Source organism: Phyllobacterium sp. MT110 (genome assembly GCF_058792715.1).
Genome location: NZ_JBXAFE010000003.1, coordinates 458,468 through 516,138, shown reverse-complemented (window position 1 = coordinate 516,138; position 57,671 = coordinate 458,468). Strand labels below are relative to the sequence as shown.

Annotated in this window: 48 protein-coding genes (2 of these 48 running past the window's edge); 23 read left to right on the top strand and 25 right to left on the bottom strand. The window is 58.9% G+C overall.

All coding sequences use genetic code 11. The annotated features are described in order from the left end of the window. Window positions 1-988, top strand: the 3' portion of a protein-coding gene (locus tag AC1Q5O_RS17500) for a GMC family oxidoreductase (RefSeq protein ID WP_492564643.1). It extends 605 nt beyond the left edge of the window; the window shows 988 of its 1,593 coding nt (coding positions 606-1,593); its start codon lies beyond the left edge, outside the window; its stop codon occupies window positions 986-988. Here the strand turns inward: AC1Q5O_RS17500 and AC1Q5O_RS17495 are convergent, their stop codons facing one another. The 7 genes from AC1Q5O_RS17495 to AC1Q5O_RS17465 form a co-directional block, all read right to left on the bottom strand. Continuing rightward, complete coding sequence (locus AC1Q5O_RS17495) at window positions 989-1,681, bottom strand: energy transducer TonB family protein (RefSeq protein WP_492564795.1); 693 nt, start codon at window positions 1,679-1,681, stop codon at window positions 989-991. 170 nt (window positions 1,682-1,851) lie between these two features. Next, window positions 1,852-2,301 (bottom strand): TonB system transport protein ExbD, encoded by a 450-nt coding sequence (gene exbD / locus AC1Q5O_RS17490; protein ID WP_492564641.1) that lies wholly within the window; start codon window positions 2,299-2,301, stop codon window positions 1,852-1,854. An 11-nt stretch (window positions 2,302-2,312) separates the two neighbouring features. Further along, on the bottom strand, window positions 2,313-3,281 hold the full coding sequence (exbB, locus tag AC1Q5O_RS17485; RefSeq protein WP_492564639.1) for a tonB-system energizer ExbB: 969 nt from the start codon (window positions 3,279-3,281) through the stop codon (window positions 2,313-2,315). A 190-nt stretch (window positions 3,282-3,471) separates the two neighbouring features. Further along, a complete protein-coding gene (locus AC1Q5O_RS17480; RefSeq protein ID WP_492564638.1) occupies window positions 3,472-4,278 on the bottom strand; it encodes a siderophore-interacting protein in 807 nt (268 codons plus the stop codon). After that, window positions 4,218-4,565 carry a DUF2218 domain-containing protein gene (locus AC1Q5O_RS17475; protein WP_492564636.1) on the bottom strand — a complete coding sequence of 116 codons (348 nt, stop codon included), beginning with the start codon at window positions 4,563-4,565 and terminating at the stop codon, window positions 4,218-4,220. Before AC1Q5O_RS17475 ends, AC1Q5O_RS17480 begins: the two co-directional genes overlap by 61 nt. Window positions 4,566-4,722: 157 nt before the next feature. Further along, a complete protein-coding gene (locus AC1Q5O_RS17470) occupies window positions 4,723-5,919 on the bottom strand; it encodes an RHE_PE00001 family protein (RefSeq protein WP_492564634.1) in 1,197 nt (398 codons plus the stop codon). Between the two features lie 74 nt (window positions 5,920-5,993). Continuing rightward, window positions 5,994-8,084 carry an FUSC family protein gene (locus tag AC1Q5O_RS17465; protein ID WP_492564633.1) on the bottom strand — a complete coding sequence of 697 codons (2,091 nt, stop codon included), beginning with the start codon at window positions 8,082-8,084 and terminating at the stop codon, window positions 5,994-5,996. A gap of 214 nt (window positions 8,085-8,298) precedes the next feature. Between AC1Q5O_RS17465 and AC1Q5O_RS17460 the strand changes: the two genes are divergently transcribed. The 3 genes from AC1Q5O_RS17460 to AC1Q5O_RS17450 all read left to right on the top strand — a co-directional run bounded on the left by AC1Q5O_RS17460 (window position 8,299) and on the right by AC1Q5O_RS17450 (window position 11,701). Next, the gene (locus AC1Q5O_RS17460; protein ID WP_492564631.1) at window positions 8,299-9,000 is read left to right on the top strand and encodes an acid phosphatase; all 702 of its coding nucleotides are present in this window, start codon (window positions 8,299-8,301) and stop codon (window positions 8,998-9,000) included. 629 nt (window positions 9,001-9,629) lie between these two features. Beyond that, on the top strand, window positions 9,630-11,063 hold the full coding sequence (locus AC1Q5O_RS17455) for a sensor histidine kinase (RefSeq protein WP_492564629.1): 1,434 nt from the start codon (window positions 9,630-9,632) through the stop codon (window positions 11,061-11,063). Continuing rightward, window positions 11,060-11,701 (top strand): response regulator, encoded by a 642-nt coding sequence (locus AC1Q5O_RS17450; RefSeq protein WP_492564628.1) that lies wholly within the window; start codon window positions 11,060-11,062, stop codon window positions 11,699-11,701. Before AC1Q5O_RS17455 ends, AC1Q5O_RS17450 begins: the two co-directional genes overlap by 4 nt. An 18-nt stretch (window positions 11,702-11,719) precedes the next feature. Here AC1Q5O_RS17450 and AC1Q5O_RS17445 read toward each other — a convergent pair whose 3' ends face one another. The 3 genes from AC1Q5O_RS17445 to AC1Q5O_RS17435 all read right to left on the bottom strand — a co-directional run bounded on the left by AC1Q5O_RS17445 (window position 11,720) and on the right by AC1Q5O_RS17435 (window position 15,379). Beyond that, the gene (locus tag AC1Q5O_RS17445) at window positions 11,720-13,471 is read right to left on the bottom strand and encodes a cation:proton antiporter domain-containing protein (protein ID WP_492564626.1); all 1,752 of its coding nucleotides are present in this window, start codon (window positions 13,469-13,471) and stop codon (window positions 11,720-11,722) included. Between the two features lie 192 nt (window positions 13,472-13,663). Next, window positions 13,664-14,590: an SDR family oxidoreductase gene (locus AC1Q5O_RS17440; protein ID WP_492564625.1), complete on the bottom strand. Its 927-nt coding sequence runs from the start codon at window positions 14,588-14,590 to the stop codon at window positions 13,664-13,666. Between the two features lie 48 nt (window positions 14,591-14,638). Continuing rightward, window positions 14,639-15,379 carry an SDR family oxidoreductase gene (locus AC1Q5O_RS17435; RefSeq protein ID WP_492564624.1) on the bottom strand — a complete coding sequence of 247 codons (741 nt, stop codon included), beginning with the start codon at window positions 15,377-15,379 and terminating at the stop codon, window positions 14,639-14,641. A 113-nt stretch (window positions 15,380-15,492) separates the two neighbouring features. On the opposite strand from AC1Q5O_RS17435, the gene AC1Q5O_RS17430 reads away from it, so the two are divergent. Continuing rightward, entirely contained in the window at window positions 15,493-16,383 is an 891-nt protein-coding gene (locus AC1Q5O_RS17430; RefSeq protein ID WP_492564623.1) for a LysR family transcriptional regulator, read from the top strand. Here AC1Q5O_RS17430 and gloA2 read toward each other — a convergent pair. Beyond that, a complete protein-coding gene (gene gloA2, locus AC1Q5O_RS17425) occupies window positions 16,367-16,783 on the bottom strand; it encodes an SMU1112c/YaeR family gloxylase I-like metalloprotein (protein WP_492564622.1) in 417 nt (138 codons plus the stop codon). The two genes, AC1Q5O_RS17430 and gloA2, sit on opposite strands and share 17 nt — an antisense overlap. 55 nt (window positions 16,784-16,838) lie before the next feature. After that, window positions 16,839-17,519 carry an outer membrane protein gene (locus AC1Q5O_RS17420; RefSeq protein WP_223614829.1) on the bottom strand — a complete coding sequence of 227 codons (681 nt, stop codon included), beginning with the start codon at window positions 17,517-17,519 and terminating at the stop codon, window positions 16,839-16,841. A 221-nt stretch (window positions 17,520-17,740) separates the two neighbouring features. On the opposite strand from AC1Q5O_RS17420, the gene AC1Q5O_RS17415 reads away from it, so the two are divergent. From AC1Q5O_RS17415 to AC1Q5O_RS17405, 3 genes are all read left to right on the top strand, one after another. After that, complete coding sequence (locus AC1Q5O_RS17415; RefSeq protein WP_492564620.1) at window positions 17,741-18,799, top strand: histone deacetylase family protein; 1,059 nt, start codon at window positions 17,741-17,743, stop codon at window positions 18,797-18,799. A gap of 288 nt (window positions 18,800-19,087) precedes the next feature. Next, the gene (locus AC1Q5O_RS17410) at window positions 19,088-21,802 is read left to right on the top strand and encodes an ABC transporter transmembrane domain-containing protein (RefSeq protein ID WP_492564618.1); all 2,715 of its coding nucleotides are present in this window, start codon (window positions 19,088-19,090) and stop codon (window positions 21,800-21,802) included. Window positions 21,803-21,848: 46 nt separating this feature from the next. Next, window positions 21,849-22,298 carry a cyclic nucleotide-binding domain-containing protein gene (locus tag AC1Q5O_RS17405; protein WP_105733445.1) on the top strand — a complete coding sequence of 150 codons (450 nt, stop codon included), beginning with the start codon at window positions 21,849-21,851 and terminating at the stop codon, window positions 22,296-22,298. Window positions 22,299-22,316: 18 nt separating this feature from the next. On the opposite strand, the gene AC1Q5O_RS17400 is transcribed toward AC1Q5O_RS17405, so the two are convergent. After that, window positions 22,317-24,086: a metallophosphoesterase gene (locus AC1Q5O_RS17400; protein WP_492564615.1), complete on the bottom strand. Its 1,770-nt coding sequence runs from the start codon at window positions 24,084-24,086 to the stop codon at window positions 22,317-22,319. Window positions 24,087-24,286: 200 nt separating this feature from the next. Between AC1Q5O_RS17400 and AC1Q5O_RS17395 the strand changes: the two genes are divergently transcribed. Further along, complete coding sequence (locus tag AC1Q5O_RS17395) at window positions 24,287-25,117, top strand: MBL fold metallo-hydrolase (protein WP_463013201.1); 831 nt, start codon at window positions 24,287-24,289, stop codon at window positions 25,115-25,117. Here the strand turns inward: AC1Q5O_RS17395 and AC1Q5O_RS17390 are convergent. After that, the gene (locus AC1Q5O_RS17390; protein ID WP_492564613.1) at window positions 25,114-25,884 is read right to left on the bottom strand and encodes a polysaccharide deacetylase family protein; all 771 of its coding nucleotides are present in this window, start codon (window positions 25,882-25,884) and stop codon (window positions 25,114-25,116) included. The two genes, AC1Q5O_RS17395 and AC1Q5O_RS17390, sit on opposite strands and share 4 nt — an antisense overlap. After that, window positions 25,881-26,972, bottom strand: coding sequence for a glycosyltransferase family 4 protein (locus AC1Q5O_RS17385; protein WP_492564611.1), 1,092 nt, complete (start codon window positions 26,970-26,972; stop codon window positions 25,881-25,883). Before AC1Q5O_RS17385 ends, AC1Q5O_RS17390 begins: the two co-directional genes overlap by 4 nt. Window positions 26,973-27,237: 265 nt before the next feature. Here AC1Q5O_RS17385 and AC1Q5O_RS17380 point away from each other — a divergent pair, with 265 nt between their 5' ends. After that, window positions 27,238-28,971 carry an adenylate/guanylate cyclase domain-containing protein gene (locus AC1Q5O_RS17380; RefSeq protein WP_492564609.1) on the top strand — a complete coding sequence of 578 codons (1,734 nt, stop codon included), beginning with the start codon at window positions 27,238-27,240 and terminating at the stop codon, window positions 28,969-28,971. A gap of 30 nt (window positions 28,972-29,001) precedes the next feature. Here AC1Q5O_RS17380 and AC1Q5O_RS17375 read toward each other — a convergent pair whose 3' ends face one another. After that, window positions 29,002-29,481: a class I SAM-dependent methyltransferase gene (locus AC1Q5O_RS17375; RefSeq protein WP_492564607.1), complete on the bottom strand. Its 480-nt coding sequence runs from the start codon at window positions 29,479-29,481 to the stop codon at window positions 29,002-29,004. A gap of 323 nt (window positions 29,482-29,804) precedes the next feature. Here AC1Q5O_RS17375 and AC1Q5O_RS17370 point away from each other — a divergent pair, with 323 nt between their 5' ends. After that, the gene (locus tag AC1Q5O_RS17370; protein WP_472459958.1) at window positions 29,805-30,323 is read left to right on the top strand and encodes a sigma-70 family RNA polymerase sigma factor; all 519 of its coding nucleotides are present in this window, start codon (window positions 29,805-29,807) and stop codon (window positions 30,321-30,323) included. Here the strand turns inward: AC1Q5O_RS17370 and fhuB are convergent. From fhuB to AC1Q5O_RS17335, 7 genes are all read right to left on the bottom strand, one after another. After that, complete coding sequence (gene fhuB, locus AC1Q5O_RS17365) at window positions 30,310-32,307, bottom strand: Fe(3+)-hydroxamate ABC transporter permease FhuB (protein WP_492564604.1); 1,998 nt, start codon at window positions 32,305-32,307, stop codon at window positions 30,310-30,312. The genes AC1Q5O_RS17370 and fhuB overlap by 14 nt on opposite strands. After that, entirely contained in the window at window positions 32,308-33,177 is an 870-nt protein-coding gene (locus AC1Q5O_RS17360; protein ID WP_492564602.1) for an ABC transporter substrate-binding protein, read from the bottom strand. Window positions 33,178-33,194: 17 nt separating this feature from the next. Next, complete coding sequence (locus tag AC1Q5O_RS17355) at window positions 33,195-33,974, bottom strand: ATP-binding cassette domain-containing protein (RefSeq protein WP_346307729.1); 780 nt, start codon at window positions 33,972-33,974, stop codon at window positions 33,195-33,197. Window positions 33,975-33,987: 13 nt separating this feature from the next. Beyond that, entirely contained in the window at window positions 33,988-36,150 is a 2,163-nt protein-coding gene (locus AC1Q5O_RS17350) for a TonB-dependent siderophore receptor (protein WP_492564600.1), read from the bottom strand. 185 nt (window positions 36,151-36,335) lie between these two features. Beyond that, on the bottom strand, window positions 36,336-37,523 hold the full coding sequence (locus AC1Q5O_RS17345; protein WP_492564598.1) for a PLP-dependent transferase: 1,188 nt from the start codon (window positions 37,521-37,523) through the stop codon (window positions 36,336-36,338). Beyond that, window positions 37,520-38,932 (bottom strand): MATE family efflux transporter, encoded by a 1,413-nt coding sequence (locus AC1Q5O_RS17340; RefSeq protein ID WP_492564596.1) that lies wholly within the window; start codon window positions 38,930-38,932, stop codon window positions 37,520-37,522. Before AC1Q5O_RS17340 ends, AC1Q5O_RS17345 begins: the two co-directional genes overlap by 4 nt. 20 nt (window positions 38,933-38,952) lie before the next feature. Continuing rightward, the gene (locus tag AC1Q5O_RS17335) at window positions 38,953-39,894 is read right to left on the bottom strand and encodes a GNAT family N-acetyltransferase (protein WP_492564793.1); all 942 of its coding nucleotides are present in this window, start codon (window positions 39,892-39,894) and stop codon (window positions 38,953-38,955) included. 260 nt (window positions 39,895-40,154) lie between these two features. Between AC1Q5O_RS17335 and AC1Q5O_RS17330 the strand changes: the two genes are divergently transcribed. From AC1Q5O_RS17330 to AC1Q5O_RS17320, 3 genes are read left to right on the top strand one after another with little or no spacing between them, the layout of a single operon-like run. After that, window positions 40,155-40,361 carry an MbtH family NRPS accessory protein gene (locus AC1Q5O_RS17330; RefSeq protein WP_223614812.1) on the top strand — a complete coding sequence of 69 codons (207 nt, stop codon included), beginning with the start codon at window positions 40,155-40,157 and terminating at the stop codon, window positions 40,359-40,361. Between the two features lie 39 nt (window positions 40,362-40,400). Continuing rightward, on the top strand, window positions 40,401-44,384 hold the full coding sequence (locus AC1Q5O_RS17325) for a non-ribosomal peptide synthetase (protein ID WP_492564593.1): 3,984 nt from the start codon (window positions 40,401-40,403) through the stop codon (window positions 44,382-44,384). Between the two features lie 36 nt (window positions 44,385-44,420). Further along, a complete protein-coding gene (locus tag AC1Q5O_RS17320; protein ID WP_492564591.1) occupies window positions 44,421-45,767 on the top strand; it encodes a lysine N(6)-hydroxylase/L-ornithine N(5)-oxygenase family protein in 1,347 nt (448 codons plus the stop codon). 161 nt (window positions 45,768-45,928) lie between these two features. Here the strand turns inward: AC1Q5O_RS17320 and AC1Q5O_RS17315 are convergent, their stop codons facing one another. Both AC1Q5O_RS17315 and AC1Q5O_RS17310 read right to left on the bottom strand, forming a co-directional pair. Beyond that, window positions 45,929-46,696: a 4'-phosphopantetheinyl transferase family protein gene (locus AC1Q5O_RS17315; RefSeq protein WP_492564590.1), complete on the bottom strand. Its 768-nt coding sequence runs from the start codon at window positions 46,694-46,696 to the stop codon at window positions 45,929-45,931. Window positions 46,697-46,723: 27 nt separating this feature from the next. Beyond that, entirely contained in the window at window positions 46,724-47,623 is a 900-nt protein-coding gene (locus AC1Q5O_RS17310) for an alpha/beta hydrolase (protein ID WP_492564588.1), read from the bottom strand. 390 nt (window positions 47,624-48,013) lie between these two features. Between AC1Q5O_RS17310 and AC1Q5O_RS17305 the strand changes: the two genes are divergently transcribed. The 9 genes from AC1Q5O_RS17305 to AC1Q5O_RS17265 all read left to right on the top strand — a co-directional run. Then, window positions 48,014-48,286, top strand: coding sequence for a hypothetical protein (locus AC1Q5O_RS17305; RefSeq protein WP_492564586.1), 273 nt, complete (start codon window positions 48,014-48,016; stop codon window positions 48,284-48,286). 571 nt (window positions 48,287-48,857) lie between these two features. Continuing rightward, on the top strand, window positions 48,858-49,769 hold the full coding sequence (locus tag AC1Q5O_RS17300) for a helix-turn-helix transcriptional regulator (protein ID WP_472459968.1): 912 nt from the start codon (window positions 48,858-48,860) through the stop codon (window positions 49,767-49,769). A gap of 114 nt (window positions 49,770-49,883) precedes the next feature. After that, complete coding sequence (locus AC1Q5O_RS17295) at window positions 49,884-51,035, top strand: polysaccharide biosynthesis/export family protein (protein ID WP_464664497.1); 1,152 nt, start codon at window positions 49,884-49,886, stop codon at window positions 51,033-51,035. Window positions 51,036-51,141: 106 nt separating this feature from the next. Further along, window positions 51,142-52,005 (top strand): FkbM family methyltransferase, encoded by an 864-nt coding sequence (locus tag AC1Q5O_RS17290; RefSeq protein WP_492564583.1) that lies wholly within the window; start codon window positions 51,142-51,144, stop codon window positions 52,003-52,005. A 54-nt stretch (window positions 52,006-52,059) separates the two neighbouring features. Continuing rightward, window positions 52,060-53,391, top strand: a complete 1,332-nt coding sequence (locus AC1Q5O_RS17285; protein ID WP_492564581.1) for a glycosyltransferase family 4 protein — start codon at window positions 52,060-52,062, stop codon at window positions 53,389-53,391. A 9-nt stretch (window positions 53,392-53,400) separates the two neighbouring features. Then, window positions 53,401-54,543, top strand: a complete 1,143-nt coding sequence (locus AC1Q5O_RS17280) for a hypothetical protein (RefSeq protein WP_492564579.1) — start codon at window positions 53,401-53,403, stop codon at window positions 54,541-54,543. Between the two features lie 147 nt (window positions 54,544-54,690). Beyond that, entirely contained in the window at window positions 54,691-55,395 is a 705-nt protein-coding gene (locus AC1Q5O_RS17275) for an outer membrane protein (RefSeq protein ID WP_464664493.1), read from the top strand. Between the two features lie 61 nt (window positions 55,396-55,456). Further along, on the top strand, window positions 55,457-56,635 hold the full coding sequence (locus AC1Q5O_RS17270) for a Hint domain-containing protein (protein ID WP_492564576.1): 1,179 nt from the start codon (window positions 55,457-55,459) through the stop codon (window positions 56,633-56,635). Between the two features lie 158 nt (window positions 56,636-56,793). Next, a protein-coding gene (locus tag AC1Q5O_RS17265; RefSeq protein WP_492564574.1) for a glycosyltransferase family 4 protein crosses the window boundary here: on the top strand, window positions 56,794-57,671 show its start. Its footprint extends 1,444 nt past the window's final position; only the first 878 of its 2,322 coding nucleotides appear in the window; its start codon is at window positions 56,794-56,796; its stop codon lies beyond the right edge, outside the window.

Genomic DNA, 57,671 nt, shown 5'->3' with positions numbered 1-57,671 from the left:
TCGCCCGGCAATGAAACGTGCGAACCTGACGGTCGAAACCGGAGCCCATGTCCGCAAGCTCGTTATCGACAATCTGACAGCCGGGGGCGTGGAGATCGAACAGGCGGGAACCATCCGCACGATCCACTGCCGCCGCGAGGTGATCCTGGCGGCAGGCGCCGTCGGCTCGCCGCAGATTCTGGAATTGTCCGGCATCGGCCGCGGCGATGTCATGCAGAACGCCGGAATCACTCCGGTTCTTGAACGGCGCTCGGTCGGCGAAAACCTGCAGGATCATCTGCAACTGCGCTGCGCCTATAAGGTGACGGGCATTGCGACGCTCAACGAAAAGGCCAATCGCCTTTTGGGCAAGGCATCGATTGCCCTGGAATACCTCATCAACCAGTCCGGCCCCATGTCTATGGCCCCAAGCCAGCTGGGGGTCTTCACCCGCTCCGACCCGTCTTTTGCGACGGCGAACCTGCAATATCACGTGCAGCCGCTATCCCTGGAAAAGTTCGGAGAAAACGTCCACCCCTTCCCTGCCTTTACCGCCAGCGTCTGCAATCTGCGGCCGGAAAGCCGTGGTTCCGTTCACATCAAATCACCGGATTACCGGGCGCATCCGGCCATCCGGCCGAATTACCTGACAACGGACAACGACCGCCGTGTTGCGGCGGATTCAATCCGCATCACCCGCAACATCGTGGCGCAAAAGCCGCTGCAGCGCTACAGGCCGGAAGAATTCAAGCCGGGACCGCACTATCAGAGCGAGGCGGAGCTGATCGAGGCGGCAGGCGCCATCGGCACGACGATCTTTCATCCCGTCGGCACCTGCCGCATGGGCGCCGATCAGGAATCCGTGGTCGATCCGCAGTTGCGCGTGCGGGGGATCGCACAGTTGCGCATCGCCGACGCATCCATCATGCCGACCATCACATCGGGCAATACCAACGCGCCGACGATCATGATTGCGGAAAAGGCGGCGGAAATGATCGCCCGCACCTGATCACCGGATGGTAATAGGAACAGTCATGGAAGCACGCGAACCAATATAGTCGTCTGGTGCGGAGGGAGCAGGTGACGCTTTGCGCACTGTTTCAAGTGCATATCTGTCAACCTCTGGATTACCGGAACTGCCCGTTATGCTGGAGGACACAATGTTGCCGTCTCGGGTTAAGGTGAACGTTATACGCACATTACCTGCTCCCCGGTTGCGTGCGCCTGCACGTCGGGCGTAGCGTGCCAGATAGGAATTAACTTTTTCACTCCACGTCTGTGCAGCACGCGCAGCGCTTGCCCGCGACACGCTTGGCTGCTGCCTGGCTTCCACAACGGTATCGCTTTTCACGTCCGTGACCTGTGTCTTCACCGGCTTGCGCACAACCTTCTTCGGCATGTCCTTTTTGGGCACATCCGGCTTTTTCTGTTCGGGACGCACAATGGGCAACGGCACTTCCGCCTTCGGCAGCTCAACCGTTTTTTCCGGCTGCTGCTCCTCAGGGACCACCTGCTCTTCCGGCACTGGCTGTTCGACAGGCTGCGGCTCAGGTTCGGGTTCAACCGGCTTTTCCGGCGGCATGTCTGGCGCCTTGGCCTCCTGCTGGACAGGCTCCGGTGTGATCTTCTCCGGCTCGACCGGCGGCAGCTCGGCAACGGCTTCCGGGATCACGGGAGCCGGCAGTGGCTCCATATCGATCATCACAGCGGCGGCAATATCTCCGGCCTCCGCTTCCGGCTGGTACCGATATCCGTACCATCCCGCACCGGCATGCAAGCCGGCCATCACAATGCCGGCGGCGGACCACAGGCCTATTTCGCGCCAGTTCAGCTGAAACCGTCCCGCCCCGCGTGCTGCCGGCTCGCCCGACATCACTGCGCACTTCCAGCGGGCACCGACGGGGCACTTTCGAGCCCGACGAGGGCGATCTTGAGATAGCCATTGTCACGCAATGTGTTCATCAAATCCATCAGCGCGCCATAGTCCACGGCCCGGTCGGCACGCAGGAACACGCGCGTTTCCTTGTCGCCCTGCGTCTTCCGGTCAAGGAAGGCGCCCAGCGTTTCCTTCGTTACCGTGTCATTGACGATCGCAATGGTATGATCGTCCTTCAGCGTCAGATACAGGGGCTGGTCCGGCCGGGTGGCTGGCGCCGCCGTCGACGCCGGCAGGTCGACATTGATATCGACGGTGGCGAGCGGTGCCGCCACCATGAAAATAATCAGCAGAACCAGCATGACGTCGATGAACGGCGTCACGTTGATTTCGTGGTTTTCCTGCAATTCATCATCGGAAACATTGTGCCTGATACCGCCGGCCATGATCTCTACCTTTACTCCGCCGCAGCGGCACGGGGCTGATGCACCGGCGGCACCAGTGCAAAATCCACGTCGCGGCTGACAAGCCGTTCAACACCCGCCGAGGCGTCGGCCAGCAACTGGCGATAGCCGGTGATGGATCGGGCAAACACGTTGTAGATGACGACCGCGGGGATCGCCGCGACAAGACCGATGGCGGTCGCAAGCAAGGCTTCGGCGATGCCCGGCGCGACAATAGCAAGATTGGTCGTCTGCGATTCCGAAATGCCGATGAAGGAATTCATGATCCCCCATACCGTACCAAAGAGACCGACGAACGGCGCCGTCGAGCCGATGGTCGCCAGCACGCCCGTGCCCCGGCTCATGCGGCGGCCGGCCTGCGCCTCGATGCGCGACAGGCGGGAGGAAACACGCTCCTTCAAACCATCAGCACCCGCATAACTCAGCGCTTCCTGCGACAGGCGCACTTCCTCGCGTGCGGCATTGACAAGTTGGGCTCCCGGTCCGCCGCGGCCTTCCAGTGCCTGTTCGGCATCGCGCAGGGTGCGCGCGCTGCCGATAGCGTTGAGGGCGCGATAGGCGCGGACCCTCGCCCCGGCCAGTTCCAGCGTCTTGGCCAGCCAGACAGTCCACGTCACGAGCGAGGCGAAGGCCAGTCCGATCATCACCCCCTTCACCACCCAGTCCGCCGCCATGAACATGCCCCAGGGAGACAAATTGTGCGGGAGGGTTGCCTTGGTGACGGCGGCCGGTGCGGACGGCGCCGGAGCGGTCTGCAGAACAGGCGCAGGCGCCGCTTGAGGTGCCGGGGCGGCTTCAACCGGGCTTTGCTGGATGGTCTGAGGCTGCGCCGCCTGCGTCGCGCCTTCTTGCGCGATCACCGGAGAAGCCAGCAACAACAGGACCGGGAGGACGACCGTCCCTGCCCTGATGCGCCCTGAAACATTCCGCTTCACTGGAAATCCGCCTGTGCTTTTGCGCATGACTTTTATCTTTCGCTTCTTCCGCCATCTCAGCCATCGTGCCGGAAAACTCTGTCAGCTCTCAGCGGGTCCGATGCGTGGCGTTTGATCTGGTGGAGCGGCTGTAATATTGTTGAGTATAATAATCAACAATTAACTTCTGCAACCCCAAGTTTTATGGCAAGGGCATTTTGGGGCCATTTTGCGCGTCTCAATCGTCCCGCCTGGCGTTGTCGCCGTCAAAACCGCGCCGCCAGTAGGCCACAACAAGATGCTTGGAGCGCTCATGTTTTCGCTCCTTGCGCAGATGCGCCCGGATTTGCTTGAAATCGGTAAACTCACAGCCGGCCCAGACAAATGTGTCGGGGGAAATGACGGAGGAGTCGAGGCCTTCAACGATCCCGGCAAGCCTGCCGGTCGTCCCGGCGGGTGCGCCATCGCGATACACCCAGCGAACATCGACTGTTGCTGCGGATTGCAGGGATTGCCTGTCAGCGGGGCTGTCGATTTCAAGAATGACGGTTGCCTCGGCCTCCGCAGGCAGCGTTTCCAGAATCCGGCCGATTGCAGGCAGCGCCGTTTCGTCGCCAACCAGGAGATATCGTCGCGCGTCTTCCACGCTGCCGCCGCCGGGGCCTGTCATTCCGACGACGCCGCCTGGTTTGGCATTCAAGGCCCATGTCGATCCCGGCGTATCGTTGCCGGGATGAACGACCATGTCGATGTCAACTTCGCCGCGCTCAATGTCGATGGTGCGGATAGTATAGACGCGGGCGGTCAGCGCATCGTCCCCCTCCGGCCAGACCGGACGGCCATCGCGCCCGATGGTCGGCCAAACCGGCTTTCGGCCTTCCGGCGCGAACAGCAGCCGGATATGCAGGCCGCCAATCGCAAACCGGGCAAGATTGGCACCGCGCAGGCGGATGCGCCGCATATGGGGCGTGAGATCGCGGGCGCTCACCACCCGCATCTCGCGGAAGTAAGGCAGTTCGGTGCTGTCCAGACCACGCCGACCCATGACAGTTGCGGTTTCTCCGTGCCGGCGAAGCCCAGAAGACTATCGGCCAGCACCATGCGGACATAGGCCAGCGATGTTTCATCATCGGCCTCGACATCGAGAGACAGGATATCGCCGGCAATCGTCAGATGCGCCTTGCCATAGGGCGTTTCAATGCGCCCCTCCGCATCATCACGCTCGACGCGCGCATGCTCGGAAAAGACGTTGCAGAGCTTGTCCAGCATGTCCTGCGGCGCCTGGAGTTTAACCGTAGCGGAGCTGCTCAGAACGGTCGGCATGGCAGACATGGGTATTCTCCTGGCATTGCGCTTCCGCCGTCTATCCATTGCGGATGACCATGCGGGGCCGCCGGGACCATATTAAAATATGAATAATTGAGTCAAGTATTAAAGCAAAAATTTCCGCCTGCATGAAAGCAAGCCTGCCGGCCCTCTTCAGGGATCGTCAGACGATACCCCAGGCACGGTAGCGGCCCCGCCCGGTCATCTCCCGCACACCCAATTCGGCAATGAGATTGAGCGCGCCCCGCGGCGTCACTTTCAGCTCCTTGGCAATCAGCGCCGTTGAAACCATCGGCCGTGACAGAATGAGATCGATCATGCCGGGCAGGCTCGAGGTCGAGCGGCGGTCCTTCAGCTTGCGTTCCATCTGGACGCGGGCGAGGCTCAACCGGTCGATCTCTTTCAGACTGGCAATGGCCGATGATTGCGCGGCTTCCAGAAAGGCCGTGAGCCGAGTGTTACGGTCACGGGCGCGGCGGCGATCGCGCGGTATCGCGCGCAACCCCGCATTGAAAACCGCCAGATGCGCCCGTGTCTTCATGCGCTCGCGCAACGCGGAGGCGACCAGCATCGGGCCAAGCCAATGCTGGTGCTGCAGTGGCTCGATTTCCTCCCACGCATCCCAGAGCAGAGCCGCGGCCAGCATGGGCGGCAAATCGCGGGTGCGATCCATGACCGCGAACCATTCCTCCATCCTGCCGTCTTCATCCCACTCCGGATCGTAAATCAGAGAATCCCCATCCGGCGTCAGATGACCGGGAGAGATCGTTTCCGCTCTGGCCGGCGGCGTGTCACGCGTTTCCTTGGGCTGCTTCAGCAGGCGTTCCGAACGGTCGAGCAGCGCATCCAGCCTTGCCAGTTCTTCCTCGAAAGCGCTTTCCGCTTCTGACCCCGGCTCGGAAGCAGCCTCGATGTCGAGCCCGCGCACCGGTTCGCTGATAATCGGCGCGAGAAGCGCATCGCTACCCCAGCGCCCGCGCAGGCTGGCAATGCCCTTCGGGCTCAGTGCCCATTGTGCGGGACTGGAGGCGATCTGACGCCGGGTTCGCAGAATTGCGTGCGCCCGGGTCAATTCATGGGTTGGCGTCCTGATGTCCATACGGGCGTCATGCAGGACAAGGTCCTCGACATGAACAAGCTCACCAGCCAGCCACAGCGCATTGCAGGCTTCCATGAAATGCGACCGGGCAATCCAGCCTTCGTTTTCGCGCAACAAGCCGTCTTTGGACTGGCGGCTGCCCAGCGCACCGAAATCGCCCTTGCGCGCCACCCGTTCATCCAGCCGTGCAAGTGCATCTTCCGCGGCGACAACCGGGCGAAGCAGGTCTTTCAGGGAATAGTTCGTAGAATCATAAGCCATTGAAATCATGATAGGGGAATAGTGAAAGTGAAGCTATTGCCCAAGATGGAAAACGGCGTCCATCGATCCGGACATTAAAGAATACCGAAGCGGAAGGCGCCCTTTTTATCCCCGCTCGACCGGGCGCGCGCGCCGAGAACCAGAGAGGGATGGTCCTCGATCATCACGGCGATGAGCCGTAGCGACGCTGCGGCCTGCAGGGCGAGCGGGCGCGCCGACATCCCGGGAATGTCTGCTGCCATTGACCGGGCGGATGCGACATAGCCTGCGACGGCTCCGGTATCCTGCGTCTGCAGGCTTATCATTTTCGCCAATTGCGCGAGGTTTTCCGAAACGCGATCGGCAATATCGTGCTCCAGCCGCCCCCATGACAACAGCCGCCGCAACCGGATGATTTCCGCCCCGAGGGTGACCGATGACAGGGCGTCGTCCAGCAGGGTTTCCCCCGCCTCCCGCATGGTCCTGAGAATCGGCATCAACTGGTTGATGCGGTCATAGGCAAGGCTGTTGAATGCGGACGGGCTCGGAACCCGGTCACGCAGACAGAGCCGGACAATATCCGTTCGCAACGCGCCCATCATCCGGTTCACCGTCACCTGCGGCCGCTTCGGCAGAACAACAATGAAGACGAGAAGTCCGATGAGGATGCCGACCAGAACCGACAGCGAGGTTTCCATGAAAACCTGCGGTTCAAACACCATCGCCTCATGCGGTTTGAGGAAGACGATGAAATTGATGGCGAAAGCGGTTGCCGGCCCGACATGGCGCGGATCTGCCATCAGCAGCGCCGCCGGCACGAGGATGGGAACGATGAATAGGGCAAACCAGAACAGACCGGGGAAAGACGGCAGGATCAACTGTCCCAAAACAAAGGCAAACGGAACGGCGTACAACGTGCCCTTGAAAAATCCCCAGCTCGTCTGCAGCGGGTTGGGCATCGACGCGAACAGGCTGCACACCACTGCGACGATAATCGCCGCCGCCGCCGCATCCGCATGCCGGCTTTCCATCCAGTAGGCCGTCATCAGAGTTGTTGCGGCAACAGCGCGAACCGCATTTACCAGCGCCGTGCTGTGATCGCGGTAGACCGGCAATGCCGGCGGCTTCCTGCTGCCAGCCATATATTGCGAGCGGCTGCGCAGCGCCGAAAGACCGTTCAACGTCGCCTTGAGCCCGTCGAGAAACTCACCCAGCAGCGTCAAACGGGCCATCATGCCGATGCTGTCATCGCCCCACGGCCTGCCTTTCAGCTCCGCTATTTCGGCTGCGATGATATCAACCCTGCCAAGCCACGGCTCAACGGCGTCAACCTTGAAGTCGCGCGCCATGTCATCCAGCAATACCCCGAGCCTGTCACGCAGGCTGCTCCATGTCCCGTCGGACGAGACCCGATGCGCGACGAGGATGTTCACAATCGACAGGCATGACATGAGATGCCCCACCGTATGGCGGGAATGGCGGCCATGCGTGACAAGGCTGGGGGCTTCCAGCCGTGCGTGAGCCCGCATGGCGGCAAGGGCCTGCGTGTCCGCGATCAGCTTCCTGTGCGCCGTCTTCAGGTGCCCTGCATCGCGCCCGGCAATCGCATCGCTGGTATAGCGTGCCAGATCGGCGATGCAGTTCTCCAGGCCTTCCACCAGCGCCGTTCGCGCAAGCTGCGGTTGAAAAAAGCGGCTGGCCACACCGGCACAGACGATGCCGAGCATAATCTCGGTGCAGCGCGCATAGGCAAATTCGGCCAGGAGATGCGGATGGCCAAACGCCGGGAGTGCGATAATGACGGCGGTATAGCCCGCAAGAGCCGCACCGTAGGATTCCGGGTTCCGCAACATCGAGGCCGCGTAGGTGCACAGTGCCACCCACAGGGCGATCGACGCCACAAACAGCCATCGCATATCACCTGTCGCGGCGGTGATGGCCATCGCCGCCAAAGCCCCGATCAGCGTTCCGGCCAGACGAAACAATCCCTTGCTGATGACCATGCCGGCAATCGGTTGCGACACGATAAAGACAGTCATCATTGCCCATTGCGGCTGCTGCAGGTTCAACGCAAAGGCTGCCGTGAGGGCAAAAAGCGCCGCGGCATTCGTTCTCAGCGCAAATACCCAGGCCGTCCGGCCGGGCCATGCGGGATGTTGCATCATGGTGTGGATGGATTGAAACATGGCGTCCGATCTGGCAGCTCCCCGCCCTCAATATATTTCACAGGCAGGCGGCACAACGGAAAGACGCTGCATGGCCGTGCGTCTTCTTGCCACCTCGGCTTCATCCCAACCTTTGCCATGCAAGACCGCCTTCAATGACCCCATTGTGTCACAAACGTGACATCCAACGGGCGCATGATCCAATGGCGACCATCACCCTAACGAGGACCATTTTATGCGTAGATTGCTCAGTCTGCTGACAGCGTTTGCTTTTGTTGGCCTTACCGCCGCCTATGCCGGCGAGGTCAAGCCTTTCAGCGATAGTAAGGAAATCGACCTCCTGACCATTTTGCCCCCGCCTCCCACCAATGATTCGGCACAGACCAAGGCAGAAATCGGGGAAGTTCTTACCTTGCAAGTGACGCGGACACCGGAAATGGTTGCCCGCGCCCAGGCCGATGCCGAGGAAAATGTCTGGCGTTTCGCCGACGTTCTGGGTCCGGATTTCAACAAGGACAAATTGCCGAAGCTTGCTGCCTTTTTCGACCGGGTTGTTGAAACCGAAGGCGCTGTCGTTGATCCGGCAAAGGATGTTTTCAAGCGTCCACGTCCGCATCAGCTGAGCGAACTCGTGAAGCCTGCCGTCAAGCCGTCCAATTCCGGTGCATGGCCCTCCGGTCACACGACCGTTGGCACGCTGATGGGCATTGTTCTGTCCAACATGGTTCCGGAAAAGAAGGCGGAAATCATGGCCCGCGCCTGGGAATACGGCAACAACCGCATCGTTGGCGGCATTCACTACCGTTCCGACGTGGAAATGGGCCGCATTTCCGGCAGCGTCATTGCCGCGACAATCATGAAGCATGATGACTTCAAGGCCGAATACGAGCCTGCGAAGGCTGAACTGCGCGCTGCCTTGGGTCTCGGCGGCGCCTGATAGCATCTGCGCCGGCCATTTCCCCGACAATGCCCGCCATGCGTGTTCTTCGCGCATGGCGGGTTTAACCGTCTACGACTTTGGTCGTACGTGCGAGCCTGACCTTCGCCCGATGCAGGAACGACGGAACAGGGTTACTTTCCGGCCCAACGCTTCACGAAAGCGTGATAACTGGAAGAGACAGCTATGTTCAGACCAAACCATACGTGGCTCGCACCGCAGGTTGAACCCGATGTTCCTGGCCACGCATCAACGACGGCCGCATGATCATGCGTTATCAGATACAGCTGCTTTCCGTTGAATATTTCGCCCTGTCGCTTCTGCTTGGCCTCGTGCTGATACCCCTTCTCTCGTCTGATTTCTGGAACGCCTTGCGCGATAAAGTGATGATCCTGTTGAATTTTGCAGGCGGATGGAGAAAGGGGACAGCCGCGCGACAGGATGAATCCGCCAGTCAGACGGAATCGGCGTCAATGCGCACCCATCCGTCCTATCGATTGCCTGAGGGTCAACGCACAACGCTGAAGCCGCGTTACAAGAGCAAGGGTGGCATTCGCTCCGCCGAGTGGTATGGAACAAGGAACCGGCCAGTGAGACGTCGGCTTAAATAACCGGCGAGGAATGAAAACGTGAGTTTTTTGCATGCTCTTCGTTTGCGTGGTCTGTTCGTCAAACTGGTGCTGATGTTCATGATCGTCGGCTTCGGCGCGCTTTTCCTTGTCAGTATCCTGATGAGCCAGTTTTCCTCCGGCCGCTACGAGAGTAGCATCCGGGGCTTCTTCAATGGCCTTGATCAACAGCAACTGACCGCTCTTGCGTCGGGCACAGATCCGCGCGACAAGGAAGCCTGCACCGTTCTGGCCAGCAAGATATTCTGGAATGTGGTTCGATCCGGCGTCACGCGGGTATCCGATTTCGGCATCATGTTTTCGTTTTTTCACAGCGGCCGAATGCAGGTCCGGATCATTGATGATAACGGCATGGTGTGTGCCACCCAGCCGGACGCGACGCCCCTGCTCGGCAAGGCGCTGAGCGCGGCGGTGCATGGCGAACAGCCGAATTTCATTCAAAGGGACAATGACGACTGGGCCATGGTCAAGCGGGTAGCACTGCCGCTGGCCAACAACACCCAGGCATTGATCGGGCTTCATTACTGGTCGCAATGGGAGCTTTACGACGAAGTGCTCGATGCCACCGTTTATGACTATATCCGCACATTCATCCTGATCAATTCGATGGGCGCCAGCGTTGCGGCGTTGTTCGTCTGGCGGCTGTTCCGGCGAATCAAGCGGGCGACAAACGCCGCGGACCAATGGGCCGCAGGCGATCTGCGGGCCCGCATCAAGGACGGCTCAAGGGATGAATTCGGGCGGCTGATGCAACGCTTCAACAGCATGGCGGATGCAATATCCAAGAGCTTCGATACGCAGAAGGCGCTGGCCATATCGGTGGAGCGCAACCGCATCGCGCGCGACCTGCATGACACCGCCAAACAGCGCAGTTTTGTGCTTGGTCTGAAGCTCACCGAACTGGAATATGAGGCGCAGGGGCACGCGCCGCTGCTGCCGACGGTGGAATCGGCCAGGCGTCTGGCCGATCATTTGCAGCAGGACCTGGAGAACGTCGTTTCCGGCTTCAACCTGCCCGCGATTGCCGATTACGGCCTGTATGAAACACTGCTGCGCAGTGTCCGCGATCTGCTGGCGGGATCAGGCGTGCAATGGTCAATCAATTGGCCTGAAGGCGCCCGCTCCGCTTTTGACGGCGTCCCGGAAATAGCCCAGGAATTGCTCATGATCACCCACGAAGCCGTGGCAAACGCCCTGCGCCATGCGCAGTGCCGCACCATTCGCATCGACTGCAAGCCCGGCGCCCGCTGGCACTGGAGCATTACCGATGACGGCCAGGGTTTCGATATCGGCAAGGCTCCCTTTGGCATGGGATTGTCGAATATGCGCTGGCGTGCGAACACATTGCCCGGCGGCATTATAACAATCCAATCGGAAGCAACCGGCACATCCGTCGATGTGTCGTTCAAACTACCCGTGGCGGGGCAATCATGAGCACAACAATAGTCATTGCCGATGATCATGCCGTGGTACGCGAAGGCATTCGCGGGCTGCTGCGCATCGATCCCGGTTTCACCGTCCTTGCGGAGGCCGAAAACGGTGAGACCGCCATATCGATGGTGCGCGAACACCGCCCCGACGTTCTCCTGCTGGATCTGATGATGCCGGGAATGGGCGATGCAGCGGAAGCCATGATCGGCCTCATCCGCAAGGCAAGCCCCGAAACCCACATCATGATTTTGACATCCAGTGACGACGACCGGCTGGCTTTCAAGGCCATCGAGGCCGGTGCCCATTCCTTCCTGCTGAAATCCATGCGCGGCGAACATTTGATGAATGCAATTCATGCGGCCAGCAAGGGGACGCCGACACTGCACCCCCTCGTGGCGCAGCGCCTGCTGAACTCCATCCGCAACCCGCAGCCGCGCCAGTTCGAGGATCTCACGGCCCGCGAGCTTGAAGTTCTGCGCTGCCTGGCGGAAGGCGGCAGCAATGCAAGAATCGCCGCCCAGCTCAACATCACCGAAAAGACAGTGAAAGCCCATCTGGGAAGCATCATGTCAAAATTGGACCTGACCGACCGCACCCAGGCCGTCGCCCTCGCCTGGCGCGGCGGCCTGATGAAGCAATAACGCGAACGGAAACCCTGCTCAGGCGGCGCCGGACGTCCGGTCCGGATTGCGCCGCAAGGTGTTCATTTCCGCTCTTTCCCGCGCCATGTTGCTGACTGCCGCCCGCAGGGTTGGATGCCGCGACATGAAGACGTTGAAATCACGGCGATCAAGCACAAGAAACTCGCAGAAATCGATGGCGACGACATCCGCCGTGCGGCGTCCGCCGCTCAGCAGCGCCATTTCCCCGAAGAATGCTCCGGGCTCCAGCCGCACCGGTTCGCTGTCGAGTTGGACCTCCACCACGCCTGACGCAATGAAATACATTCCATCGCCGCGATCGCCGATCCGGATGATCCGTTCGCCGGGCGATGCGGATTTGGGTTTGAACAGCAACAGGAGTTCCTCCTGCGCGTGCTCATCCACTTGCGCAAACAACGGGAAAGTGTCGATCAACTGCTGCATCTTGAGCTGGTGCTGCCGGTTGCGCTCCTCATTGATCGCCCGGATATCGCCGAGTTCACGCGCCAGCGCTTCCTCCCGCCGTTTGCCGTAGCCGGCAAAAAACACCGGCCACCGGCGATGGATGCTGTTCTCCACCCCCTCGGCGGCCAGAAACACCAACGGATTGATGGTGATGGAGAGGATTGCCCCGGCCAGGATGATATCCTGGCCCTCCCTTGGCAGCAGGCCGAGCGTTACACCGAGACCGGCGAGAATGAACGAGAACTCGCCGATTTGCGCCAAGCTGGCCGCCACCGTCAGGCCCATGCCCACGGGGAAACGCAGCAAAAGCACGATGCAGAAGGCAATCAGCGACTTGCCGAAAATAATCAGCGCGAGCGCACCCAGCACGGCCATGGGTTCGCGCAGCAGGATGGACGGGTCGAACAGCATGCCCACGGAAATGAAGAACAGCACCGAGAATGCATTCTGCAGCGGCAGCGAATCCGCCGCGGCCCTGTGACTGAGATTCGACTCACTCATCACGACGCCGGCAAAGAATGCTCCCAGCGCAAAGGACACGCCAAAGATCTCCGTCGCTCCGAACGCGATACCGAGGGCAATGGCAAGAACCGAGAGGGTGAACAACTCCTGCGATCCCGTCCGCGCCACCAGGGTCAGCAGCCACGGCACAACCTTCGGGCCCAGGAAGATTGCCATGACGGCGAAGGCCCCGACCTTGAGCAGGGTGATCGCAATGGTCAGCACCAGCGGCATTCCGCCCGCAGCGGCTTGTCCGGCCGCACCGCCGGCATGCGCACCCAGAATTTCTGCGAGGGCCGGCAGGAGCACCAGCGCCAGCACCATCGCCAGATCTTCCACGATGAGCCAGCCGACGGCGACGCGCCCGTTGGCGGAGTTGACGAGATTGCGCTCTTCCAGCGCCTTCAGGAGCACGACCGTGCTGGCGACCGAAAGGCTCAGGCCCAAGACCAGCCCGGCACCGATCCCCCATCCCCACAGCGAGGCCAGGCCGACACCAAGCACGGTCGCCAGCACGATCTGTGCAACCGCACCGGGCACGGCAATACCGCGGACAGCCAGCAATTCGGAGGCGGAGAAATGCAGGCCGACACCGAACATCAGAAGGATGACACCCATCTCGGCAAGCTGCGATGCAAGCGCAGCGTCGGCGATGAAGCCCGGGGTAATGGGCCCCATCAAAATTCCGGCGACGAGATAACCGACCAGCGGCGGCAGGCGCAGACGATCCGCGAGATAGCCGCACACGGCCGCAAAAACAAAACTGACCGCCACAGTGGCAATTAAGGAAACTTCGTGATGCACGTCCGCCCTTCGGTTTTTATGAATTCCCGCTCCGTCCAGGCACGGTTGGCCCGGCTTCAACCCATACAAGCTAGATTGCTCCGAACATAGCCCAATTTCGCACTGGACAAACCAAAGATCAGCGGTTCGGGCAAGCTGGAATCGTCTGGCAACATCCGCATGGTGTCTGGCCGGGCCGCGGCGAAAGGATGCCTACCGGATCGACCGGAGCGCACAGCCCTGCGCGCCCTTCGGCTTCAGCAGGTCTTCAAGACCAATGCGCCGGAACATCTCGGCGCGGACGCGGTCCGCAACGCCGTTGATGATCTCGGCGCCATCCTGCGACGGATCGATATGCGTGCGGAACGGGCGGGTTCCAAACGGCATGCCAATCACATCGACAATCGCCGTGGCGACGGCACCGGCATCCGCGTCGGCCGGCTCCAGCGCAGCGAGGCCTGTCAGGGCCTGTTCCGAAACACCGGCATAGGGCCCTTCATTGTACTCGGCCGCCTGTTCCCTGTCGGCGGGCGAACCGGAATGGGCAAAGTGATTGGTGCCCTTGGTGAAGGCGCCGGGAACGATGATCGCCGTTTCAATGCCCCAGCGGCTGAGTTCCGCTGCATAGGATACGGCGAGCGAATCCATTGCCGCCTTGGCAGCGAAATAGGGCGACAGGTATGGCGGCGTGCCGCCGCGGGTGCTGGAGGAGGAAACCCAGACAACCAACCCCTTTTCCTGCCTGCGCAGATGGGGGAGTGCCGCGCGGTTGACCCGCTGCGTCGACAGCACGTTGATGTCATAGAGTTCGGCGAACTGCTCCGGTGTAAATGCCTCGGCGGGACCGAAAGACATATGACCGGCATTATGTATGACCACGTCGAGACGGCCCGCCTCAGCAATGATTTTGGCTATACCGGCTTCCACGGATACGTCCGAAGCAACGTCCAGTTCCACCGAACGCAGATCAACGCCACGTTCAGCGGCGAAGGCGGCTGCCTCGGCGACCTGCGGCGCGTTGCGCCCCTCTGTCGCCCGCATTCCTGCGTAAACCGTATGGCCTGCCTTTGCCAGGGCACGGGCCGTGAGAGCACCAAAACCGCTGGACGCGCCGGTGACGACGATAATTTGCTTGTTCATGATCATGGTCCTTCTTGTTTCGTGATGGTTGTCTGGAGGAGATACAGGTCAGGCGACGCCGCCATTGGCGCGCAGGATCTGGCCATTGATCCAGCCGGCATCGGGGCCGGCAAGGAAGGCAACGACGCTGGCGATATCGTCCGGCTGGCCCAACCGTTCGAGCGGCGGCATCTTGGCAAACTGCGCGACAAGCTCGTCGCTCTTGCCATTCAGGAACAGGTCGGTGGCGATCGGTCCGGGAGCCACGGCATTGACGGTGATGTTGCGGCCGCGCAATTCCTTGGCAAAGACGTGGGTGAACGCTTCGACAGCAGCCTTGGTGCCGTTGTAAACGGCGTAACCCGGCATGTTCAGCGCGAGGGTGGTGCTGGAGAAATTGATGATCCGGCCGCCATCACTCAACCGCCTGGCGGCTTCGCGCAGTGTATTGAACGTTCCCTTGACGTTGATGCTGAAATGGCGGTCAAACTCCGCATCGCTGATTTCGGCGAGCGGAAGCGTCTTGAGAATACCGGCATTGTTGACCAGCACATCGACACCGCCGAACGCAGCTTCGGCCGCATCGAACATGCGCGCAACCGCCTGCGCATCGCTGACGTCGGCCTTGGCGGTCAAAGCACTGCCGCCGCTCGCTTCGATCCGGCGAGCCAGTTCTTCAGCTGGCGCAGCTTCGCCGGAATAATTGATGACGACTGTGAAATCATCCGACGCCAGGCGCCGGGCGATGGCTGCACCGATACCGCGCGATGCGCCGGTGACGATTGCGATCTTCTTTTTGGTTTGTGTCATGGTCTTTCTCCTTCATGTCTGCGCCGCAGCGCTGTTGATGAAGGCACCATGCATCATTTATTTTTCGGGATAATCATGCGATAACTGGCATCACTATTCGAGATTTGAGAACAATGGACACATTGGATGCCATGCGGGTTTTTGCCCGCGTCGTCGAGCGCCGCAGTTTCACGCTGGCGGCGGAAGATATCGGCTTGCCGCGTTCGACCGTGACCAATGCGGTGCAGCAGCTGGAAGCGCGGCTGGGCACCGGCCTGTTGCAACGGACCACCCGGCATGTCAGCCCGACGCTGGATGGCGAGGCCTATTACCAGCGGTGTCTCGCCATTCTGGCTGATATCGAGGACGCCGAAGGTGCATTTGCCGGGGCAAAACCGAAAGGGCCGCTGCGGGTGGATGTGCACGGAACGCTGGCCCGGCACTTCCTTCTGCCCGGACTGCCGGCATTCCTGCAAACCTATCCCGGGATACAGTTTTATATGAGCGAAGGGGATCGTCTGGTTGATCTCGTGCGTGAGGGTGTCGATTGCGTGCTGCGCGTCGGCGATCTCGCCGACAGCGATATGATCGCCAGGCGCGTGGGCATGCTCGACGAGATCACGCTGGCCTCACCCGGCTACGTCGAGCGGTTCGGCATGCCGGAGCATCCGGACGAACTCGCCGGGCATCAGATGGTTGGCTTTCGTTCAACCGCGACAGGCACGATCCTGCCGCTCGAGTTCCTCGTGGAAGGCACCATTCGCACCATCACCCTGCCGGCACCCGTCTGGGTCAATGCGGCGGAAAGCTACGTCACGACCGCAAGGCTTGGGCTGGGACTGATCCAGATCCCGCGCTATCACGCCGAAGCCGACCTGGCCGCAGGCACGCTTGTCCACGTTCTGTCTGATTTCCCGCTCTCGCCGACCCCGGTTTCCCTGCTCTATCCGCGCAACCGCCAGCTTTCGCCAAGGGTGCGCGTGTTCATTGACTGGATATCACAGAGGTTTACGCACCTTCCCTGACTACCGGGTCCTGCCCCTGACCAACCTCATAAACTTCTATGGGAAGTCCATCCGGATCGGCGAAGAAGGCGAATGCGCGCTCGGTATAGGGATCAATCCGCACCGGTTCGGTTGGAACGCCCCGCGCGTGCAGCCAGGCCAGCGTGTCCTCCACGGACGCGACGGCAAAAGCCAGATGCCGCAGCCCGCAGGCTTCGGGGCGCGACGCACGTGCGGGAGAATGCGGAAAATGAAACAGTTCGATCTGGGTATCGCCGGATCTCAGGTCGCACTTCCATGACTGGCTGTCCGGGCGCCAGTTTTCAGCAATGATCCCGTAGCCGAGCTTCTCGGTATAAAACTGCTTCGAGCGGTCGTAGTCACTGCAAATGACCGCAACATGATGAAAGCGCGAGAACATTGGTTTCCTATCTGCTGTCCCGGAAAGCGATGGCAAACCGGTATGCCAGTACGGATCACCAGGTGTTGAAACGAACACCCGCCCGGATCTGATGGGTTTTGATGCCATCGTCGCGGATGGTCACATCGCCATTCTGATACAGGTCCTTGCCGCCGATATCCGCATAGCGATAGCCCAGATCCAGCTTGAGGCGCGGGGTTATATCAACCGCAATACCGGCCATGAGCGCCCATTCAAAGCGGTTTGTGCCACCGGATTTGAGCCGTGCATCAACGGGACCCTGATAGTCGTAATTGACATTGGCAAAGCCGATGCCGCCGCCCACATAGGGTGTAATTCCGTAGTAATTGCCAAGGTCGACATAGGCGTTCGCCATGGCTTCCCACAGATCCGTCGTCGTTTCATAGTAGTTGCTGTCGCGCTGACTGTAACCGACGGTTGCGTCCGCACGCAGGTAGTTATTAAACTGATAGCCCACGCCGATGAAGGGCGAGAAGCCCCGCTTCAACTCATATTCGCTCGGCGTGCTGCCGCCGGGATAATCAACATGAGCCTTGACCGTTGACGAAAAATTGTAGGCAACGTCGCCGCGCAGATACCAGCCTGATGCAGTCTCAACCGGCATATACGGCGCCCGTTCCGGAAAAGTCGCCGGACCAAGATCAGCCGCAAGAACATGACTGCCAAGCAGAGAGAAGAAGGAGGCAGCAGAAAGGAACGTTTTCGTATAACGCATTATCAATCCCCAACGTGAATAACTCTGGGGACCCCGCCCCTTATCTCTACCTTAGGATGAGCCCGTTAAGTTCCGGTTAAGCATGATCAGTAAAAGCAAAGCCCAGTGAAATGCCAATCAGAGCGGCGGCGGTTCGGTTGCAGCAGGACTTCCCGGATTGCATTGCCTGCGGCAGCGAATAAGCTTTCGCTACGACTCACCGCGACAAAGCGACGGAACGCATGAAACTGTTCTTTGACAGCCGGCAGATGGCCCATCAACCCAAGCAATACATGATCAATGGCAGGATCACCGACCCGCTTGAGAACCCGGCACGCGCCCATACCCTGATCGATGCTCTCGCCGAACTTGGATTGACGCAGGAAGAGCCGGGCGACGCCGGGCTCGATCCCATCCTTGCCGTGCATGCCGATCACTACGTCGCATTCCTGCAAACCGCCTATGACAGGTTCATGCAACTGCCCAACCACGGGCCGGAGGTTTTGCCCAATGTGAATTCCTATCAGGGCGCCGGCCGGGATTTCGGCGTGCGCGCACGTCCGCGCCCGACAGGCATTCTGGGTCAGGCGGGCTGGTACATCAACGGCCTGTCCTGCGCGATGATGGAGCACACCTACGCGGCTGCCTATGCCTCGGCCCAGACGGCCATTGCCGCCGCCGATGCGGTCCTGAATGGCGCGCGCCAGTCGTTCGCCCTTTGCCGCCCGCCCGGTCATCACGCCTATGCGGACCGCGCCGCGGGTTTCTGCTATTTCAACAATGCAGCCATTATCGCCCAGCATCTGCGCAAGCGCCATGATCGCGTTGCCATCATCGATTTCGACACCCATCACGGCGATGGCACCCAGGCCATTTTCTACACCCGTCACGACGTGTTCTTCGGCTCCACCCACACCGATCCATCCAACTACTATCCGCACTACAGCGGATATGCCGACGAGACGGGAGCAGGCGCGGGCCAGGGTGCCAATCTCAACCTGCCTCTGTCCGAAGGCAGCGGCGATGCCGCATTTATCGACGCCAACCGTCGGCTTGCCGCCGCCGTGGCCGCGCATGGATCGACGGCGCTGGTGATATCGGCGGGTTGGGACGCCCACCACGACGACCCGCTCTCACGCCTGAAGGTGACCACGGACGCCTATGCGGAAATCGGCGCTCTGTGGGGCGCTGTCAATCTGCCTGCGGTTATCGTGCAGGAGGGCGGCTATTCGCTGAGCGCCGTTGCCGAAGCGGCTCCCCGCTTCATGGCTGCTTATCGGGCATCGCGGGACAAGCCGTAAACGAAGACATTTCCGCCGTGCTGAGCGGGGACTGAAAAACGTCCGTGCCCCAGCCCCCGGATATCCATACAATTGGGCGTGACCATATAGCGTTCGGCTACCCTGTGTTGTAAACTGAACAGTTGAAAGGTTCGGGGGATTCCTGCCAATCCCGGAAGATATAGACACTACCATCCATTTTTGCCCTCCACGTCATTGCACCGAACGGTTTCAAAAGGAGGCTCTCACCGGAATACAACCTATTCGAATTGTTCAGAATTCAGCTTATTTGACAGCTTACGGTTACCCATGGAAAAAAGTTTAACGCGCTATATCTGGTCGAACACGCGGTTCCAGCAAATATGGATATTGATGGTCGTTGCGGCCTCGATGATCCCGTATTTCCTGTCGTTCGATTTGCCGAAACAGATTGTCAACGGCCCCATACAGGGCACGGGATTCGAAGTGGAAGGCGCAACGCAGACCTTCATGCGCATCCAGTATACGCTGCCCTATTTCGGCAAGGTGATGTTCTTCAAAGGGCTCCAGCTGACGCGCTTCGAAATGCTGATGGCGCTGAGCCTTGTGTTTCTGCTGCTTGTGGTGATCAACGGCCTCTTCAAGCTCTACATCAACACCTATAAGGGCCGGCTGGGCGAGCGCATGTTGCGCCGCATCCGCTTTGAATTGATCGATCGCGTTCTGCGGTTTCCCCCGAGCCAGTTCAAAAGGGTGAAATCGGCCGAAATTGCAACGATGATCAAGGATGAGGTGGAGCCGATGGGCGGTTTCACCGGCGATGCTTTCGTTCAGCCAGCCCTCCTCGGCGGACAGGCCATCACGGCGCTTGTGTTCATCATTCTGCAAAATTTCTGGCTTGGCATGATTGCCGCCGGGATTGTTGCGGTGCAGGGCGTCGTCATTCCGCGCATGCGCAAACGATTGCTGGATCTCGGGCGGCAGCGTCAGCTGACGGCACGCGAACTTTCGGGCCGCGTCGGTGAGATCGTCGATGGTATCGGCACCATTCACGGCAACGACACGTCCAATTATGAACGCGCGGATATTGCGGCGCGTCTGGGGCTGATCTTCTCCATCCGTTACGATCTTTACCAGTGGAAATTCCTGGTCAAGTTCATCAACAACTTCCTCGCACAGATCACGCCCTTCCTGTTCTATTCCATTGGCGGCGTTCTCGCGCTGCAGGGCCGGCTGGATATCGGCCAGCTGGTTGCGGTCATCAATGCCTATAAGGATTTGCCCGGACCGCTGAAGGAACTGATCGACTGGGATCAGTCGCGCCAGGACGTGCAGGTGAAATATGCGCAGGTCGTCGAGCAATTCAACGTCGATATGCTGGTCGATCCGCATATCCAGGCGGTTGTGCGCGAACCGGTGGGAAAACTGGAACATTCGCTGAATGCGGTGAACCTGACCCTGTCCGACGATAGCGGTGCGCGCCTTGTCGAGCACGTCTCGCTTGAGATCAAGCTGGGCGAGACGGTGGCCATCGTCGGTGCAAGCGGCGGCGGCGGCGAGGCGATGGCGGAAGCCTTCGGCCGCCTGATCTGGCCTGACTCCGGCCGCATCACCATTGACGGCACCGATATTCTCGAGCTGCCGGAATCGATCACCGGGCGCCGCATCGCCTATGCCGCGTCCGATGCCTATTTCTTCCACGGAACGCTGCGCGACAACCTTCTGTATGGCCTCAAGCATGCGCCCTTGACCAAGGTCGAATATGACGGGACCAAGGCCGCCAAATACAAATGGAACATCAACGAAGCGCGGCTTGCCGGCAACCCGGACCTTGATCTCAACAGTGATTGGGTTGACTACCAATCTGCTGGCGTCACGGGACCCCAGGATCTTTTCAGGGTCGTGCGGCCGGTGCTCGAAGCGGTCATGATCTCGCAGGACATTGTCGATCTGGCGCTTCGCTCGCAGGTGGACACCGCAACCCATTCCGACCTGACGAGCCGCATCGTCGAACTGCGGCAGGCACTGCGCAAAACCCTCCAGGATGAAAACCTTGACGGGCTGGTCGTCCCGTTTGAACCGAAGGTCTACAATCCGCAGGCAACCATCGGTGAAAATCTCCTCTTCGGCACGGTGAAGCGGCCGATGATGACCAATCTTCGACTTGCCGCCCATCCCTATTTCCGCGCGATCCTGCGCGAGAGCGGCCTCAATGTCGATCTGTACAAGATGGGTCTGGAAATTGCGGCGAACGCCATCGAACTGTTCGAGGACCTGCCACCGGACCATCCGTTCTTCCAGCAGCTGACCTTTATGACGGCGGACGACATTCCGGCCTACCAATTGCTGTTGCAAAAGCTGCAGGGACGCGATTTTGACGCCGCCTCGCCCGACGAACGATCGAATATCATCCGTCTGAGTTTTGCTTACATCGAGCCGCGGCACCGCTTCGGTCTGTTGACCGATGAACTCATGGCAAAAATTGTCGAGGCACGGCTTCGCTTCCACAAGAATTTGCCGGATGATCTCAAGGCCGTCATTGAACGCTACGATCCCAAGAAGTTCATTACTTCGGCTAACCTGATGGACAATGTTCTGTTCGGAAGGATCGGATACGCGCAGGCCGACGGACCGGATCGGATTCGCGTCATCCTGCGCAACCTCTTCGACGAACTCGGGCTTTATGACAGCGTCTTGTCCATCGGCCTTGATTTTGATGTCGGATCGGGCGGCAAACGCATCACCAATGTGCAAAGGCAGAAGCTGAATGTCGCCAGGGCTCTGCTCAAGCGGTCCGACTATGTGATTTTCAATCGCCCGCTGCCTGCACTTGACCAGCGTGTCCAGGATCAGATCACGCGCAATATTATGCAGGATCTGCATGAGGAAGGTCACGCGCCCGCGATTATCTGGGTGCTGGCTAATTCTTCACTGGCAAACCTGTTCGATCGTGTCCTTGTATTCGATCGCGGGGCCTTGGTCGAAGATGGAACACACGCGACTCTTTTGGAGAAAAACGGTATATTCAAAGAGCTGGTATCGTAATACTCTATGTCTGGGTAGAGTGGCACTTGTGGGGTATTGGACGTTCATGCTTCTGAAAGACGAAGTCGAAATGTTGCGGCGGATTCCGCTGTTTTCCGGTGTGGCGCCAGCGAAGCTCAAGCTTCTGGCCTTCACGTCCGATCGCGTCAGCTATCGCGCCGATCAGGCCTTGTTCCGGCAAGGCGACATGGGCGATGCCGCCTACGTTATTCTGTCGGGTACGGCCGAGGTCAGCGTCGATACACCCAACGGACAGATCAAGGTCGCTGAAGTCGAGCACGATTCCATCGTCGGCGAGATCGCGATCCTTTGCGACGTCCTGCGCACGGCCACGGTTACGGCCTCAACCCCGCTTGAGGCCCTGCGTATCAGCAAGGAGCATTTTCTCAAGCTGCTGAGCGACTATCCCGAGATGACCATCGAAATCATGCGGGTTCTGGCCAGCCGGCTGAGCCATACGACAGCGGAGCTCTCGGAAGAGCGCAGCAAGCACTGACCGGCATTTTTCAAATTATCAGACTTTTTCGATGCTGCCGGTGGCAAGATCGATCCTGAAATGGCGCGACGGCAATCCTGAGAGATAGCAGCCCATCATCCGCACAATCCGGGCAAACAGTTCCTGCGCGCCGCCCATTTCCAATGCATCGGACACGGCAAAAACATCGATCAGGATGTGATACATGGCCAGTCTTCCCGCTGGTATGCGATCGAGCGCCATTTCGCTGCCCATTCTGAGGCGGTACCAGTCGCCCAGAAATTCCTGCACGGTAATCCCGTCGAAAGACTTGAGGGGAACCTCCCGGCCCGCCAGCAAGGCATCCAGCCTGGCTTTGGTCTCGGCACGCCCGCGCTCGGCATGGACAAGGATGATGGTCGCATCCATATCCACGGGCTGGTCCAACAGGCTGAGTGTGAGCAGGTCACCAAGGGTGAGCAGCGGCAGAGCCCGTGTCATGTCTTTGGGCCACTCGCGCCGCAGGTACCGATGCACGACCAGCTGATCGACGTGCTCGGAGATGAAGGCTCCGTAATCCGCGGCATCGAGCATCTTTCCGATCTTCTTGCCGGTCAGGTCGATTTCGGTCCGGTACAGGGCGTTCAGGCGCGGATCGATCGCCTGTCGGTCAATCCCGACGGTTTCAACTTTAAGGGTCTGCGCCTTGAAGGTGACGACCTTGAACGCGGGCGGAAATGCCACCAGTGACGGCACACCGATATTGACCAACCAGGACGCATCCTGCGCAACCCTCGCGGTATCATTGACATGCAGGTGGCCGCTGAAATGTATCCTCATCCCGGCATCCATCATCGCGGCGGCAACATCCGGCAGCGGCATCCGCTTGACCGAGCCCGTGTTGCCGATGACCTGCCTTTCATCGTCATGCGTGCCATCCAGGATATCCAGCATCGGGTAGTGCGAGAATGTAAGTAATCTCTTACCTTCCAGCGCCGCCCGCCTCGTGACGTCCTTGATCCATTCGATGACAAACCGCTTGTGCCGCAGCATGCCGTTCCAGCCGGCATTGGTGCTGTCGATGAATGCGCCGGAACTGCCGCGCTCGAAATCGCCGTCACGCGGTTCGAAAACATTGGCGTCGATCATCAGCAGCCACAGGCCCGCCACCGGCTCGACAAGATAGGATGCATCCATCAGGTGGTATTCGTTCGTGCCGTCTGCCGAGCGCACCGGATAGAGCCGCTGTTCCGGCGCATCGTCCGGCCCGAAGGGCGTTTCCCAGTGCAGATCGCCCGCGCGGCGAAAAAACCCGAGATCCGGCAGAGCCCGCAATCCCTTGGGATAGCCTGCGCAGAACATCTTGTCCGTTACGACCATCCCGTCCGCATCCTCGTCAATGAATGCGCTGTCACTGGCGACGATGGTATACGTGCCGTCGGGATTGAGCAGGCGCTTGGCATGATGCCGCCCTTCGGGGCCGAATATGTCGTGGTTTCCCGGGGTAGCGGTAAAGACCAGCCCATGCGCCTCGGTGTAGCCATCCAGCAAATGCCGAAGTGCGTTCAGCGTCGCAACCTGCCCGTCATCGGAATAGTCCCCGAGCAGGACGACCTGCTTGATTCCCCGCTGCACGACCTCGTCCAGGGCCGTGCGCAGGGCAAAATAGCTTTCGTTGAAAACCCGGGTGGAGCGCACCGTATCCGTCAGGCGCCGCGCTGTCATGCGCCGGCCGCCGGCCTCTACCCCGGCAAAATCATAATCGCCGTAAAGGTCATGAAAATGGGCATCTGCGATGATGGCGACAGGCGGAAATGCGTATGAGGACATGAATCAGATGTTCCGATGATTTTATACATTTGTATCAGCGATTGTCATAAAGCTTAAAAAACAAATCGCTATCGCCTACATATGCTGAATGGCAGACTTTTATTGCGCACTTAGCCAATAAAACAAAATCCAAGCCTCGCATAACGTCTGCAGTTTGGTTACGATGACCAAAAAAACGGGGAATTGGGTGTGAGAAACGTATGAGTGAAGAGATATTTCGGGTGAAATTCTGGGGAACGCGTGGCAGCGTACCAGTTTCCGGCCCCGAATTTGAACGCTATGGCGGAAACACGTCATGTATCGAAGTGCGTTGCGGTGAACATAGAATGATCTTTGACGGGGGCTCCGGCCTGCGTCAGGCGGGTGATGCCCTGTCGGTGCAAGGCGTCGACCAGATCGATATTATTTTCACCCACAGCCACTATGATCACATTATCGGCCTGCCGTATTTTGCCCCCCTCTACAATCCGATGATGAATGTACGGCTCTGGTCCGGCCACCTCGCGGGGATCATGACCACCCGGGAAATGGTCCGCCAGTTCATGCGGCCGCCCTGGTTTCCCGTCGAGCCGGATATTTGCAAGGCAAGTCTCGGCTTTCGCGATTTCCGCTCCGGCGATGTGCTGACACCGCGCGAGGGCGTCACCATCCGGACCGACAGCCTGAACCATCCCGGCGGCTGCATCGGCTACCGCATCGAATGGGCGGGCAAGGTGCTAGCGCTCATTTACGACACGGAACACGAAGCCGGTATCCTCGACCCGGCCGTGCTGCGCCTGATCGATGGCGCCGATCTCGTCGTCTACGACTGCACCTACACGGAAGACGAGATGCCGCGGCGCTTCGGCTATGGCCATTCCACATGGCAGCACGGTGTCAAGCTGGCGGCGGCCGGCAAGATCGGCAAACTGGCGCTCTTCCATCACGCGCCCTCGCGCACCGATGACGAGATCGACGCATTCGAGACATTGGCCAGAGAGCGCTTCAGCGGGACATTTGCCGCCCGCGACGGCCAGGTCATAGATCTCTAACCCCCTGGCTTCTGGCTCTTCATCAGATCGGCAACAGAGAGCCAGCGCCCGCCCGGTGTTCGTGCAACGACCTGAAAGAGCTTGGTCAGGAATACCCAAGCCGACTCGTCGTGAACAAGATGATGGGTCAGAATCCCGATTGGCTCACCGCTTCCGTCAAACCGCAGCCGCAGCTGTTCCACGATGGCGCCGACCAGTTCCGCGTGGTCGCGGCAGCCGCGCGTGCCGTGCCAGTCCATCAGATCGACATGGGTGTTGATCTGCGGCACCGAAGTTTCCACCGGCTTGGCCGGGCCAAACACGGAGAGCGCCTTGAACCCGCACGCTTTGAGATAAGGCAGGAGTGCCGCATCAATCCGGTTCCAGGGCGGCACAAGAACGGGCACAAACCGATCAGGATACAGCCTGGCGAGCAGCACGCATCCCTCACGCAATTGCCGCAGCACCAACTCCTGAGGCCGGTTGGGGCCGAGTTCCTGCTTCTTCCGGTCCTTCGGCGCATGGTTTTCATGCGACCAGCCGTGAACCGTAACGCAGATCCGGCGCTCCACCGCAAGGCGCTCCGCCAGCACCTCGCCGGTATGGGCTGGTATCACCGCGAGCGTCACCGGCACGTCAAAATCGTTGGCCAGGCCGATGAAGCGGTCCAGCGCGGCGGTCGGCTCGACCGCGTCGTCATCGCGCAACCAGAATTTTGCACTGCGGCTGGCATGGATCCAGCGCGCGAGTTCCGCCTGCAGAGGCTGCCAGATTGGGTCTTCCGTCATCGGCTCCGTCCCATGAATTGTGTCAGCACAGCATCCAGTTGTCGTACCGCATTCTCCAGCGACCGCTCCTCCAGAACAAACCGCCGCGCCCGCGCCCCCATGGACTGCCGCAGATCATTGTCATCCAAAAGGCTGGCGATGGCGGCGGCGTAAGCCGGCACATCATCGTCCCGCGTCAGGAAACCGGTCACACCATCCTCGACTACTTCGGGAACGCCAGCCGTTGCCTGCGCAACAACAGGCAAACCCGCTGCCTGTGCCTCAAGATAGGCGATGCCGTAGGCTTCGCCGCAACCGGGCCAGACGTAAATACCACCCTGACGCAACAACGCGGCAATGTCACCGGCGTTCCGTTGTCCGAGCCACTGGATGCGATCACCGAAAGCGGCAAACAACGCCTGCACATCGTTGCGGGCCGGACCGTCGCCGACAATCGTCAGGGTCCAAGGCCGTTCGACAATCCGTGACAGAGCCTTGGCCAGCATTTCATAGCTGCGGAACTTGTCACCCGGCCGCATCATCGCCACGGTGACCAGCCGATGCGGATTATGCCCGATGCTGCTTTCACGAAAAGGCACGGTATCGATAAACGGTTGCAACCGGGCAAGGCGCGCGCCGGGAATATTGCTTGCGAGCCCATCCATGTCGCGTTGCGTAAAACACAGGTTGACCGCGGCTGCGCGCACCGCTTCAGCCACAAGAATTTGTGTCCCGGCCCAGCCAAGCGCATTGCGACGCGGCGAATAGGATGCTTCCGCGGTGATGTAGGGAACATCCATCGCCGCTGCCATGACGGGGCCGATCAGGTCCGGCGCCTTGTAATAGGGGTGATAACAGAACCAGAGATCGGGTTTTCGTCCGGTCTGCCAGAGGCCTGCGAGGCGCTCAACCTCGGCGCGCGCCGCCGCGGCGATGGGTTCGCGCTCTTCGATTGCGGGCGATGCGCTGAAGCTGCGCAGTTCCGACACGACTTCGACCTGGTGTCCGGCTTTGCGCAGCGCTGACATGAGCAGCCGAGCCATCTCACGATCGCCCGACGGCGTCGCGTGATTGGGTGATTTCAAGGGCGCGTAAAAGGCAACCTGCATGCGCACGCAATCCAGTATTTCACAATCGTTTCAACCATTTCGGCGAACGCTTGCCGATTCCGGCAAATCTATAGCCGGTTCCTGACGTCTGACACTAACAATCTTTTGATCTGTACCGCCATGATTGTTTGTCAAAAAGCCATCATTGCGCTTGATCGCTCGCCTCCCGCTCGCCAAATCAGATGGGCTCGCATAAGCTTTGCACGGCGACGGAGGACAGGGGAAACCATATGGCTGACAAGATGCGGGAATTGATGCGGTATTCATGACGATAACAACGATAGCACCCATGCTTTCCGAGCGGGCCCTGCGCAGGGCGCGGCTGGCATCGGGCTTGATCATGCTCACATTCCTGACCTTGCATCTGACCAATCATGCGCTCAACCTCATCTCGCTTGCCGCCGCCGAAGAAGGGCGCCGCTGGTTTCTCGCCATTTGGCGCAATCCCGTCGGCACCACCCTTTTCTACGGCGCTGCGGTCACGCATGTCATGCTCGCGATGCGGTCACTCTACTTGCGACGGACGTTCTACATGCCGGTGGGTGAAGCGCTGCAGATCATTCTGGGGCTGGTGATCCCGCTGCTCATCATCGACCACGTGGTCGGCACGCGCATCCGCCATGAGCTATCCAACTACTACGACAGCTACGAAGCGATCATACGCGGTTTCTGGATCACCTCCCCCTTCAACGGCGTCAAGCAGACCCTCGCCCTGATCGTCATCTGGTGCCACGGCTGCATCGGCATCCATTTCTGGCTGCGCTACCGGCAATGGTATCAAAGCGCTGCACCGGTGCTGTTGACCGTCGCCATCCTGTTGCCGGTGCTCGCCCTGCTTGGTTTTGCCAATACCGGCCGGACCATCGCCAACATGTCGCCCGCCTCGGGCTACGGCGAGTTCCCTTCATCGGGCTATCAGGGTCACAAGAACTTCAATGCCACGCGCTACGCCTCCCCTGCCGAACGCGCCGAGGTCAAGCAAGACGAGTTTCTGATCAAGACCGGATTGTATGGCGCTTTCGGCGGCGGGCTGGCGCTGGTTGTCGCCTTGCGACTCCGCCGCCGCTGGCGCGAGCGCGCGACCCAGATTGAAATCCGGTATGCCGATGGCGAAAGCGTGCGCGTTCCCCTCGGGTTCAGCGTCCTTGAAGCCAGCCGCCTCGGCGGCATACCGCATTACGCGGTCTGCGGCGGCAAAGGCCGGTGTTCAACCTGCCGTGTCCAGGTTCTGGAGGGCGCCGAGACGCTGCCTCCGCCCGAACCGATCGAGCAGACCACTCTCACACGCATCGGGGCGGACTATGGCGTGCGTCTCGCCTGCCAGTTGCATCCAACCGCCAATATCAGTGTTGCACCGCTTCTCGTGCCCAGTCTTGAAAGCATCGTACCGGCAGGCAGCCAGCAGGCGAGCCCCGGACGGGAGCGCGAAATCGCCATCCTGTTTTGCGATATCCGCAGCTTCACCATGCTGACGGAAGCCCGGCTGCCCTACGATATCGTTTTCCTGCTCAACCGGTACTTCGCGATCGTCGGCCAGGCCGTCGAGCGTTCGGGGGGACGGCTCGACAAATTCATCGGCGATGGGGCAATGGCGCTGTTTGGTCTGACGGGTTCTGCCGCCGACGGTTGCAAGAACGCGTTGAAGGCGGCTGCCATCATCGTCAAGGAAATCGAACGGCTGAACGATGAACTGGCGGGTGAGCTGAGCATGCCACTGCGCGTTGCCATCGGCATTCACACCGGTCCGGCCATTGTCGGCGCGATGGGGTACGGGGCGGTGAAGAGCCTGACCGCGATTGGCGACACCGTCAATGTCGCCAGCCGGCTGGAAGCCGTTGCGAAGGAATTCGACGTAACCCTCGTGGTTTCAGAACCGGTCGTCACCCTCGCCGCTTCCGATACCGCAGGGCTTGAGGTCAGGGACGTTGCCATTCGCGGGCGGGCGCTTCCGCTTCGGGTCTACATTGTTCCGCAGGAAAGCAGCATTCGTTTCGGGTAAAGCGCGCGGCACATGCCCTTTGACGCGGGATCAGCGGCGGCGATAGAGGAAGTAACGTCCCGGCTTGACGCTGGCAGGCAAGGGAAGCAGTTCAAGCGCGGGATGATCCAGCGCCAGGCCACTGGCGACGATACCGTGACGGGCCAGCAGCCCGGCGGCCAGCTGCGGCAGCCATGTCTGGGTGATGGCATCCTGGTCCGGATAGCCCGTGCCGATGTCCGCATGCACCAGTGCCGCGTCGATGCCGAGAAAGCTTTGCGCAGTTTCCCTGATTTCCCCGATAATCATGTTTTCCGGATCGGGCGTGGAAGCCTTGTAGGCATGGGATGCCCGATCAAACGCAATGATCCGCCGATCCGGAAACCGCTCGCGCAAATGATCGTAGGTGCGGCCATTGCCGAGACCCAGCTCCAGCACCGGCCCCGGCAGTTCCCTGACCGTGTCGCTGATATGGTTGAGAACATCGCGCTGGGCCGTCACGCGGCGGATGAAGCTGTCAAGACGGCTCATGATGATCGGGTATCCACTGTCAATTCACTACAGGCTTGGCTTAGCAGGCCGACGCAGCCGGGTCGACCGCGTCAAACGACATATCCGATAGATTCTTTTTGATCGCGTCGGGCGGAACCACCCTCGAATCCCCGGCTTGCCGCCGCCTTGAAGGCGCCTCTTCAAATCGCATTTTCTTTAACTTGACTCTTTTTCTCAAGTTCTTGTATAGCTGCACTCGCGATAGTTGCAAAGCTGGATATTTCAAAATTTGAAATATTTCTGGCCGTATCTCATGTTGCCATGAGCGGCAATACAATCCGATGCAAAAAAGAATAAAGATCATGCCAAAAGAAAAGAGTCTTCATGATGAAAATGTTCTTATTGATGCACTGGTTAAATACAAAAATAAACTGATAGCTATTGCCGAAAGTGTATTGCACTCCCATGCACAGGCGGAAGATATATTTCACGACGCCATCGTCAAAGCTTGCACCATGCAGACAAATTGCATTCATTGTCCGGTCGGATATGCCTGCCGCATGGTCTATAATCTTGCGCTCGATGAGGCGCGGAAGCGGCAATACGAGAAGAAGAATCTCATGCCGATGGACGGCGTGGATTCCGTGCCGGCGCCTTGCGTCAACGCGCTTGATTGTATCGTGATGACAGAGGCGCTCAACCGGGTCATGACCTCATTGAACGATCTGCCCAAGCGCACCCACGATGCGTTCATCCGCCACCGCATCGAAGGTGTGCCGCAGAAGGACATTGCCGAAGAACTGGGCGTCTCGCGCACCCTGGTGAACTTCATGATCAAGGATGCCCACCGCTACTGCGAGCAATCACTCAAAGTCGCCTAGCCGTCTTGCGCGGGCGCAGGAGCAGCAGCGCAAACACCGGACCGCCCAGAAGCGTCGCGATCAATCCCGTCGGCAATTGCCACGGGAAATAGGCCGTGCGGCCGATGAAATCCGCGACCGCCATCAACAACGCGCCAAACAGAGCCGTACCGAGAAGATGCGGAAATCCGCGTGTCAGTCCGATGCGCTGGGCCAGATGCGGCGCCATCAGACCGACAAAGCTCAACGGCCCGACGACGAGCGTCGCGACAGCTGTCAACAGGGCGGCGAAACCGAGGATAAGGATGCGGAATGTCCGGACATTGACGCCATGGGAATGGGCGGACATTTCGCCCAGCGCAAAATGCTGCAAGGGCCGCAGGAAGACCGGCACCACCGCCATTGCCGCTACAGCGCAGATCAGCGAAATGACCGCCGCGGTGCCGGTGACACTGTAGGTCGATCCCGTCATCCAGCTGATCAGCGACATGGCGCGCGGATCGCCCGATGCCAGGATGACTGAAATCAGCGCCGTCAGGAACGCACTCAGCGAGACGCCGATAATGAGGAACTGGTTGCCCGACTGCGCTTTGCGCCAGCTCATGGCAAACAGCGCCACAAGGACCGCGGACGCGCCGAGAAAACCGCCAAGCAGCCTGTCGATGTAATCGGGTTGCGCCGCGACAAACAGCACGCACAGCAGCCCAAAGGCCGTACCCGCGCTGACGCCGAGCACCTCGGGGCTGGCCATGGAATTGCCGGTCAGCCGTTGCAGCAGGCTGCCGGCAAGCGCCAGCATTGTTCCGGCAGACAGCGCCGCAATCAGCCGGGGCAATCGCCACGGCAGCAGGGAGTCCAGCATGGCGCCGGTATGAATGGCCCAGGCCGTGTCGATGCCGCGGCCGACAAAGACGGCGGCAACACAGGCAAGCAGCAGCAGACCGGCAAGCGCGGTCAGGATCAGCGCCGGATGCCGGCTCCTGCGCACCGGCGACGCGGCAGCTGTCGGCTGCCCCGCGGCCTTGCGGCGCAACATGACGATCAGCAATGCCGGCACCCCGATCAACGCCGTCACGGCGCCGGTCGGCAGCAGGATGCCGGTCACGGCCGCCTGCATCTGCAGCAGCTGGTCGATCAGGACAAGCAGCCCCGCACCGACAAGGGGCGCGACGATCAGCCGGTCCTTGATGCGCCGCGCGCCGATCGCCCGGGCAATGGCCGGCGAGGCGAGGCCAAGGAAGCCGATGATGCCCACCACGCTCACCGTGAATGTCGTCAATGCGACGGCGACGATGAGGGTCAGGGCACGCGTGGTTTGAAGCTTCATGCCGAGCCCCTGCGCCGCGTCGCCAAGGGTCAGCACATTCAGTTGCCGGGCGAGAAGAAACGCCAGAAACGTGAAGAAAGCGATTTTTGGCAGGAGCGCGCTCACATCGCGCCAGTCGTTCTGATTGAGCGAACCGCCGCCCCAGACGAACAGGCCGGCGAGATAATGATTGTTCATCAGCACCAGAATGGTCGTGATTGCGGTGCAGTAAAGCCCCATGACGAGACCCGCCAGGATGACGGTGACAGGCTGGAACTGGAAACGCCACGCCACAGCGAAGACGATGGCCATGGCCGCGAACCCGCCAATGGCCGTGGTGAGGTCCCGGCTCCAGCCAAGCAAGGCCGGAAACCACAGGATCGCCACGCCAAGCGCCAGTTGCGCCCCGGCCTCGATACCCAGCGTCGAGGGCGATGCCAGCGGATTGCGCAGCACATGCTGGAATAGCGTGCCGGACAATCCCAGCGCAAAGCCGCAGACGACGGACATGGCCAGACGCGGCAGCAGGCTGTAGTGCAGGAGGACCGCCTCACCGTCGCTTGCCGGCGGAGGCAGGAAAACGGCGTCAAGACCGAGCTTGCCGATCATCGGCCACAGATTGAAAGCAGCAACGCCGAGCGCAACCAGCCACAGGGCACCTGTCCAGATCAGACGTTGGGATGACGACGTACGCAACATCTAGACTTTTACCTCCGCCAGAAGACGGGCGAAGCGGGAGACCGACGGCAAGGCGCCGAACATCAGCACACTGGCCATGCGCTCGGCATGGCCCCTTTGAACAAAGGGCATGGCCTGCCATAGAGGACTTCCCGCCAAGCCAGCCAGAACATCCGGAGGAACCGGATCCATGTAGAAAATGCGGCTGTCGCCAATGGCAATGAGATCGGCAAGCCCCGCATCGCTGAAACCCCATTCATTGGTTCGTCTTGTCCAGGCATTGTGCAGGTCGAGCCGGTCGAGAACGTCCTGAAAGATACCGCCAGGGCCATAAACCCGAATGTTGCGGGCGTCCAAAAACGTCATGATGGCCAGTTTCTGCTCGGCGAGACGCCGGGTTGCCGCCTTTGCCGCCAGCAGCTCCCGCTCGGTGCGGTCAATCAGGGCCTGCGCTTCCTGCGGCCGCCCGACGATCTGCCCCAGCTCCAGCGTTGCAGCAACGATGTGCGGATATGGCGAAGATCCGAGTGCATGGATGGGAAAGGATTTAACCGGCGCGATTGTCTCGAGCTGTGGCCTGATCCATTCGAGATAGGGTGTCGAAATGATCAGATCGGGCTGCAGCAGCTGCAGCATTTCCATGTTGATCTCATAGTTCGAACCGACATTGGCAATGCCCGGCGGCAGGGTCGGCTCCATGACCCAGTCGTACCAGCCCTGTGTGTCGATCAGGCCAACGGGCGGCGTGCCGAATTCGATCAGCGTCTGCGCCAAACCGTAGTCCAGCGAAATGATGCGCGGCGTCGCAGCCCTGGCAGCACGCGCGAGCAGTGGCGATGCAAGCAGAAGGCCTGAGCCGAACAGAAAATCGCGGCGGCGCAGCGCGGCCATCATCAGAATCCCGATCCTTAGAGAACGTAGCTTATGGGCGACTGTGTTTCCGGATGGCGGAAAATACCCATGCGGACCCCGTAAATGGCGTTGAGCTTGTCGGCCGTGATCAGCGCATCGGTCTCGTCATGGGCCACAAGCCTGCCGCCCGACAGGGCGATCAGCCGGTCGCAGAAGCGCGCGGCCATGTTGATATCGTGCAGGACGATCAGGACCGAGCGATCATGCTCATGCGCCAGCATGCGGATGAGGCTCATCACTTCGATCTGGTGGTTGATATCGAGCGCCGAGATCGGCTCATCCAGCAGAAGACATTCCGTATCCTGCGCAATGAGCATGGCGAGAAAGGCGCGTTGCCGTTCGCCGCCGGACAGCGTGTCCACGATACGGTCGGCAAACGGTGTCAGTCCCGTCAACTCCAGGGCTTCGGACACTTTGGTGCGGTCGGTGAGCGAGAAGCGGCCAAGTGCCCCGTGCCAGGGATAACGGCCGAGCGAAACCACTTCCCTGACCGTCATGCCATCGGTGTCCGGCGTCTGCTGCGGCAGATAGGCAACCTTCCTGGCATAGTCCTTGGGGCGGAACGAGGCGAGCGGCTGGCCGTGATAGTCAGCCTGCCCGCGCGTCGGCGCCTGGAACCTGGCCAGGATTTTCAGCAGCGTCGACTTGCCGGAACCATTATGGCCCAGAATGCCGACCACCTCCCCTTTCGGAACGTCCAGTGTCAATGGATGAAGCAGGGTTCTTCCGTCGATATCGAAACCGACACCACTGAGGGAAAAGGACGTTCCGTTCATTTTATGTTTGACCTTAGAATTTGACCGACAAGGTACCCTTGATTGTCCGGCCTTCGCCGTAGATACACATCGGTGCATTGTCATAGTCGGTCGAGCAGGTGGAATAGTAGCCCTTGTCAAAGAGATTGCTGACCTTGAGCGCGCCCTTCCATCCATTCTTCTCATAACTGACGGCCGCATCGACCAGCGTATAGTCAGGAACGTTCACCTGCTTGCCACTGGCACCGCTGCCGACGGAACTGCCGACATAGCGTATGCCGGAGCCGATGTTCAGCCCCTGAAGAAGGCCGGAGTCAAAGGTGTATTTGGCCCAGAGCGAGGCCTGGTTCTTGGGCACCATCGGCGTGCGGTTGCCGACTTCGGGCAGAGAACTGGCCGTGATTTCAGCGTCGAGATAGGTGTAGCTGCCTGTCAGGCTGACATTGTGGAAGAGATCAACAGTGGATTCGAACTCAAAGCCGCGATGGCGCACTTCTTCGATCTGGCGATATGCACCGTCACTGACAAAGGCCAGTACATTGGTTTTCGTGATGTCGAACAAGGCAGCGGTGAAATGCGCCGGCATGAAATCGGGATCATACTTGACGCCGACCTCGTATTGCCGCGCCTTTGACGGCGCATAAGGGGAACCGGTCAGGGCATCCTGGCCGATATTGGTCACGAACGAGGTGGAGTAGCTCGCATAGGGTGTGATGCCATTGTCGAAGAGATAGCCGAGGCCGACATTGCCGGTGAAGGCATTGTCCGATGTATCCGTTCTTGTATTGCTCAGGCGGTCATCCGTCTTTTCCTCGAACCAGGACTGCCGCCCGCCGAGATTGAGCAGCCAGCGATCGTTGATCTTGGTCTGTGTCTGCGCATAGATGCCAACCTGGTCTGTCGTGGTCTTCCGGTCGACAATCGTTCCCGGCATCGGCACATCGATGCCATAGACCGGGTTCTCGAAATTGAGACCGGGTCCGGGTGCATATCCGTTGTGACCGTCAACCGTGTAGCGGCTGTAGTCGACGCCCATCAACAGCGTGTTCTTGATATGATCGGACTGGTAGTCGTATTGCGCACTGTTGTCGACGCTGAAGATGGTCGCCGTTTCATCGACCGTGAAGGCGGCTCTGCCCAGGGTCTGCTCGTCCAGCATCTGGGTGTAATAGAGGTGGCGGTAATCCGTGTCCTGCGAGGTGTAGCGAAGGTTCTGGCGAACCGTCCAGGCATCGTTGAAACGATGCTCGAAGGAATAGCCGATCGAGCCATGATTGGCGTTGAAGCGGTCAAAATCCGGATCCGACGTTGTGAAGCTGCGCGAGAATTTCGGCAGGTTGGGATGAAGCGGGCTCGCAACAGGCAGGAACGTATTGGGCGGAAGCTTATCCCACTGATAGTTGGCGAAGACCGTCAGAGAGGTGTCGGCGCTGGGCGACCAGGTGATCGCCGGTGCAATGAACACGCGGTTGTTCTTGGAAAAATCAATCGCCTCATGTCCCTCGCGGAACAGACCGGTCAGGCGGTAGGTCCACACGCTTTCCTTGTCCAGCGGACCGCCGGCATCGAGACCGACTTCATAGGTATTGTGCGAGCCGTAGCCGGCATAGGCACTGTACAGCGGGTCCTTGGTTGGCCGCTTGGTCGTCAGGTTCACCAGGCCGTCGGCACCGTTCTGACCATAGAGTACCGACGCCGCCCCTTTGATGATCTCAATACGCTCAAGTCCGTAGGGCTCGGCCTTGAAGCCGGAGAAATCAATCGTCCGCTGCGGCAGCCCGTCGCGAGACACCGCATAAGGGCCGACGTCGAAACCACGGATCATGAATTGATTATAGCGTTCGTCAACACCCCAGGGCGAGCTGGTCACCCCCGCCGTATAGGCCAGCGCATCCTCGATTCGCTGCGACGGACGGTCATCCAGCTGCTCGCGCGTGATAATGGAAACAGAACGGGGAACTTCGCGCAGCGGCGTGCTCGTCTTTGTTCCTGTCAAGGTGCTGTTGGCGAGATAACCATTGCCGGGGCCGGTGGCATCGTCGCCGCTGTTGATGACAATCGGATTGAGCTCGATGGTCGGTGCCTGCTGCGCATAGGCGAGATTGGCAGTCATGAGCGTTGCCAGCGATGTGGTCATCAGCAGACGTTTGTGCGAACGCTGCTTGCGCCCGGCTGAATTGACCCCGTTCCAAATCATCGTCCTGCAACCCCGCATGACCAAACCCCCGTTAAAACCCTGAGACTATTCGATATTTAATATGAGTATTATTCTCATATTCAAAACATGACTACATTTATCATGTTCTCCGAGTCAAGGCGCGTTCGACGAAATGTCCGTCTTTTTCACCCGCCTTGACCAACTTTGTTTTGCCTGTGTCCTGCCTACAACCTGGCGGCGTGGAGGGCCTGCTGGATGTCGTTCCAGATGACCTCGGGCTCCTCCAGACCGACAGCGAAACGGATGGTCTGCGGATTGACGCCAAAGCGTACGAAGGAGGTCATCCGGTCAGGAATCTGCAAGGCGGCTTTGGCAGGAACCACCAGCGTTTCCGGTCCGCCCCAGCTGACGCCAAGGCGGATATGGCGCAGCGCGTTGACAAAGCGCGCGACATCGATGTCCGGGTTCAGATCGAAGGCAAAGAGGCCGGAAAAGCCCGTCAGCGTCTTCTTGCCAGGATGATCCGAAAAGGCGGGATGGCGGACAAGGGCGATATCGTTGTGCTGTTGCAGGTGCTTGGCGAGGACGAGCCCGTTGTGCATGTGCTCTTTCAGCCGGACTTTCAGCGTACGCATACCGCGCAGCAGCAGCCACGCTTCGAACGGCGAGAGTTTTGCGCCGATATAGGGATAGGTCGAGCTGTTGATCTTGGCGATCAGGTCACGCGGCCCGACAACAACGCCCGCCACCGTATCGCTGTGGCCGCCAAGATATTTCGAAGCGGCGTGGATGACAATGTCGACGCCATGCTGGATCGGCTTCTGGAAGAGAGGCGTCGCCCAGGAATTGTCGATGACAGTCGTCACGCCATATTCCTTGGCCATGGACGTCAGGGCTTCGATGTCCTGCAGTTCGAACACCATCGATGTCGGGTTTTCCAGATAGAGCAGCTTGGCGCCCGGCAACGCCGCGCGCACTTCGTCATGATTGGACGGATCGACGAAATCCACCGTGACACCAAACCGGGCAAGCAGCTTCACGAACAGCCGATAGATGTCATTGTAGAGATGCTGGACGGCAACCACGCGGTCGCCGGACTCGACAAGGCTGAGAATGGTCGCTGTGATCGCGGCCGTACCGCTGGAGAAGCCGCGTCCGTCTTCCGCGCCCTCCAGGCGGGCGGTCAGCAGTTCGAATTCGCGCACCGTCGGGTTGTCGCCGCGCGAATAGATGTAATTGCGCGCACGCCCGGCAAACACATCTTCCATGGCTTCATAAGTGTCGTAGGTGAAGAGCGACGTCTGGAAGATCGGCGGCGACACAGCATTGAAGGCAGCCGCATCGACCGGTGAAAACAGGTCGTCCGGCAATTCCATTGGGTCGAATTCATGGGGTGGCATGGATTTGTTCATGATGCCCTCTCAGACACGGTGTTGTTGAAGGTTGCGATGGGAAGATCGGGAACAGCGGTATCGCCGCGCAGCTGGCGCAGCGTGGTGAAAAGAATGACGGCGGACAGAAGTGCGGTCAGCGTTGGAGCCAGGAACAGGCTGGCAAGAAGGCCGTCAAAGCCAAGGAAATGCGGCAGGACAAACAGCAGTGGCAGGAGGAAATAGCCGTTCTGCGCGATGCTGATCGTGGCGGCGAGCCGCGCCCTGCCCTGTGCCTGCAGGAGCACGACAAGGATTTGCCTCATACCGAAAAAGATGAAGGGAATATGGGTGACGATGATGGTCAGCGCGGCGATCCGGGCAATCTCCAGATCATCGGTGAAAATGGCTGCAATGGGATAGCGCAGGAGAACGGCACCAAGCCCGTAGGCCACGGAAAAAGCCGAGGTCAGCATCAGGAGCAGGTTCGATGCCGCCAGCAATCGCGGCGTCTTCCCCGCGCCCCAGGCGAAGCTCAGGACCGCCTGGCCGCCGAGCGACAGACCGACGATGGGAAGCATGCCCAGAGTGAGAACCCGCAGCGCGATACCGACGCCGGCAATGCCGCTGTCGCCGCGATAGAACCCGGCATAGGTAAACAGCACGGCGAAGCTGATGCTGCTCAGCATGCTGGTCAGCGTCGTCGGCAGGCCGATGGAGAATACCGGTTTCAATATATCCGCCCGGAACGCGGCAAAGCGCGCCGACAGGTGCAGTGTGCCCATGCGCTTGCGGAAATACAGCGCGTAGGCGGCAATCGCCGCGATCTGGGACAGGATGGTTGCCATGGCGGCGCCCGCAAGCCCGAAGCCAAAGCCGAAGATCATGATCGGATCGAGAATGATGTTCAGGGCAAAACACCCGAGCAGCGTCCACATGCTGAAACGCGTATTGCCTTCCGAGATGGCGATGAAATCCGACACTATCTGGAGCATCGTCAACGTCACCGAAAAGGCGACGATGATCAGGTAGTGTTCGGCAAGCGGCATGATCGCTTCGCTGGCACCGAACAGGCCGAGCAGTTCACGCCGGAAGACAAGGATGCCTGTGGTGAGCACGATACCGAGCGGCACAGTCAAAACCATGAGTGTCGATGCCGTCACATTGGCGCACTGCGGGTTGGCGCTGCCCAGGGCACGCCCGACGGCGGTCGCCACACCGACGCCAAGCCCCTCGCCGATGGCACCGATCATCATCAGGATCGGCAGGACAACCGTGATGGCGGCAATTTCATGGGCGCCGATCATACCGACAAACACCATGTTGATCGTATGATGCACTGCATTGATCGACAGGCCCGCCACGGCCGGCAGGCCGAGCCGGAAGATGAGGCGCGTCAGCGCCGGATCGTTGAGATCGTCTGGCGCAAAATAGGCGCGCCTTGGCTTCATTTGCCCGATTTCTTCGGGATTCATGGTGCGGGCACCCAAAGCCTGTCGTCGAAAAAGCGTTCGCGCAGCAGCATGACCAGCATGGCCCGTTTGTGCGGGAAATCGAAGTGCTTCACCTTGGAAAAGCCCGAGCGGTCGAGATTGCGGATCTGCTGCTCATGGCTGGCGCGCGGCTCGCCGACAATGCGCTGGGTGCGCGGATCATCGAGAAACATGAAATGCATCAGCGACGGCAGCCACGCCGTGATCCACTGCTTGCCGCGATAGGCCGGCTCGCCGATGGCCACATGCCAGCCACGGTCGTAATCCTGCGCGTCGTAATAGGGTCCAAGCCGGTTTTCCCTGGCCCAATAGACCTCGAAATAGCCGAACGGCACGCCGTTGAAACAGCCGATTAGTGCAAGGACATGCGGATCATGCAATCGCTCCTCGAGAATGGCCGCGTGCTTCTCCCTGTCGCCGCCGTCTTCCCAGATCACATTGACCTGTTCGTCATTCATCCAGCGATGGAAATGCCCGAGATCCGTCAGCGGATCCGCAGCCCGGAACGAAAGCACCTGATCGAGCCAGGGAATGTAACGTTCATAGGCAACGCCGACCGGTTTGCGCGGGCGTTTGGGATGATACTGGCCATTGGTCATGACGTGCACCTGCGGGTGCGGCCAGGCGGGATTGGCAATCCATGGCATCGGCCATTGCCAGAATTCCCTGGTATCGACGGTCAAGGAATTGCCGCTGCGCGTCCCCAGTGGAAAATCCGACGGCAGCACATTGTCGACTTCAACCAGACTGATATTGCGCGACTGCGCCGACAGAAATTCGATGGCCGAAGCCAGAACCGAAACGGTTTCGTCGGCATTCAAATCCGGCAACCGAACGCGGACACTTCCAGCCCTTGGCTCGACGTCCGCGAGATAGCGCCCGGCCACGGTCGAAATCAGCATCTGGCCCGGCGTTTTCATTTCGGCGGATTTCAGGAAGCACGACAGACCTGAAGCTGGAAGCGGCGAAACATTGGCTTCTTGGGAGAAATTGGAAACAAGGGTCATGATGCGCTCCGCAGCCTGCTCGCTGGCAAGTTTTGACAAGATGGTTGCTACAGAGACGGTCGGCACACCGCTCGATTTAGCCAAAACTTTGAAAAATTTTTCTCCCGTTCCGCTTAAATCGGGCGCGGGTTCATCCGTCTCTTGGTCATGTCTTTATTCTGCAAGGAGCCCGCATGATGTCGAATGCCGAGACGTCGCCAGAGACCTGGAGCATCGTTCGCGATCAGGAACACCGCTATTCCGTCTGGTCCAATGACAAGGCTCTGCCCGTCGGCTGGAGCAAGGAAAGCTTCAGCGGCACGCGCGAGGAATGCCTGGTTGAAATCAAGAAAATCTGGGTTGATCCGCGGCCGCTTGCCCTACGGCAGGCCATGGCGTGATTGCCGGCAATCCCTTTCAGACAACAGATCGGTGACACCATGAACAAACTCTTCGCTCAACCCGAACCCAATGAACCGGTTGCCGTGGACGGCATCGCCAGCGCTGCGGCCGAAAGCTTTCCGCTGACGCTGGCGCAAAAGCGCATCTGGTCGCTCGAGCAGATCGGCAACGCAACGGTTTTTCCCTTCCAGGTGCTTTCCCTGCATTGGGAGAAGGGCGTTACTCTTGATCAGGTGCAAAGCGCCCTCGACCGGCTGGCGCAGCGGCACAGCGCCTTGCGCACGCGCTTTCGCCGCTTTGCCGGTGGTCGTATCGAGCAGTTTTCCGTTCCGGGCGACGTTCCCTCCAATGAGATTGTTGGTAGTGACAGCAATCCCCTGAGCGCGACAGAAGCCGAAACGGAAAAGGCGGGCTTCATTGCCCGCCCCTTCGATCTCCTGAACGGTGTTTCCGCCCGCTATCAATTGATTGCCGGCAATAACGGCCAACTGATCTCGACAATCGTGCTGCACCCCATCGTCTGCGATGAGGCAGCGCTTGCCATTCTGCGCAGCGATCTCATCGCGCTCGCCGAGGGCAGGGAATTGCCCGTGCTTCCCGGCGACAGTCTGCAGCGCGGCATGCGCGAAGAAGAAGCGCTGGAAACGCCGCAATTTGCGGCAGCCCTTGCCCATTGGCGCGACCTGATTGGCGAGGAGTACAATGCGACAACCCTGCCCACACGCTTCAATGCTGCCGGATATGCCGGTGCTGCGCGCAAGCGCGTGCCATTCACACTCGATGCGAAGCTTTGGACCGGCATCCAGTCCTATGCAGCGCTGAAAGGGTTGAAGATTGAAGAGCTGCTATCCGCCGCCTTCGCTGTTCTCCTGGCCCGTTACAGCGGCACCTATTCGCTGCAGTATGGAACTTTGCTTGGATCCACGAGCCAGGAGACCATAGCGCGCAGCGAGCAAATCCTGCCGCTGAAGCTTGAACTGACGTCGCGCACGGCCTTTCTGGATGTTTGCAAAGCGCTTGCATCGGCGGTTGCCACAGGAACGGAATATCTCGTTCCGTTCGAGCGTCTCGTGCAGGAAATCCAGACGCATGAGGAACGGGAACAGGACGCGATCGTCAAATCCCTGTTCGAGTTCCGTCAACCGTCCCGGCATTCCGCACTGGCGCAAGACCATGTGCCGGCCGTCGCGCCGCGCTCGGATGCGGAACTGGCACTGGTGCTGACCCCGAAGACGGACGGCGCGCTTGCCGGCCTGTTCGACCATGCCGAAGACATCTATGAGCCGGCACTGATCGAGCGCGCCGCCATTCATTTCCAGCGCGTTCTCTCCCAGGCCATTGCCGGGGAACAGGTCCGCATCAAGGATATCGACCTGATCGCCGAGGATGAACTCGATGTTCTCTCGGCTCCCTATGAGGATGACACGATCAACGATGACCGGGCGGTGCATGAACACATCGCCGCCCATGCCCAGCGCACGCCTGACAAGACCGCCATCATCTTTGCCGATGAAGTCTGGAGCCACGCCAAGCTTGACCGCAGCGCCAACCGGCTGGCGCACCGGCTGATCAAGCTGGGCATCGGTGCCGACATCAGCGTGGCGATTGCCGTCAAGCGTTCTCCCGAAGCCATCGTCGGCATTCTCGCCACGCTCAAGGCGGGCGGGGCCTATATCCCCGTTGAGCCCGATCATCCCACCAGCCGCAACCACCACATCCTGCGCGATGGCGGCGTGAAGGTCATCCTCACCCACAGCTGGCTGCTTGACCGCATTCCGGAAGGCCTCGATGCGGTTATCCTTGAACTTGACAAACTCGACCTGTCGGAGGAGCCGGACAGCGTCCCCGACGTCAAGGTCCACAAGGACCAGCTCGCCTACATCATGTATACGTCGGGCTCGACCGGCCTGCCCAAGGGCGTTGCCGTCGAGCACGGCCCCTTGACCCATCACATGCAGAACACCTCGCGCGTCTACGGCATGAGCGCGGACTCGCGCGAACTGCCATTCCTGCCCTTCAGCTCCGATGGCGGCCACGAGCGTTGGATGAACCCGCTGATGGAAGGCGGCAGCATCATTCTGCCGGACCAGCCCCTGTGGACCCCGGAGGAAACACTGACCGCCATGCGCAAGCACGGCGCCAACAATGCCAGTATTCCCACCACCTATCTGCAGCAGCTGGCGGAATGGGCTGATCTCACCGACAGCGCACCGCCGATGCGGCTCTATTCCTTTGGTGGCGAAGGACTTGCCCAGCAGACCTTCGATCTCCTGTCCACGGCTCTGAAGTCGGAATGGCTGATCAACGGGTACGGCCCGACCGAGACCATCATGACACCGATGGTCTGGAAAGTGCGTGCCGGGCAGAAATTCGAAGGCACCTATGCACCGATCGGCCGTGCCGTCGGCAATCGTCGCGTCTATGTCCTCGATCCCGACCTCAACCCCTGCCCCATCGGCGTGACGGGCGAGCTTTATATTGCCGGCGAAGGCATGGCCCGCGGCTATATCGGCAAAGCCGATACGACAGCCGACCGTTTCATTCCCGACCCGTTCTCCAAAGAGGGCGGGCGCCTCTATCGGTCCGGCGACCTGACCCGCTGGCGCGAAGACGGCACCGTAGAATTCGTCGGGCGCGTCGACCATCAGGTCAAGCTGCGCGGCTACCGCATCGAGCTCGGTGAGATCGAAGCGGCGCTGCTCCAGCTCGACGGTGTCGGCGAGGCGCTCGTCGTCCTGCGGGACGATGAAGCCACCAGGCAGAAGATGCTGGTGGCCTATGTCGTGCCGAAACAGAGCATTGAGCTTGACGTGGCGCAGATGCACGCGGCGCTGGAGCGTATGCTGCCCGCCTACATGGTGCCTTCGGCCATTGTTCCGCTGAAAGCCATGCCGATCAATCCCAACAGCAAGCTCGACCGGTTCGCCCTGCCCGCGCCAACGCCCATGAAACGCAACATTGTCGAACCGGAAAACGCCGTCGAGGAAGAAATCCGCGATATCTGGCAGGACATCCTGAAAACCAGCCCGATCAGCGTCGAGGACAACTTCTTCGCCATCGGCGGCAATTCCCTTGGCGCCATCCGCATCCTCACGGCCCTGCGGCAGCGCAAACCGCAGAACCGCACGACGATTGCCGATCTCTTCAACAATCCGACGATCCGCGCATTCGCGCAGGTCGTCGAAAACGGCAATGACCAAGCGGGCAGCGAAGTGATTGTGCTGCGCGCATCGGGAACCAAGCCCGTGCTCTATTGCTTCCCCGGCCTTCTCGTCAGCACGCGCGAATATGTCAAGCTGGTCGACTATCTCGGCGCCGATCAGCCCGCTACGGGCTTCATCTGCTATTCGCTCTCCGAGCAGAAGGAAATCGGCTCATCCGTCGACGATATCATCCAAGGCTATGTGGATTACATCCGCCGCGAGAGCAAAGGCCAGCCCTGCTATTTCCTTGGCTGGTCGTGGGGCGGACTGCTCGCCTATGAAACCGCGCGCAAGCTCGGCGACGAGATTGACCTGCGTCTGATCACCATGGTCGACGTCTGCGATCTCGGCACCGAATTCGCCATCGGCGCCAAGCCGCGCTTCAAGCCGGGCGAACGCGACCAGTTGCACGCGACCGTGCAGGAATGGTTGTCGCGCACCGCCATGCGCGCCGAATGGGACCGCCTGCTCAACGTCATGGACGAGGATACCTATGAGCAGTTCCTGCGCTTTGTCGGCGACGAGAAAGACACGCTGCCGACGGACGGTCCGGACATCAGCAGCCGCGAACACACGTTCTGGATCCTTATCGACAACGCCCTGATTTTCAGGCGTCACGAACTGAAGCCGCATGACGTGCCGATCCATTCCTGGGCGGCCGACGACAGCCTGAATCGGGGTCTCAACCTGATCGACTGGCGGCGCTACTCTCCCCGGGCCAATCCGGCGGAAATCATCTCTGGCACCAACCATCTGCACGTAATCGGATCACAGGCATTCCACAGCCGCCTCTCCCACCGGCTGGACGAGGCCCGATAGGGCCCTTTGGAATCAAGATCACGGAAAGGAATTCTGATGACTGCCATGTTTGCGAACAATGATCATACGCGCCAGCCGAACGAGACCCTCGATCTGGCGGGTATCGGTGTCGGACCTTCCAACCTGAGCCTTGCGGCACTGCTCGACAGCGTCGGCGGCCTCAAGGCGCATTTCTACGAGCGTCGGACAAATTTCGACTGGCATCCCGGCATGATGCTGCCCGATGTCGAATTGCAATCGTCCTATCTGAAGGACCTGGTCACACCCGTCATGCCGACCAATCCATGGTCGTTCGTGTCCTATCTCGTGGCGCACAAGCGCCTCTATGCGTTCCTCAACGCCCATTACGATGCCGTGCCGCGCCGGGAGTTTGCGCAATATCTCGCCTGGGTCGCCGGACAGCTCGGCAATGTTTCATTTGATGCTGCCGTGCGCGAGGTCAAACACGACAAGGACAGGTTCGTGGTGCAGTTCGACAACGGCGGTGTGGCGGCAAAGAACATCGTGCTGGGAACAGGAACCACGCCCTTTGTCCCTTCATGGGCGGCACCGTTCCTCGGCGAACGCTGCTTCCACAATTCCGAAGCAAAATTCCGGCTGCCGGACCTTAATGCGGCCCGCATCGCGGTGATCGGCGGCGGCCAGAGCGGCGGCGAAGTGGTTGAATCCCTGCTCAACTCCAAAGCCAATCTGAAAGAGCTCAACTGGTTCAGCCGCCGGCATAATTTCGAACCGATCAACGACACGGCCTTCTCCAATCAGGTGTTTTCGCCGGAATATGTCTATGCCTACCTCAACCTCAACAATGACCAGAAGCTCGAAGCATTGAAAGCTTCGATCCTGACCAGCGACGGCCTTTCCCTGTCGACGATCAATGCGATCTACCGCCGGCTTTACAGTCTGCGCTATCTGGAAGGCCGCAGCATCGAGGCAAAGCTTTCGCCCAATCGCGATGTGATTCAGGTGGAGGCGGACAAGGACGGCTATCGGCTGATCGTGCGCAACCGCTTTGACGGCGGTGTCGAGGTTGCCCATGCCGATGCCATCATTCTCGCCACAGGCTACCAGTTCAAACTGCCCGAGGCCCTCGCCGGCTTGCAGGATCGTATCCAGTTCGACCGTCACAGCCGCCCCGCCCTCAATGACGAATACTGTCTCAACTGGAACGGTCCGAAGCAGAACCGCATCTTTGCCCAGAACGCCGGGCGCTACAGCCACGGCATTGCCGATTCTCAACTGAGCCTGATGGCATGGCGCAGCGCCCACATCATCAACACGCTTACAGGTCACGAGCACTTCGATCTGGAGCCGCATGACTCGCAGGTCAACTGGCTGTCGAGCGGGCACGAGACCATCGGCCAGTCCATTGTCGTAGATTACTAGTGGAACGAATTTGACATTCGTCTCCCATTTCACATCACGCGAGACACGCGAATGTCAAATTCAAAGTTCCACTAGAATCATATAGTTGCTAGTGGTCCTTTGATTCTGACATTTGCCTGAACGGCCTGTATCAACGGGATGCAAATGTCAGAATCGGACCACTAGAACCGGAAAATCGGATCGGGCAGGCTCTGCTGGCGGAATACCAGTTCTGTCCGATCCGATTGCGCGCAAACCGCAATCATATGCCCGCTTGGGGACAGAAGCAGCCGGTGGCACCAGTTGCCCCGATCTCCAGGCAGATCATGGTCCACGCGGATTGCCCGGCTTACCGGATCAACCCGCACAGTCAGCCGATGCGGCTCGACAGACAGCCCGTGGCCTGTCGCCTTCAAAAAGCTCTCCTTGAGTGTCCAGAAAGCGAGCAGCAGCGCCTGACGTTCGGCGCCTTGAAGCATGGATAACATCGCAGACTCAGCGGCGGAGCAGATGAGCTGCGCCGCCCCGGCCTCAAGTGTCGCCGAGCGCATCTCGGCATCCACGCCAACAGCCGTACACGCGCGGCTGACTGCAAGCACCGCCAGACCGTTGGTATTGCTGAGATTGAATGCCAGCGCCGTTTCGCCGGCAAGATACGGTTTGCCGTGTTCGCCGGCAGCAATGTTCAAGTCCTCCGCCGCGTCTCCGGTGTAGAGCGACAGGACGCGGCGCTGAATGTAACGCCCTGCCATGAACCCGATGGCATCCCGGTCGAACCTGAACGCAGCCGCCCGCTCCTGTTCGGGCAGCGTGAGTACCGATCTGACCTTTGCCCAATCCGTTTGGCCTTCAGTAAAGGCCCACCACCAGATATCAATCGCAGCAGGATGCCCAAGGGTCCGGGCCGGGCTGGCCTCCGGCAAATCCGTGAGACGATCATATGGCAGCATCGGGCCTCTCCCTTCCCCCGGCTGTGTTCAACCGTCCTGGCACGGCTGTACAACGGCGAAGGCAGCCTGAATGGCACGATTGACCGCCACCGGCAGCAGAGACATGTGGTTTTCACCGGCGTGAATCTCGAACTGCGTCCGGACCGGCCGGTCAGGCAGGGCATTCAACCGGCGCATGAGTTCGACGGAATGAACATCATTCAATGTGATTTTCTTCTGTGCCAGCCGGTCAGCCTCGTCGGCCGCACCGCGCTGGAATGGTGCCAGCTTGTCCGTCTCGTACTCGCCGCAGGAGAGATAAAGCGCCGCCCCCGGCCTCGTCGCATGCGCTGCTTCGAAGTGGGGAAGAAAGGCGTTGATCGCACAATTTTCCCAATAGATCGACGCGCTCGCCGCAATCCATGTTGTGAAGGCCGATGGGCGGGTGAAGAGACTGTAGAGTACGAAGAGGCCGCCGAAGGAATGACCGAAGATCGCCTGGCGATTGCGGTCAATGGGAATATCCGCTTCGATCATCGGCTTGATCTGATCCTCGATGAACGTCAGGAACTCCCCGGCCCCGCCGGTCCTGACTTCAGGGCTGTTTTCATAGAACGGCGGATAGACCTGTCCGGGCGGCGGCCCGAGATCCCAGGAGCGTCGCAACGGATCATAGGCGCCGTCCAAGGGATAGCCGATGGTGACAATCACGCCATAAGCCACATTGGTGCCGCTGGGATAACTCGCCTGCGCCCGCATCGCGTCGACGGCGGTACCGATCACCGCATTGCCATCGGTCATGTAAAGCACCGGCCATCCATCGCTTGGCGGCTCCCCGTCGGGGCGGTAGACGAAAACGCGGTACACCATGCCATTCTGGTTCGAGACCACGTCATGAAAGGTGGTGTTGCCAATCATGGCCGGTGATGAATTGGAGAATGCTGTCATTGGTCCGTATCTTGTGAAAGGAAGGAGAACCCTTCCGCCATCGGAGCAGCTTGCATAGCGCAAATCCGGCTACCCTGCCATTAAACATGACTATAATGGTCAATATTTATTATCCGCTGGCACTGGAAGGACCGTTGCGATGCAGCGCCAGGTGCTGGAATTCATCATCGCCAAACGGGTGCGGGACCATAGGCTCCCGGCCGGCAGGAAAGCTGCGCTAACCATATATTCCATTTCCCCTTGAACAATTATGGAAAGCCCCTTGCAGCAACGCTGTTAATTTCCGATGTTTACTCAGATACCGGAATTCTCTCTCTTCGTATGTATAAGTAAATTACATATTGATTGTTCTTTTTGCCTTGGAGTTATCAAAGAAGTGAGAAGAAATATATGAATGCACATGAAAATCTGATCGAATCCATGGCAAAGGCTATCCACGCCCAGAAATATACTGGAAACCAGAGCTGGGACAGCATTCCGGATTTTGTCCGTCAGACATACCGGGAATATGCCAAGGCGGCCATTCCGATTGTGTATAATGTCTTGCGTGATCCAACCAACGAAATGATCGATGCCGCCAACCGAGCGCGCCCATCCGTCACGTCAAGAACGATTCAGGCGGCTGTCGACGCATCGCCCCTCAATCCGAACGGTAAAGTATAGCGTATTTTCCGCTAGAATCGGTACCGTGGGGGGCCCCTGCCCCGTCAACGACACCCATAATTTTGTCGTGTAGTGCCTTCGGGGGATCGCAGGCGCGATCCCTCTTGATGGTTGATCGCGGCATTTCATCCATACAAGGTGCCCTCCGCCCCCGGCGTGCGCGATTTGGCATCATGCGTGTAAATTATACACATCACGACAAACATATATAATAAACGTCAATTTAATTCCCCTCATATCAATATATATATTGAAAAAAGTGTTCAAAAATCTCACGACTTGAACAATTGTTTTGTATTGTACGGGATACGTAAACTTGTATTTAAATTTTGAATTAATCAAAATAAGTGAAAAACTTGTGATGACAATTTCTTTAGTTGCTATTTCTGTAAAACTTCTCGTAGTCTGAAATTCCTTGAACGTCTAAAGTTGATCTTGAACTTCCGTTGTAGAAGTTGCTTGAGGTATTTGGGTTTTTTAGGGGGAGTGAATGTATAAGAATCCGATGGAACGTTCTGAATACAGATCTCTTCCGAGCTCAAGCGGGGACATATCCAGCAACGTTGAAAAGATGGACGGGAATTGGCGCTGGTCGGGCTTCCCCGATGAACAGGGACGTTATGGCTTCAAACGCCAGGTGTGTCCATTACATCAGACATCCATCGTTTATGGTGAAACAAGCGGCCGATTGGAAGTTGCGTCCAATGGTATTGGTGCAACGTTAAGCTTTGTATTCGTGCTCAAGGGCGCGGTTGATCTCATCGATACCAAGAACCGCAAGATACAGAATATTCCGGCGGGAACCGCCACCGGCGTGTTCGACCGCCCGGGGGTCAAGGCGAAACTTTATCCGGCCAGCTCCTGGGTGAGTTATCTTGTTCCGGTACCGACATTGCGTGAACACTTCGAACGCCTGATGCGGCGCCCGTACTTTCAGGAGCTCGCATTTTCGCCCCTGCATGATTTCCGCACCGGCAGCGCTTCCGCGCTGTACCAGACGCTTTGCTACGTGAGCGAGGATATAGCGGCGGCCGCGGGTTCAGGCCGCGATGTCCTGGCGGGCGTGTATGAACGATTGCTGCTCGCCAAGCTGTTCATGACCAGGCCTGACAACGTCAGCGCCCTGAGCAGCCAGTCCTCCCGGAGAATTTCACCGCGCTATCTGCAGAACGCCGAAGCATTCATGCGTGAGAACATTCACAATTCGATCACGCTCGATGAAATTGCGGCGGCGGCAGGCTGCAGTTCCCGCGCCCTGCAGCGCATGTTCAAGGAATATCGCGATACCAGCCCCATGCACATTCTGTGCGCGTACCGATTGTCGGCGGCGCATGATGCAATCGTCAGCGGCAGTGCGCGCAATGTCACCGACCTGGCCATGCACCTGCAGTTTTCAAATCCGGGACGTTTCTCGTCGCTGTATCGGAATGCCTATGGAATGAGCCCGTCGGCAATGATGCGATTTCACGAAAAGAGCACGTAAGACATGCTGAAGAGGCAAGCTGGACCTTCACTGCCAAGCATCGTGATGCCGCTCTATCCCTTTCATCGGCATTTGGAGCCGAGACGATCCGCATCGGCGGGGTTGGTTCTCACCATGATGTCTGCAATTGCCCTTTCCGGCTGCGCACTTCCCGGTTCGGGTCCTTCAACCGCGCAGATCGTCGAGCAGCGGAAAACGGAAACGCGCACCAACTACGCCATGGTCGATGTGAACGACGCCGTGCTTTCCTATGCGGCGACGCGGCCGCGCGAAAGCCTCGTCAATCGCTTTGGCGCCGGGCCGCGCACAAGCGACCTGCGCATTGCCGTCGGCGATGTGGTTGGCGTCAACCTGTGGGAGGCGCCGCCCGGCAGCCTGTTCGGCAGCAACATCACAGCAGCAGGTTTTCAACAATCCTCCGGCGGATCGACAGTCATTCCGCCGCAAACCGTTTCGGGCGATCGCACGATTGCCGTGCCCTATGCCGGACGCATTGCCGTTGCCGGGCGGACTCCCTCCGAAGTGGAGCGCCAGATCGCTGCGGCCCTTGACGGCAAGGCCGTCCAGCCCCAGGCGCTTGTCACCATTCAGCGCAGCACAGCCAATTCCGTCACTGTCACCGGTGAAGTTGCCTCCGGCGCGCGGATTTCCCTTTCGGGTGCTGGCGAACGCATACTGGATGCCATCGCTTCGGCGGGCGGCATCCGGGCAGCAGCCAGCGAGAGCATCATCCGGTTGACGCGCAATGGCGTGACTGCCCGTATTCCGTTCGACGTGCTTATCGAAAATCCGGCGGAAAACATACGCCTGAAATCCGGTGATCTCATCACCGTCGTGCGCGAACCGCGCACCATTCTTGTGCTGGGTGCGGCTGGACGCAATGCCGAAATTCCGTTTGAAGCATCCCGGATTTCCATGGCCGACGCGCTGGCCAAGGCGGCCGGCCTGAACGACAACCGCGCTGATGCCAATGGCGTCTTCGTCCTGCGCTACGAACTCGCCTCCGTTGCCAGACGCTTTCTTCCCGCCGGCAACCCGCTTCTCAACTCCGGCGAATATATCCCCGTGGTGTACCGCTTCAACATGAAGAACACGAGCACGATGCTGGCAATGCAACGATTCGAAATGCAGCCGCGCGACGTCATTTACATTGCCAATGCATCCGGGGCCGAATGGCAGAAGGTCATGGCAATCTTCCAGGGTGTCGCATCCCCGGCTTTGTCCGCCACCTCGATCGGCATCAGCGCGGCGGCAGCAACGAAATGAAACTGGCAAGAGAGTAACGTCTGATCCGCCGATATGCGGGGACTTGAACAATGAGACCATTACCGTCCTATGCTTCCCCTGGGAGCAGCTGCCGTGAGAGTAAACAATGCCATCCCAATCGTTGCTTCACCTCCATGAGATTGCAAGCTTCAAGCGCCCGGATCTGGAGTTGGCCGTTCAAAACCTCGCACGCAGCGCCTATCTCGGCGACTACACAGCGGTTGCGCGCATTCTGGGCCGCTACAAATTCTATATCGACACCCGGGACCGCGGTTTTGGATCACACCTTCTCCTGGACGGGTACTGGGAAATCTGGCTGACACAGTTTTGCGCCCGGAACGTGCGCGATGGCATGGTCGCCGTCGATGTGGGGGCAAATTTCGGTTACTATTCGGTCCTGCTGGCGGAGCTTGTCGGTGCGTCAGGGCAGTTGCTTGCGATCGAACCCAACCCCCATGCCATGGATTTTCTCAGGCGCAGCATCGATCTCAACGGTTTTCTGCGTCGTAGCCGCCTCGAACAAATCGCACTCAACGATACCAACGATAAGCTTGTCTCCCTCTACATCCCTCACAATGAGCCCAAAAACGCGGCAGTGGTGGAGCCCGGCTTCGTCGCGGACGCTGTCTCGGGGTCTCTGGTCAATGTTCGCACGGCGACGCTCGATCAGCTGTGTCAGTCCTACGCGCGGGTGGACTTCATAAAAATCGATGCGGAAGGTGCCGAGGAACATATTTTTGATGCGATGCAAGAAACCATCGAACGCCATAAGCCCATGATTGTCATGGAGTTTAATGCGCTCCGGTATGCAGACAGCGTTGAATTCATTCGCCGGTTGACGGCGGTCTACGGCACATTGCGGCACCTGGATTTCCAGGGACAGACACATGCTGTGACACTCGAACAGCTCTCTGCAAACGGCACTGGCGATGACTGGCTGCTTGTCTTGTCGGCTCATGAACCGGCATGATTGTACGATTTTGGGCTGATTTGCATTTCTGCGCTGCCCTGAAAGGAAGCCGACTTGGCAAGAACCATACTGTATGATGGTCTCAATCTATCCATGCAAAAGGGCACAGGCGTGGCCACCTATACACGCGGTCTGATTCAAACCGCGCGCCAGCTCGACTACAAGACGGGCATTGTGCATTCGGTTCGCGGCAAGCTCCCCAAAGATCCGGCCCTGCGGGAAGTCATCCTTTTCGACGATAATTCAAACAGAAAACTGGCTCCGGTTGCGCAGGCGAAACGCTGGCTGCGCCGGCAGATTGGCGCCCCGTTGGGGGCGACGCCTACCCCCATTCCCCTGACCGGCACCGTCATCGTCAAATCGCTGCAGGGAAACCTGATGGATTCAGAGTTTCTCTATGCGCACAATGATATCTTTGCGTTGGCCCGTCAGCACTTCAAGACTTTCGGGAAAAGCCTGCCACTGTCATTCGACAAGGCTCCTGATCTTCTTCACTGCACATATCCGCTGCCGCTCAGAGCGCGCCAAGGCCTGAACATCTGCACCATTCATGACCTGGTTCCATTGCGTCTGCCCTATCTGACCGAGGACAACAAGCGATACCACTACAAGCTGCTGCGCCATCTGACCAAATCGGCCGATCACATTGTCACGGTCTCCGAAACCTCGAAGCAGGACATTATTCGCATCCTCGGGGTAGACGAGAAGCGCATCACCAATACGTATCAGGCTGTCCACGTCCCTCTGGATTTACGCGAAAAACCGGAGGGCGTTGCGGCCGATGAAATTGCCGGTATCTTCAATCTCGACTGGAAGAAATACTTTCTGTTCTTTGGCGCCTTTGAGCCGAAGAAAAACCTGTCCAGGCTGGTCGAAGCTTATCTCTCGGCCAAGGTGGATTTTCCCCTGATCATCGTCGGCGCGCCGGGCTGGAAAGGCGACCAGACACAACTCCTCATCGACGACGAGCGGTTTCGCTTCTACACACACGTCGAAAACCGGGTTGTCCCCGGCCGCCGTATCCATCGTTTCGACTTCGTTTCCTATTCTCTTCTCATCAGTCTTGTCCGCGGCGCCCGCGCCGTGCTCTTCCCATCTCTCTATGAGGGCTTTGGTCTCCCGGTCCTCGAATCCATGCAGCTTGGCACACCGGTCCTGACATCAACGGAGGGGTCCGTTCCAGAGATTGCCGGTGACGCTGCCCTGTTGATCGATCCTTATGACACGAATTCCCTGCGCAATGCGGTCAAGGCGCTTGCCCGCGATGACGACCTCTGCAACCATCTTGCCAATCTCGGACCCAAACAGGCTGAACTTTTCTCGCCTGCGCGTTATCATCAGGCTGTCAGTTCACTGTATGACAACGTCTTCAACGGCGGGAGGTAGACAGGCCAGATGACCCTTCAGATTGCTTTGGGGATACCGGGTCTGATGTCGACCTGGGGAATCCATGCCCTGAAAGTCATAGCGGACGAAGCATTCGACGATTACAATTATGCGTCCGTGGAAACATTGGACGACATGCGCAATGCCTGGACAAGCCGGAGCAGCCAGAATGTCATCCTGTCTTCGCTCTACCCCGATGCGGCGTTGTGCGCATTTCTTTGCCGCTCCAAGACTCCCTACATCATCTTCAGCGAGAGCGCCCTGGATTCCATTGCACATCTCATCAATCAGTTCGCGAAGGAAGATATATCACTGGTTCGCTCTCTGTCAGCCAGCATTGCCTGCGTTTCGCAAATGCGCCCGCACCCCTTTCTCGTCCATCTCGATCGTTCAAAAATCGGCAATGTGCGCATCCACCGCATCATCGCTCAACTGTGCCGGCAGCTCGATGTCTCGCTGACACCCGCCGGCATGATCCGGTGCCTGGAACAATTGGGCTTGGACAGCACCGGTTCAACCACAGAAACCCGGCACATTCCGACCCTTGAGGAGTCCGCCGCCAGGATCAGCCCGCACGATGTGTATCAGCCGGAAAAGGTGGAAGGGCTGTTGAAGATTGTACAGCACGCGGTTGAACCGTTTGATGGTAAAATACTTAAGGGACAGGTCGCTTCTCTCACCTGGCCACAGGAAAGTTTCCTGCTTGCCGACAAGGGAGGCGAGCCAGCGACAGGTGAAATCGACCTCGTGGGACAGGCCCGCTGCCTCGTCTATGGTCCCTACTTCCATCTTCCGGCCGGCGAATGGAACGTCCGGTTTTTCCTGGATATTGATCAGAATATCTACGGACAGATTTTTACGATCGAAATCTACAGCGAGGACGTGCTGGGTAAAATCCGCGTTCGCCCGTCCGGAACAGGGTCGTTCGCGGCGGAAACGACCTTCCGGGTTGAACGGCCTAAAATACCGATTGAAATTCGCCTCTTTACAGAAACAGGCTCCATCGAGGGCGCAATCGCGCGCTGGCACGTCGAATTAAGCCCGGTCCATGGCGAGACTGGCACTCCCGAAGAGTACCAGTCCGGTTCGGATCCGCAGCCCGAACAAGATGCGGTCGCAATGAAACTGGAATCCGTTAACCATCAGGACTGATGCGGTATTTCCTATTGCAATACAAAACGCGACAAAGACAGACATCTGGCGACTATATTTAGATAAATCAATGTAATTAAAGTATATATCGTAATTATAATCTATGGCAATCTTCACCTCGAAGTTGGTCTTTTGAAGGTGAAAGTTATGCAGAAACTTGGTGCTATCGGTCTATTCTTTGCAGCCGCAGTTTTATCGGGCAATGCTTATGCCGCCGATGCCGTCACTGATACAGCTCCCCCGGAAGCAGTGTTCACGGCACCGGCTTTTACCTGGACGGGTTTTTATGCCGGTGTGAACGCCGGCTATGCATTTTCTGGAAATGACCGCGTTGGATTTCGCGAAGGCGGCAACTTCCTCGGCAGCATCGGCACCCTGGAAGATAACGGCTTTCTTGGCGGCGCCCAGATCGGTTACAACTATCAGATCAACAATTTCGTTCTCGGCCTGGAAGCGGATTTCCAGGGCGGCGACATCAGCGACAGCATTTCCGGTCCGCTTGGCCGCGTGAACTTCGATGCCCACTCAAAGATCGACTGGTTCGGCACCGTTCGTCCGCGCCTCGGATATGCATTTGACCGCACGATGATTTACGGAACGGGCGGCTTGGCCTACGGCAATGTCAAATACTCGATTTCCGACAGCATCGGCAATGCCGCCAGCGAGAGCAAGACCCGGGCCGGCTGGGTCGCGGGCGCCGGTATCGAACATGCCTTCACTGACCACCTCACGGCCAAACTCGAATACCAGTACATCAATCTCGGCACGCATACGGTCGGGAACGATTTTATTTCGACAGACGCAACGTCTGATTTCCACAGCGTGCGCGTCGGCCTGAACTACAAGTTCTGATCCGCCCCACTCTGGGAATGCAAGCAACGAACACCGAGCTCTTAACAGAGAGGAATTTGTCATGGCTCTCGTGAATATTAATCTTCTTCAGAATAGCACTACGACCATCAATTCCAGCAACTTCACTTCGGGCGACACGATCAATTTGGGGCTGGTGTCCAACGCCACGCTCGTTGTCGACGGCGTCAATGCGAATATCACGTCGTTCGCTGGTGTTACCGGCGTTACCAGTACAACCTTTCAGGTGATCAATGGCGCCAATTTAACCGTGACGGCGCAGCTCGCGTCCATTGGCGCGGGTTCAACATTCAACTATCAGATTGGCGCCGGCAGCGCACTGACGATCAATGCCGCTGCGTTGGGCGTTGATGTTCTGCAAACGACGACGGTCGATTTTGCCAATGCTGCGGGGACTGGCCACTTCACTTACACTCCACCTACAGTGCCCCTATCACTCAGTTCCATACCAACAATCGTGAATGTGCAGGCGGGCGACACGGTAACCGTTACGGGAGCATCGAGCATCACGCAGAGTGGAAATGTGGTGTCGTTCCATTACGGCCCGTTAGGCGCATTTACGATTTCGTACACGATTCCAGCAGGGGCCACATATACCACCAACCCGCAAAACAACACGATTACGTTTGTAACACCATGCTTTGTTCGCGGCACAATGATTGCAACACCAGATGGTGAAGTGCCTGTTGAATTCCTGAAGATGGGAGATCTCGTACTCAGCCTCAATCACGGCGCAGTGCCGGTGACCTGGCTTGGATCCCGAACAATTGATCCGAAAACCGTTGATAGGCCGCGCGATGAACTGCCTGTCCGTATCCGGGCCGGTGCTATCGCCAAGAACATTCCGCAGCGGGATCTTCTGGTATCTCCCGACCACTGCATGTTTATTCAAGGCTCGCTCGTACCGGCAAAGCTTCTGATCAACGGCACGACGGTCACCCAGGCCATTACCCTTACCCCCGTAGACTATTATCACGTTGAACTTGAAGAGCATGACGTGATCTGGGCGGAAGGCGCACAGGCCGAGAGCTATCTCGACCTCGGCAACAAGAGCGCATTCTTCGAACCGGGTGTTCTCCAGTTCACATCCCCCAAGGCGAAACAGGCGAAGGCTTGCTATCCATTGGCTTACTGGGGCCCCGCCGTTGATCAAGCACGCGCATTGATCGCCGAACGTGAAATCGCTCTTGGCTACACCACGAATGAAGCAAAAGCGTCTTGATATAAAAACATAAATACAGATTGCAGCGACATATGTCGCTGCAATCTTTAATATTAACCGCATATCACAATAATATACTTGCATAAAATAATATACATCATTTATAAACTCTATTTTCCAGTATGGAATAAGCTTCAAGTATACTCGGAGAGCAGTGAATGCGCAGTGAATTATTTACTTCACCTTATTCGCTCGATGCAGATATAGACGATATGAGAGATTTGCTTGCCAGATTTGCAGGCAAGCGCATTTTCTTTGATGGCGTGTTCAAGGGTGACTACAGCCTGGCCATCGTCAACCGTTTCCTGGCACAAGCACTGATTGCATCAGGCGTTGAAATCGTCTGCTACACGCACGAATCCGATTGGCAAACCGATTCCCGCCTGAATGCCATGCCGGACGTCAAACGCCGGCTGCTTGCCCATTATCCAGCCGGCGAAACATTCGATATTCACCTGCGCAATACCTGGCCGCCGGCGACCCATGACATGCTTGGACGCTTCAACGCCTATGTCAATTTTGCCTGGGAAGAGCTGGAAGTACCGCAATATCTTGTCTCGCGTTTCAACCGCGATCTCGATCTCTTGATGGTAACGTCCAATTTCGTCAAACAAGCCTTCGTACAATCCGGATTGACCATTCCTGTCGAAGTTGTCGGCAACGGGACGGACCATATCCAGGCCCATGCGGGACTTGCCACGGAATCGCCGCTGCCGCCGCATGGCAAGGCACGGATTCTGCACGTGTCATCCTGCTTCCCGCGCAAGGGCGTTGATGCGCTTGTCGAGGCCTACGCCAGGACATTCAAACAGGATGAGCCCGTTGAGCTCGTCATCAAGACCTTTCCCAATCCGGACAATATCCTCAAATCCGTCATGGCCCGCTTCGAAGAGCACCTGAAACAGGCGCCACCCGTCATTCTGATCGAAGATTATTGCGATCCCGAGCAATTGCTTGCGCTGTACCGGACCGCATCGCTTGTCGTTGCACCAAGCAGGGGCGAAGGGTTCGGCCTGCCCCTGGCGGAGGCAATGCG

Bases quoted from the DNA above. Each gene is read 5' to 3' on its own strand.
- exbD (WP_492564641.1), bottom strand. From the start codon at position 2,301: ATGGCCGGCGGTATCAGGCACAATGTTTCCGATGATGAATTGCAGGAA.
- AC1Q5O_RS17390 (WP_492564613.1), bottom strand. From the start codon at position 25,884: ATGACGGAAGACCCAATCTGGCAGCCTCTGCAGGCGGAACTCGCGCGC.
- AC1Q5O_RS17355 (WP_346307729.1), bottom strand. From the start codon at position 33,974: ATGAACGGAACGTCCTTTTCCCTCAGTGGTGTCGGTTTCGATATCGAC.
- AC1Q5O_RS17275 (WP_464664493.1), top strand. From the start codon at position 54,691: ATGCAGAAACTTGGTGCTATCGGTCTATTCTTTGCAGCCGCAGTTTTA.
- AC1Q5O_RS17395 (WP_463013201.1), top strand. From the start codon at position 24,287: ATGAGTGAAGAGATATTTCGGGTGAAATTCTGGGGAACGCGTGGCAGC.
- AC1Q5O_RS17270 (WP_492564576.1), top strand. From the start codon at position 55,457: ATGGCTCTCGTGAATATTAATCTTCTTCAGAATAGCACTACGACCATC.
- AC1Q5O_RS17360 (WP_492564602.1), bottom strand. From the start codon at position 33,177: ATGGCCGCGCTGCGCCGCCGCGATTTTCTGTTCGGCTCAGGCCTTCTG.
- AC1Q5O_RS17320 (WP_492564591.1), top strand. From the start codon at position 44,421: ATGACTGCCATGTTTGCGAACAATGATCATACGCGCCAGCCGAACGAG.
- AC1Q5O_RS17330 (WP_223614812.1), top strand. From the start codon at position 40,155: ATGATGTCGAATGCCGAGACGTCGCCAGAGACCTGGAGCATCGTTCGC.
- AC1Q5O_RS17350 (WP_492564600.1), bottom strand. From the start codon at position 36,150: ATGATTTGGAACGGGGTCAATTCAGCCGGGCGCAAGCAGCGTTCGCAC.
- AC1Q5O_RS17300 (WP_472459968.1), top strand. From the start codon at position 48,858: ATGGACGGGAATTGGCGCTGGTCGGGCTTCCCCGATGAACAGGGACGT.
- exbB (WP_492564639.1), bottom strand. From the start codon at position 3,281: ATGCGCAAAAGCACAGGCGGATTTCCAGTGAAGCGGAATGTTTCAGGG.
- AC1Q5O_RS17280 (WP_492564579.1), top strand. From the start codon at position 53,401: ATGACCCTTCAGATTGCTTTGGGGATACCGGGTCTGATGTCGACCTGG.
- AC1Q5O_RS17415 (WP_492564620.1), top strand. From the start codon at position 17,741: ATGAAACTGTTCTTTGACAGCCGGCAGATGGCCCATCAACCCAAGCAA.
- AC1Q5O_RS17400 (WP_492564615.1), bottom strand. From the start codon at position 24,086: ATGTCCTCATACGCATTTCCGCCTGTCGCCATCATCGCAGATGCCCAT.
- AC1Q5O_RS17290 (WP_492564583.1), top strand. From the start codon at position 51,142: ATGCCATCCCAATCGTTGCTTCACCTCCATGAGATTGCAAGCTTCAAG.
- AC1Q5O_RS17325 (WP_492564593.1), top strand. From the start codon at position 40,401: ATGAACAAACTCTTCGCTCAACCCGAACCCAATGAACCGGTTGCCGTG.
- fhuB (WP_492564604.1), bottom strand. From the start codon at position 32,307: ATGTTGCGTACGTCGTCATCCCAACGTCTGATCTGGACAGGTGCCCTG.
- AC1Q5O_RS17495 (WP_492564795.1), bottom strand. From the start codon at position 1,681: ATGATCGATATGGAGCCACTGCCGGCTCCCGTGATCCCGGAAGCCGTT.
- AC1Q5O_RS17450 (WP_492564628.1), top strand. From the start codon at position 11,060: ATGAGCACAACAATAGTCATTGCCGATGATCATGCCGTGGTACGCGAA.
- AC1Q5O_RS17465 (WP_492564633.1), bottom strand. From the start codon at position 8,084: ATGTTTCAATCCATCCACACCATGATGCAACATCCCGCATGGCCCGGC.
- AC1Q5O_RS17375 (WP_492564607.1), bottom strand. From the start codon at position 29,481: ATGAGCCGTCTTGACAGCTTCATCCGCCGCGTGACGGCCCAGCGCGAT.
- AC1Q5O_RS17335 (WP_492564793.1), bottom strand. From the start codon at position 39,894: ATGAAAACGCCGGGCCAGATGCTGATTTCGACCGTGGCCGGGCGCTAT.
- AC1Q5O_RS17305 (WP_492564586.1), top strand. From the start codon at position 48,014: ATGAATGCACATGAAAATCTGATCGAATCCATGGCAAAGGCTATCCAC.
- AC1Q5O_RS17440 (WP_492564625.1), bottom strand. From the start codon at position 14,590: ATGAACAAGCAAATTATCGTCGTCACCGGCGCGTCCAGCGGTTTTGGT.
- AC1Q5O_RS17430 (WP_492564623.1), top strand. From the start codon at position 15,493: ATGGACACATTGGATGCCATGCGGGTTTTTGCCCGCGTCGTCGAGCGC.
- AC1Q5O_RS17470 (WP_492564634.1), bottom strand. From the start codon at position 5,919: ATGGCTTATGATTCTACGAACTATTCCCTGAAAGACCTGCTTCGCCCG.
- AC1Q5O_RS17480 (WP_492564638.1), bottom strand. From the start codon at position 4,278: ATGGGTCGGCGTGGTCTGGACAGCACCGAACTGCCTTACTTCCGCGAG.
- AC1Q5O_RS17435 (WP_492564624.1), bottom strand. From the start codon at position 15,379: ATGACACAAACCAAAAAGAAGATCGCAATCGTCACCGGCGCATCGCGC.
- AC1Q5O_RS17340 (WP_492564596.1), bottom strand. From the start codon at position 38,932: ATGAAGCCAAGGCGCGCCTATTTTGCGCCAGACGATCTCAACGATCCG.
- AC1Q5O_RS17370 (WP_472459958.1), top strand. From the start codon at position 29,805: ATGCCAAAAGAAAAGAGTCTTCATGATGAAAATGTTCTTATTGATGCA.
- AC1Q5O_RS17380 (WP_492564609.1), top strand. From the start codon at position 27,238: ATGACGATAACAACGATAGCACCCATGCTTTCCGAGCGGGCCCTGCGC.
- AC1Q5O_RS17405 (WP_105733445.1), top strand. From the start codon at position 21,849: ATGCTTCTGAAAGACGAAGTCGAAATGTTGCGGCGGATTCCGCTGTTT.
- AC1Q5O_RS17385 (WP_492564611.1), bottom strand. From the start codon at position 26,972: ATGCAGGTTGCCTTTTACGCGCCCTTGAAATCACCCAATCACGCGACG.
- AC1Q5O_RS17420 (WP_223614829.1), bottom strand. From the start codon at position 17,519: ATGCGTTATACGAAAACGTTCCTTTCTGCTGCCTCCTTCTTCTCTCTG.
- AC1Q5O_RS17345 (WP_492564598.1), bottom strand. From the start codon at position 37,523: ATGAACAAATCCATGCCACCCCATGAATTCGACCCAATGGAATTGCCG.
- AC1Q5O_RS17410 (WP_492564618.1), top strand. From the start codon at position 19,088: ATGGAAAAAAGTTTAACGCGCTATATCTGGTCGAACACGCGGTTCCAG.
- gloA2 (WP_492564622.1), bottom strand. From the start codon at position 16,783: ATGTTCTCGCGCTTTCATCATGTTGCGGTCATTTGCAGTGACTACGAC.
- AC1Q5O_RS17310 (WP_492564588.1), bottom strand. From the start codon at position 47,623: ATGACAGCATTCTCCAATTCATCACCGGCCATGATTGGCAACACCACC.
- AC1Q5O_RS17460 (WP_492564631.1), top strand. From the start codon at position 8,299: ATGCGTAGATTGCTCAGTCTGCTGACAGCGTTTGCTTTTGTTGGCCTT.
- AC1Q5O_RS17295 (WP_464664497.1), top strand. From the start codon at position 49,884: ATGATGTCTGCAATTGCCCTTTCCGGCTGCGCACTTCCCGGTTCGGGT.
- AC1Q5O_RS17475 (WP_492564636.1), bottom strand. From the start codon at position 4,565: ATGTCTGCCATGCCGACCGTTCTGAGCAGCTCCGCTACGGTTAAACTC.
- AC1Q5O_RS17315 (WP_492564590.1), bottom strand. From the start codon at position 46,696: ATGCTGCCATATGATCGTCTCACGGATTTGCCGGAGGCCAGCCCGGCC.